Annotated in this window: 46 protein-coding genes and 1 pseudogene (1 of these 47 running past the window's edge); 20 read left to right on the forward strand and 27 right to left on the reverse strand. The window is 72.7% G+C overall.

Annotation, left to right across the window (positions count from 1 at the left end; translation table 11 throughout):
- Window positions 1–176: 176 nt before the first annotated feature.
- Window positions 177–1196, reverse strand: coding sequence for a trypsin-like serine peptidase (locus ACIRSU_RS31300; RefSeq protein ID WP_403799319.1), 1020 nt, complete (start codon window positions 1194–1196; stop codon window positions 177–179).
- A 202-nt stretch (window positions 1197–1398) separates the two neighbouring features.
- On the opposite strand from ACIRSU_RS31300, the gene ACIRSU_RS31305 reads away from it, so the two are divergent.
- The 4 genes from ACIRSU_RS31305 to ACIRSU_RS31320 are packed head-to-tail and all read left to right on the forward strand — an operon-like array spanning window position 1399 to window position 4920.
- On the forward strand, window positions 1399–1554 hold the full coding sequence (locus ACIRSU_RS31305) for a DUF397 domain-containing protein (protein ID WP_403799321.1): 156 nt from the start codon (window positions 1399–1401) through the stop codon (window positions 1552–1554).
- Between the two features lie 54 nt (window positions 1555–1608).
- Window positions 1609–2049: a hypothetical protein gene (locus ACIRSU_RS31310; protein ID WP_403799324.1), complete on the forward strand. Its 441-nt coding sequence runs from the start codon at window positions 1609–1611 to the stop codon at window positions 2047–2049.
- A gap of 16 nt (window positions 2050–2065) precedes the next feature.
- The gene (locus ACIRSU_RS31315) at window positions 2066–4348 is read left to right on the forward strand and encodes a hypothetical protein (protein WP_403799326.1); all 2283 of its coding nucleotides are present in this window, start codon (window positions 2066–2068) and stop codon (window positions 4346–4348) included.
- 2 nt (window positions 4349–4350) lie between these two features.
- Window positions 4351–4920: a hypothetical protein gene (locus tag ACIRSU_RS31320; RefSeq protein ID WP_403799329.1), complete on the forward strand. Its 570-nt coding sequence runs from the start codon at window positions 4351–4353 to the stop codon at window positions 4918–4920.
- A gap of 3 nt (window positions 4921–4923) precedes the next feature.
- On the opposite strand, the gene ACIRSU_RS31325 is transcribed toward ACIRSU_RS31320, so the two are convergent.
- The gene (locus tag ACIRSU_RS31325) at window positions 4924–5775 is read right to left on the reverse strand and encodes an alpha/beta fold hydrolase (protein WP_403799332.1); all 852 of its coding nucleotides are present in this window, start codon (window positions 5773–5775) and stop codon (window positions 4924–4926) included.
- Between the two features lie 413 nt (window positions 5776–6188).
- Window positions 6189–6881 carry a metal-dependent transcriptional regulator gene (locus ACIRSU_RS31330; RefSeq protein WP_403799335.1) on the reverse strand — a complete coding sequence of 231 codons (693 nt, stop codon included), beginning with the start codon at window positions 6879–6881 and terminating at the stop codon, window positions 6189–6191.
- Between the two features lie 150 nt (window positions 6882–7031).
- Between ACIRSU_RS31330 and ACIRSU_RS31335 the strand changes: the two genes are divergently transcribed.
- Window positions 7032–7787, forward strand: a complete 756-nt coding sequence (locus tag ACIRSU_RS31335; RefSeq protein WP_403799338.1) for an SIS domain-containing protein — start codon at window positions 7032–7034, stop codon at window positions 7785–7787.
- 101 nt (window positions 7788–7888) lie between these two features.
- Here the strand turns inward: ACIRSU_RS31335 and ACIRSU_RS31340 are convergent, their stop codons facing one another.
- Together ACIRSU_RS31340 and ACIRSU_RS31345 are read right to left on the reverse strand one after the other, a co-directional pair.
- A complete protein-coding gene (locus tag ACIRSU_RS31340; RefSeq protein ID WP_403799340.1) occupies window positions 7889–11017 on the reverse strand; it encodes a hypothetical protein in 3129 nt (1042 codons plus the stop codon).
- A 79-nt stretch (window positions 11018–11096) separates the two neighbouring features.
- Window positions 11097–12524 (reverse strand): PAS domain-containing protein, encoded by a 1428-nt coding sequence (locus ACIRSU_RS31345; protein ID WP_403799343.1) that lies wholly within the window; start codon window positions 12522–12524, stop codon window positions 11097–11099.
- A 385-nt stretch (window positions 12525–12909) separates the two neighbouring features.
- Here ACIRSU_RS31345 and ACIRSU_RS31350 point away from each other — a divergent pair, with 385 nt between their 5' ends.
- Window positions 12910–13620, forward strand: coding sequence for a thioredoxin domain-containing protein (locus ACIRSU_RS31350; protein ID WP_403799345.1), 711 nt, complete (start codon window positions 12910–12912; stop codon window positions 13618–13620).
- Between the two features lie 23 nt (window positions 13621–13643).
- Here the strand turns inward: ACIRSU_RS31350 and pdxH are convergent, their stop codons facing one another.
- Complete coding sequence (gene pdxH / locus ACIRSU_RS31355; protein WP_403800064.1) at window positions 13644–14282, reverse strand: pyridoxamine 5'-phosphate oxidase; 639 nt, start codon at window positions 14280–14282, stop codon at window positions 13644–13646.
- A gap of 368 nt (window positions 14283–14650) precedes the next feature.
- Here pdxH and ACIRSU_RS31360 point away from each other — a divergent pair, with 368 nt between their 5' ends.
- The gene (locus ACIRSU_RS31360; protein WP_403799347.1) at window positions 14651–15751 is read left to right on the forward strand and encodes a citrate synthase 2; all 1101 of its coding nucleotides are present in this window, start codon (window positions 14651–14653) and stop codon (window positions 15749–15751) included.
- Between the two features lie 173 nt (window positions 15752–15924).
- On the opposite strand, the gene ACIRSU_RS31365 is transcribed toward ACIRSU_RS31360, so the two are convergent.
- The 11 genes and pseudogenes from ACIRSU_RS31365 to ACIRSU_RS31415 form a co-directional block, all read right to left on the reverse strand.
- Complete coding sequence (locus ACIRSU_RS31365) at window positions 15925–17076, reverse strand: isopenicillin N synthase family dioxygenase (RefSeq protein WP_403799350.1); 1152 nt, start codon at window positions 17074–17076, stop codon at window positions 15925–15927.
- A 274-nt stretch (window positions 17077–17350) separates the two neighbouring features.
- Window positions 17351–17524, reverse strand: a pseudogene (locus ACIRSU_RS31370) (peptidoglycan-binding protein); the annotation flags it as partial.
- A gap of 28 nt (window positions 17525–17552) precedes the next feature.
- Complete coding sequence (locus ACIRSU_RS31375; protein ID WP_403799353.1) at window positions 17553–18287, reverse strand: TetR family transcriptional regulator; 735 nt, start codon at window positions 18285–18287, stop codon at window positions 17553–17555.
- Entirely contained in the window at window positions 18275–19093 is an 819-nt protein-coding gene (locus ACIRSU_RS31380) for an enoyl-CoA hydratase family protein (RefSeq protein ID WP_403799354.1), read from the reverse strand. The genes ACIRSU_RS31375 and ACIRSU_RS31380 overlap by 13 nt, the downstream gene beginning before the upstream one ends.
- Window positions 19090–20700, reverse strand: coding sequence for a 4-coumarate--CoA ligase family protein (locus ACIRSU_RS31385; RefSeq protein ID WP_403799355.1), 1611 nt, complete (start codon window positions 20698–20700; stop codon window positions 19090–19092). The genes ACIRSU_RS31380 and ACIRSU_RS31385 overlap by 4 nt, the downstream gene beginning before the upstream one ends.
- A 96-nt stretch (window positions 20701–20796) precedes the next feature.
- Window positions 20797–21153, reverse strand: a complete 357-nt coding sequence (locus ACIRSU_RS31390) for a hypothetical protein (RefSeq protein ID WP_403799357.1) — start codon at window positions 21151–21153, stop codon at window positions 20797–20799.
- Window positions 21154–21282: 129 nt separating this feature from the next.
- Window positions 21283–22416 (reverse strand): acyl-CoA dehydrogenase family protein, encoded by a 1134-nt coding sequence (locus ACIRSU_RS31395; RefSeq protein ID WP_403799360.1) that lies wholly within the window; start codon window positions 22414–22416, stop codon window positions 21283–21285.
- Window positions 22413–24326, reverse strand: a complete 1914-nt coding sequence (locus ACIRSU_RS31400) for a biotin carboxylase N-terminal domain-containing protein (protein ID WP_403799362.1) — start codon at window positions 24324–24326, stop codon at window positions 22413–22415. The genes ACIRSU_RS31395 and ACIRSU_RS31400 overlap by 4 nt, the downstream gene beginning before the upstream one ends.
- A 10-nt stretch (window positions 24327–24336) precedes the next feature.
- Entirely contained in the window at window positions 24337–25941 is a 1605-nt protein-coding gene (locus ACIRSU_RS31405; RefSeq protein ID WP_403799364.1) for an acyl-CoA carboxylase subunit beta, read from the reverse strand.
- Window positions 25938–27659, reverse strand: coding sequence for an acyclic terpene utilization AtuA family protein (locus ACIRSU_RS31410; RefSeq protein WP_403799367.1), 1722 nt, complete (start codon window positions 27657–27659; stop codon window positions 25938–25940). Before ACIRSU_RS31410 ends, ACIRSU_RS31405 begins: the two co-directional genes overlap by 4 nt.
- On the reverse strand, window positions 27656–28462 hold the full coding sequence (locus ACIRSU_RS31415; RefSeq protein ID WP_403799370.1) for a TIGR03084 family metal-binding protein: 807 nt from the start codon (window positions 28460–28462) through the stop codon (window positions 27656–27658). The genes ACIRSU_RS31410 and ACIRSU_RS31415 overlap by 4 nt, the downstream gene beginning before the upstream one ends.
- Window positions 28463–28713: 251 nt before the next feature.
- Here ACIRSU_RS31415 and ACIRSU_RS31420 point away from each other — a divergent pair, with 251 nt between their 5' ends.
- Together ACIRSU_RS31420 and ACIRSU_RS31425 are read left to right on the forward strand one after the other, a co-directional pair.
- Window positions 28714–31260, forward strand: a complete 2547-nt coding sequence (locus ACIRSU_RS31420; protein WP_403799373.1) for an FtsX-like permease family protein — start codon at window positions 28714–28716, stop codon at window positions 31258–31260.
- 118 nt (window positions 31261–31378) lie between these two features.
- Entirely contained in the window at window positions 31379–32518 is a 1140-nt protein-coding gene (locus ACIRSU_RS31425; RefSeq protein ID WP_403799376.1) for a hypothetical protein, read from the forward strand.
- A 1-nt stretch (window position 32519) separates the two neighbouring features.
- Here ACIRSU_RS31425 and ACIRSU_RS31430 read toward each other — a convergent pair whose 3' ends face one another.
- Complete coding sequence (locus tag ACIRSU_RS31430) at window positions 32520–33467, reverse strand: EamA family transporter (RefSeq protein ID WP_403800067.1); 948 nt, start codon at window positions 33465–33467, stop codon at window positions 32520–32522.
- Between the two features lie 142 nt (window positions 33468–33609).
- Here ACIRSU_RS31430 and ACIRSU_RS31435 point away from each other — a divergent pair, with 142 nt between their 5' ends.
- Entirely contained in the window at window positions 33610–34515 is a 906-nt protein-coding gene (locus ACIRSU_RS31435) for a LysR family transcriptional regulator (RefSeq protein WP_403800070.1), read from the forward strand.
- 270 nt (window positions 34516–34785) lie between these two features.
- On the forward strand, window positions 34786–35463 hold the full coding sequence (locus ACIRSU_RS31440) for a DUF4232 domain-containing protein (RefSeq protein ID WP_403799378.1): 678 nt from the start codon (window positions 34786–34788) through the stop codon (window positions 35461–35463).
- Between the two features lie 8 nt (window positions 35464–35471).
- Here the strand turns inward: ACIRSU_RS31440 and ACIRSU_RS31445 are convergent, their stop codons facing one another.
- Window positions 35472–38408, reverse strand: coding sequence for an FAD-binding and (Fe-S)-binding domain-containing protein (locus ACIRSU_RS31445; protein WP_403800073.1), 2937 nt, complete (start codon window positions 38406–38408; stop codon window positions 35472–35474).
- Window positions 38409–38533: 125 nt separating this feature from the next.
- On the opposite strand from ACIRSU_RS31445, the gene serC reads away from it, so the two are divergent.
- A complete protein-coding gene (serC, locus tag ACIRSU_RS31450; RefSeq protein ID WP_403799381.1) occupies window positions 38534–39652 on the forward strand; it encodes a phosphoserine transaminase in 1119 nt (372 codons plus the stop codon).
- Window positions 39653–39723: 71 nt separating this feature from the next.
- Here serC and ACIRSU_RS31455 read toward each other — a convergent pair whose 3' ends face one another.
- On the reverse strand, window positions 39724–40740 hold the full coding sequence (locus ACIRSU_RS31455) for a WD40 repeat domain-containing protein (RefSeq protein WP_403799384.1): 1017 nt from the start codon (window positions 40738–40740) through the stop codon (window positions 39724–39726).
- Window positions 40741–40840: 100 nt separating this feature from the next.
- Between ACIRSU_RS31455 and ACIRSU_RS31460 the strand changes: the two genes are divergently transcribed.
- Window positions 40841–41527 (forward strand): GDSL-type esterase/lipase family protein, encoded by a 687-nt coding sequence (locus ACIRSU_RS31460; RefSeq protein ID WP_403799385.1) that lies wholly within the window; start codon window positions 40841–40843, stop codon window positions 41525–41527.
- On the opposite strand, the gene ACIRSU_RS31465 is transcribed toward ACIRSU_RS31460, so the two are convergent.
- From ACIRSU_RS31465 to thpR, 3 genes are all read right to left on the reverse strand, one after another.
- Window positions 41521–41922, reverse strand: coding sequence for a RidA family protein (locus ACIRSU_RS31465; RefSeq protein ID WP_403799388.1), 402 nt, complete (start codon window positions 41920–41922; stop codon window positions 41521–41523). The genes ACIRSU_RS31460 and ACIRSU_RS31465 overlap by 7 nt on opposite strands.
- 105 nt (window positions 41923–42027) lie before the next feature.
- Window positions 42028–43017, reverse strand: coding sequence for an aldo/keto reductase (locus ACIRSU_RS31470; RefSeq protein WP_403799390.1), 990 nt, complete (start codon window positions 43015–43017; stop codon window positions 42028–42030).
- 168 nt (window positions 43018–43185) lie between these two features.
- Window positions 43186–43770 carry an RNA 2',3'-cyclic phosphodiesterase gene (thpR, locus tag ACIRSU_RS31475; RefSeq protein ID WP_403799391.1) on the reverse strand — a complete coding sequence of 195 codons (585 nt, stop codon included), beginning with the start codon at window positions 43768–43770 and terminating at the stop codon, window positions 43186–43188.
- 65 nt (window positions 43771–43835) lie between these two features.
- On the opposite strand from thpR, the gene ACIRSU_RS31480 reads away from it, so the two are divergent.
- Window positions 43836–44348, forward strand: coding sequence for a GNAT family N-acetyltransferase (locus ACIRSU_RS31480; RefSeq protein ID WP_403799393.1), 513 nt, complete (start codon window positions 43836–43838; stop codon window positions 44346–44348).
- 54 nt (window positions 44349–44402) lie between these two features.
- Here ACIRSU_RS31480 and ACIRSU_RS31485 read toward each other — a convergent pair whose 3' ends face one another.
- Together ACIRSU_RS31485 and ACIRSU_RS31490 are read right to left on the reverse strand one after the other, a co-directional pair.
- Window positions 44403–45761: an MFS transporter gene (locus ACIRSU_RS31485; protein ID WP_403799395.1), complete on the reverse strand. Its 1359-nt coding sequence runs from the start codon at window positions 45759–45761 to the stop codon at window positions 44403–44405.
- A 27-nt stretch (window positions 45762–45788) separates the two neighbouring features.
- Window positions 45789–46238 (reverse strand): MarR family winged helix-turn-helix transcriptional regulator, encoded by a 450-nt coding sequence (locus ACIRSU_RS31490; RefSeq protein WP_403799398.1) that lies wholly within the window; start codon window positions 46236–46238, stop codon window positions 45789–45791.
- Window positions 46239–46382: 144 nt separating this feature from the next.
- On the opposite strand from ACIRSU_RS31490, the gene ACIRSU_RS31495 reads away from it, so the two are divergent.
- A complete protein-coding gene (locus ACIRSU_RS31495) occupies window positions 46383–46628 on the forward strand; it encodes a hypothetical protein (RefSeq protein ID WP_403799401.1) in 246 nt (81 codons plus the stop codon).
- Here the strand turns inward: ACIRSU_RS31495 and ACIRSU_RS31500 are convergent.
- Entirely contained in the window at window positions 46598–48046 is a 1449-nt protein-coding gene (locus tag ACIRSU_RS31500) for an NCS2 family permease (protein ID WP_403799403.1), read from the reverse strand. The two genes, ACIRSU_RS31495 and ACIRSU_RS31500, sit on opposite strands and share 31 nt — an antisense overlap.
- A gap of 156 nt (window positions 48047–48202) precedes the next feature.
- On the opposite strand from ACIRSU_RS31500, the gene ACIRSU_RS31505 reads away from it, so the two are divergent.
- The 5 genes from ACIRSU_RS31505 (at window position 48203) to ACIRSU_RS31525 (ending at window position 56234) form a co-directional block, all read left to right on the forward strand.
- On the forward strand, window positions 48203–48475 hold the full coding sequence (locus ACIRSU_RS31505; RefSeq protein WP_403799406.1) for a DUF2530 domain-containing protein: 273 nt from the start codon (window positions 48203–48205) through the stop codon (window positions 48473–48475).
- Between the two features lie 167 nt (window positions 48476–48642).
- Window positions 48643–51033, forward strand: a complete 2391-nt coding sequence (locus ACIRSU_RS31510; RefSeq protein WP_403799409.1) for an HAD-IC family P-type ATPase — start codon at window positions 48643–48645, stop codon at window positions 51031–51033.
- Between the two features lie 121 nt (window positions 51034–51154).
- Window positions 51155–53632 carry a hypothetical protein gene (locus ACIRSU_RS31515; RefSeq protein ID WP_403799412.1) on the forward strand — a complete coding sequence of 826 codons (2478 nt, stop codon included), beginning with the start codon at window positions 51155–51157 and terminating at the stop codon, window positions 53630–53632.
- A 97-nt stretch (window positions 53633–53729) separates the two neighbouring features.
- On the forward strand, window positions 53730–54635 hold the full coding sequence (locus ACIRSU_RS31520; RefSeq protein ID WP_403799413.1) for a hypothetical protein: 906 nt from the start codon (window positions 53730–53732) through the stop codon (window positions 54633–54635).
- A gap of 72 nt (window positions 54636–54707) precedes the next feature.
- Window positions 54708–56234, forward strand: coding sequence for an alpha/beta hydrolase (locus tag ACIRSU_RS31525; RefSeq protein ID WP_403799416.1), 1527 nt, complete (start codon window positions 54708–54710; stop codon window positions 56232–56234).
- An 8-nt stretch (window positions 56235–56242) separates the two neighbouring features.
- Here the strand turns inward: ACIRSU_RS31525 and ACIRSU_RS31530 are convergent, their stop codons facing one another.
- On the reverse strand, window positions 56243–57671 hold the 3' portion of the coding sequence (locus ACIRSU_RS31530) for a sacsin N-terminal ATP-binding-like domain-containing protein (RefSeq protein ID WP_403799419.1). The gene runs 1760 nt beyond the window's last position; only the last 1429 of its 3189 coding nucleotides appear in the window; its start codon lies beyond the right edge, outside the window; the stop codon is at window positions 56243–56245.

The raw sequence follows: 57671 nt of genomic DNA on the forward strand, positions 1-57671 counted from the left end.
CCTGGTGGGGTGGTGTGTTGGCGCGGGGGCCCCCCCCCCCCCCCCCCCCCGCGGGGGGGGGGGGGCCCCGGGGCCCCCCCCCCCCCCCCCCCCCCCCCGGGGGGGGGGGGGGGGGCCCCCCCCCCCCCCCACGACCCCGGCCATGTGGACGCGACGGCCGGACATCCGCTCGACGTCTAGTAGGTGGAGTACGTGTTGTACGCGTCGCCGACCCACTGGGCGAAGTACGGCGAGCGCATCTCGGTCGGGCTGGTCCCGTTGTCGACGTTGCTGTTCACGCCGTTGACCCAGCCGCTGTAGTAGACGTTGTCGTCCTTGCCGTAGATCCAGGGACCGCCGCTCGATCCGCCGGTCATGTTGCACGGCATCTTGATCTGGTCGGTGATGAACAAGGAGCGCTGGGAGGTGGTGGCGGCGCAGTAGTACTGCCACTGCCCGTCGAACGGCGGGGCCTGCGGGTAGCCCATGGAGGTCATGTAGCGGTCCTTGGGCCAGTTCCACTGGACGCCGAGGCCGCCGACGTTGTTGACGAGCTGACCGTTGGCGTTCGGCCAGGTGATGACGATGCCGAGGTCGTAGCCGAAGTTCCCGCTCTGGGTCCAGCCGTTGAAGGCGACGAGCGTCTTGGCCGACCAGGTGCCGTAGGGCCGGTTGCCGTGGTCGTAGTACGGCACGAACTGCCAGTTGGTGTTCCAGGACTTGCCCGGGCCGCCGTGGACGCAGTGCCCGGCGGTGAACACCATGTTCTTGTTGGTGCTGTTGACGGCCGAGCCGGAGCACACGTAGTCGATGCCGTCCGAGCCGGTGAAGAAGACCTTGCCGACGACCTGGGTCGCGGTGACGCTGATCCTGATGCCGCCGGGCGCGGGCGCGTGACCCGCGACGGGGTTCGAGCCGGTGGTCGCGGGCCCGGTCGGCTTCTGCGGCGCCTGCGGGACGGCGGGGGCGCCCTTGGGCGCGCGGTAGGTCATGTCGAGCGGCTTGGCGTGGGCCATCCGCTCGGGCGTCCAGTACTCGGCGAGCCTCGCGCCCTCGGTCGCGGGTACGGCGTGCTCGACGGCCGCGGCGGGGCTGGCGTCCTTGCGGGGAGCCGCCGCCGCCTGGGCGGTGGCGGCGGTGGGAATCAGGAACAGAGCGACGGCGGCGGCGAGGCCGGCCGCGATGGAGTTTCTGCGTCTGTGGCGTATGCCCAACACGTGATACCTCGATCTCCGTTGCTGGCATGGACACGGCATGTCTAGGCGGCATGTGACCGACCGTCAACGGAGGGTGAGGGGAATGGCCGGTTCGCCGGTGCGCTTTTCGGCCGTACGCCCCTCTTGGCCTGGACCTTTACGCCGGAACGCACCCCTCAGCGCATCGCGCCGAGCACCCTCGCGTGCAGCAGCACCGGCACCTATGAGCATCGACCTCAACTGGTTCAAGAGCAGCTACAGCGACGACCAGGGCGGCGCCTGCGTCGAGGTCGCCCCCTGCCCCCACCCATGGTCACAAGTTGGCCGATTCGCGCGGCGTTTCCGCTGTGCACTTGCAATCCTCGGCCAACTAAAATGACCGGCCGGTCACGGGCTGCCGCACGGGGAGGCAGCTCCGATTGGGGGGTATGTGATGGCCTGGAACGAGTGGGAACAGATCAAGAGCGAAACCTCTCGGCGGCACTCGGTCGCCCCGACGCGGCTGGACCATGTCGCCGAGGGCCCGGGGCCGGGGGCCTCCGGTGGTGCCGCTGATCTGGTGGTGAACAGCGATGACCTCGGAGCCGTCGGGCACGAGGCGTACCTGCTGTACGGCCGGCTCTCGCGGGACGGTGACCATGCCCGCCCGTCCACGTTCAACGCGTCGCTCGCCCTGACGAACGGCAACTTCACCAGCGGTTCGGAACTCCTGAAGGTGCACGACCGCTGGAACAGCCAGTTACGCACGCTTCTGGACGCCTGCGCTCACATCTCCAACCACCTCGACTACAGCAAGTCCGCCCACGCCAAGGACGACGCGGACATCGTCGGCGACATGCTCTCCGTGTCCAAGATCAACGGCTACTTCGAGTGACGGGGAGGGGATCACCGTGCTCACGTTCGATGACGTCGTCAACGCGCCCGTCGGCAAGCTGAAGGAGGCTGCGGACGCCTGGTCGGACATGGCGACCAAGTTGGAGAAGCTCGCCGAAGACGCTCGCCAGGGCATGAAGGCCAAGTCGGACAAGGCCCGGTGGGAGGGCGCCAACTCGGACGTCACCAAGCCGTTCATCGCCAAGACGGCCAAGGAGTTCGAGGACGCCGAGGCCGAGGCGAAGGGCATCAAGCTGCTTCTGACGGACGCGTACACGTCGTTCAAGACCGCCAGGGACGCGCTCGTGAGGATCAGGGACGAGGAGGGCCCGGCCGCCGGCATCCACGTGGGCGCCGACGGCAAGGTCAGCCCTCGCCACGACCTGGAGAGCGACACGGCGGCGAGCTATGACCCGGATTACCCGGCGGCCCTGCGGAAACAGAAGGAGGCCGTGGCAGCCTGGCAGCAGAAGATCGACCGCTTCGTCGAGGACTGCGCCGACGCCGACGACTCGTTGAGGCGCGCCCTCGCGGCGAACGTGAAGGACGACCACGACTTCAGCGCCGCCACGTACAAGAGCCTGGACGCCGAACAGGTGGACCGGGCGGCGAAGCTGCTCAAGCAGGTCACCGGGGACGGCGGCACGGCCCGCAACGTGGCGGCGCTGCGGGAGCTCGAAGACCTCCTGGACGACAACCGCGCCGACCCCGAGTTCTCCTCGGCGTTCTACCGGAAACTGGGCGCCGAAGGCACCCTTGAGGCGTACACGAAGATGTCACTGGACGCGACGTCCCTCGGGCCCGCCGGCCAGGACCGGGCGAACATGGTCCGCAACATCCAGAGCGACATGGGCGCCATGCTGGGCCTCGCCACCCACAAGTCCACCCCGGACCACCTCGACGCCGCCTGGACGGCGCAGCTCCTGCACGCGGGCCGCAAGCAGATCGACGTACCGGGGGCGGGCTTCGCGAAGCTCTACGGCTACCAGGCCCTGGGGGCGCTCCTCAGGGACGGGAAGTACGACAAGGACTTCCTGGTGTCCGTCGGCCGGGACATGGTCGCCATGGACAAGAAGAACCCGAACATCTGGTCCGAGAACATGCCGACGGACCTGAACGCGCGCTTCAACCTTCAGGAGGAGGGCGGCAAGGGCTTCAACCCGCTGACCGGCCTCATGGAGGCGATGGCCCACAACCCCGACGCGTCCGCGGTCTTCTTCGACGAGCCGGTCCGGGAGGACACGAACAAGGACGGCATCGTGACGCTGGCGGACGGTGCGCTCAAGGGCAAGGACGCGCAGGACGTCGTGGACTACGCGCTCGGCAAGAAGCCGTCCGACGACTGGTACGACACGGACCGTCTCGGAGAGCGGAGCCCCGGCCAGACGGCCATGGGCAACGCCCTGGAGGCGGCGGTCACCGGACGGGTTCCGGGCGACGAGGACGCGGCCCCCGTATCGCACAGCAAGACCATGAGCAGCGTGATGGAGAAGGCCGTCGCGAAGATCGGCGAAGCGCCCGAACTCGTGGCGGCCAAGCCGGGCGACCCGCCGGGGCCGCTCAGCGGGCTCTCCAGGAACTTCGGCCACATGGCTGCCGAATACATGCCCGACCTCCAGGCCACCGCCGAGAACGCCGCCCATCAGATCAAGCCGTTCGGCGTCATGGCGAATTTCGACAAGGGCCAGATGGCTCAGTTCCTCGGCGCGGTCGGCCAGGACCCCGATGCCTACGGCGCGATCACCAACGCCCAGCAGGCGTACACCACGGCCTTGGTCTCGGATGTCTTCCAGCACCCCGAGAGGCACGGTGACATGGGCGAGGCCGTACGGAATGCCGTCCATCCGGGCGGTGAGATCGCCGGCATGATGAGCGAGGCGAGGGCTCAGGCCGTTGTCGACGCGAAGGCCCATGAGAACGAGGAATACGTCAAGGGCGTTGAGGAGAACACGAAGTGGACGAACCGCGTCATTGACGCCGTGGGCGGAAAATACATCGAGATGCTGCCCGTTGGCGGCGATGTAGTGGACTGGATCAAGGAGGACACCGCCGAATCGGCCGTGGAGAAGGCGAAGGACGACAGGTCGGACGGCGCTCGCCACGAAGCCGCGTCGGGCTACGCGAACGCCGAGGCGGCCGCCAAGAAGGCCGCCGCATCGGCGGTGGAGAGAGCTGCGCGAGGAACCGATCTCACGACGGCGCAGATTCTCAACTACCAAGGCTCCGCCTCGACTGAGACGGCGGCAGCGCACTCAGTGGGGCGTGTTTTCGCCGTCCCTCGAACCCCCAAGGAGAGTTGATCGTGCGCCGCTTCGCCCGTACCGTCGCGGGGGCGTCAACGGTCGTCATCCTGGCAGGTGTTCTGGCGAGTTGCTCAAACGGTGAAGAGAAGTCGGTCCCGAAGCTGCCCGCCCGCCTCTGCTGGGACGTGTTCGCCACTAGCGACATGTCTCCCGTCCTGCCGCCCGGCGACAGAGCAGAGCTTGACACCAACAGCTCCTCGTTCTGGCTCTCCAAGGATCACGACAACGCGTCCTGCATCCTCTATATCGATGGAAACCCGAAGTTTGAGGCAACCGCCTATCTCTGGGGATTCGAGGATTCCGTTGATTGGACATCATGGGACCCAGCAAAGCCCAAACCGCTTCATACGGGGGACAAGGGCATCATCTGGGCTACCGGCGCCGCGTCCTATTTCACCTGCGAACCCGCCAAGAACCCCAACTCGCCGGGCGAGTACATCGAGCTGCGCCTGTTCGCGGACGACGCCCCTGACAAGAGCAAGGTACAGACCGTCCTGCCCCCGCTGATGAAGCAGTTCGTCGCCTTCGCTCAGCGCGAGCTGAAATGCCCTGCACACGCCACGAGCTGATGGTCAGGACGTGAGAACCCCGTTCAGGAAGGGCTCCACCACCTCGCGCCAGGCGTCCGCGTGCTCGTAGTGGAGGAGGTGGCCCGCGTCCGGGATCTCCGCGTACGCCCCGCGGGGCAGGACGCGGACCATTTCCTGGGCCTCGGCGCGGCCGAGCTCGCCGTCGAGGCCGCGGACGACGAGGGTGGGGCAGCGGACCTGGGCGAGGGAGTCCCAGTGGGCGTCGTGGACCCAGGTCTCGCGCGAGATGAGCATCTGGGCGGGGTCGAAGACGGGGTGCCAGCCGTCGGGGCGCTCGGTCATCACCTCGGCGAAGAAGGCGCCGCGGGCCGGGTGCGGGCGCTCCACCCAGGGGTCGTCCTCGCCGAACCACTGGCGGACGGCGTCGAGCGAGGGGAAGGGCAGCGGCCAGCGGCGGAACCAGTCCTGCCACTCGCGCTGGGAGGCGGCGCCGAGGGCGGAGGCCCGCATGTCGCAGATGACGAGGGCGTGGACGAGGTCGGGACGCTCCGCGGCGAGCTGCCAGGCGGTGAGCGCGCCCATGGAGTGCCCGACGAGGGTGACCGGGCCGAGGCCGAGCCGCTCGACGGCGGCGATCGCGTCGGCCACGTACGCCTCACGCGTGAAGGGGCCGGCGGCGGGCTTCTCGCTGTGGCCGTGACCGCGCTGGTCGAGGGCGATCGTGCGGTGCCGGGAGGCGAGCCAGTGGGCGGCGGGGGCCCAGTGGGAGGCCCGGCCCATCAGTCCGTGGAGCAGTAAGACACCGGGGCCGCTCTGCGGGGCGGTCCGTTCCGTGAAGTCCCAGGCCGCCAGGCGTACGCCGTCGGCCCCCGTGACGTCGAGTCGTCGCACCATGCTGCTCGGCACCCCCTCTTTCCCGGTCCCTGTGGAACTGCGCCCTGTGGAACTGCGCCAGAGTATCGAACCCATATTCGAAAATGCGCTTCTGCCGCTCAACACCCCACGTTCGAGTGACAGCGCTCAAGGATTGACGGCTTCTGCCGAGGGGAGATCTTCAGCGGGAGGCGGACCGCTCGGGGAAAACGGTCCGACGGGACTGACCTTGAGAGCTCGGGGCTCCAGGTCAGATCAGGGGAGGACGAACCCCGGCGCCGCGAGGCGCCGGGGTTCAGTGTCGTCGGGAGGACTGCCCTCATCCCCCAAGCGTGGCACGGGAGGGGGCGCGTGCGTGGCGATTCCGCCGTAAAACGGGCCCCGGGGGGCGAGGACCCGGGCCCTGGGGGGCGAGGACCCGGGAAGAGTGGCTGCTACCGCTTGGCGACGAAGACGTGGGCGGCGACATCCGCGTCCAGCTCGGCCGCCTCGCCGCTGCTGCCCACCAGGACACCGCCGGGGGACTCCGTCACCGACACCACGGAGCCGGGCTGCACGCCCGCCCGCCGCAGCGTGTACATCAGCTGGGCGTCCGTCTGGATCGGCTCGCCGATGCGCCGGACGATCACCGTCTTGCCCTCGCCGCCGGCCTCCAGGTCCGCGAGCGACACCATCGAGTCGTCGAGGAAGGACTCCGGCTCGGCCTTCTCGCCGAGCTCGTCCAGGCCGGGGATCGGGTTGCCGTACGGCGACTCCGTCGGGTGACGCAGCAGCTCCAGGACGCGGCGCTCCACGGCCTCGCTCATCACGTGCTCCCAGCGGCAGGCCTCGGCGTGGACCTGCTCCCACTCCAGGCCGATCACGTCGACGAGCAGGCACTCGGCGAGCCGGTGCTTGCGCATCACGCGGGTGGCCAGGCGGCGGCCCTCCTCGGTCAGCTCCAGGTGGCGGTCGCTGGCGACGGCCACCAGACCGTCGCGCTCCATGCGGGCCACCGTCTGGCTGACGGTCGGACCGCTCTGGTCCAGCCGCTCGGCGATCCGGGCGCGCATCGGGACCACACCTTCCTCCTCCAGCTCCAGAATGGTGCGGAGGTACATCTCCGTGGTGTCGATCAGTCCGGACATACGTGCCCCTCGATGAGTCGTGCGCTGGCCCTGCACCAATTCTGACGCATCGCACCGACAACCGGGGCGCGCCGGAGCGGGGCGGTATTGACAGAGCAATGGTCCAGACCGCACCGTGATCCGCGACCACGACGAGAAGGAGTCGCCGCCATGGGCGAGAGCAAGCTGGCCGGACAGTTCTTCGACGCCGCGATCGCCCTGCTCCAGAAGGTGCGGGACGAGGACGCGGACGACATCGCGGCCGCCGGCGCCGCCATCGCCGCGGCGGTCGCGAACGGCAACCGGCTCTTCGCGTTCGGCGCCGGCCACTCGTCGCTCGCCGCGCAGGACGTCGTCTACCGCGCGGGCGGCCTCGCCCTGATGAACCTGCTCGCCGTCCCCGGCGTCGTCGGCGTCGACGTCATGCCCGCCACCCTCGGCTCCGCCCTCGAACGGGTCGACGGCCTGGCCGGCGCCGTCCTCGACTCCTCCCCCGCCCGGGCCGGCGACGTCCTGATCATCGTCTCCCTGTCCGGCCGCAACGCCCTCCCGGTCGAGATGGCCATGAACGCCCGCGCCCTCGGCCTCACCGTGATCGGCGTCACCTCGGTCGCGTACGCCACGGAGACGAAGTCCCGGCACGTCTCGGGGACGTACCTCAAGGACCACTGCGACATCGTCCTCGACTCCAAGATCGCCATCGGCGATGCCGAACTCACCCACGAGGCCATCGAGGCCCCCTTCGCCCCCGCCTCCACGGTCGTCACCAGCGCCCTCATGCAGGCCACGATGGCCGCGGCCGCCGAGGAACTCGTCCGCCTCGGCATCGAGCCGCCGCTGCTGCGCTCGGGAAACGTGGACGGCGGCCACGAGTGGAACGGCCGCGTGATGACGGAGTACGGCGACCGCATCTTCTTCCGCCACTGAGTTCGCCGCTGAATTCGCCACCGAATTCGCCACCGAGGCCGGAAAACGCCCCAGGGGCCGCGGCGAGAACTCGCCGCGGCCCCCGGGTTCTGTGTCAGGTCCTAGGACACGTAGTAACCGGCGACATCCGCCAGCAGCCGCGTGGCCCCCGAGTGGTTGTAGAAACTCACCTTTCCGTTCACGACCGGGACCACGACCAGGTTGGGGATGGTCGTCCCGGCGGTGAAGTTCAGGTTCGAGGTGCTGGGCCGCGCGGTCCCGTCCGGGAAGACGGACACGTAGCCGGTCGCGGTCGGCGCCACCGCCGTCACGTTCATGACCACGGCGGTGACCCCGGTCGCCGGGATACCGGACTTGCCGGCCACCTGAAGGGTCACCGTCCCGCCCGCACCGGCGGTGGCGTCCATGACCCGGGTCGGAGCGATCGGCTTGAAGGCCGACCCCAGCCCGTCGGTGGTGAAGTAACCGGCCACGTCGGCGAGCAGGTCCACCGAACCGGAGTGGTTGTAGAACGTCACCTTGCCGTCGGCCGACACAGGGACCACGACCAGGTTCGGGATCGTCTGCCCGGCGGTGAAGTTCAGGTTCGACGTCGCTGGACGCGCCGTACCGGCGGGGTAGACGGACACGTAACCGGCCGCCGTCGGCGCGACCGCCGTCACGTTCATGACCACGGCGGTGACCCCGCTCGCCGGGATCCCCGACGTGCCCGTCACCTGGAGGGTGACCGTCTTACCGCCCGCCACCTTGCCCTTGGCGACACCCTGGCCCGCGATGGTGTTCATCACCCGCACCGGCCCCAGGGGCTTGTACGTGGCTCCGGAGCCGTCGGTGACGTAGTAGCCGGACACGTCGGCGAGGAGGTCCACCGAACCGGAGTGGTTGTAGAAGCTGACCTTGCCGTCCGCCGAGACGGGCACCACGACCAGGTTCGGAATCGTCTTGCCCGCCGTGAAGTTCAGGTTCGACGTCGCCGGGCGCGCCGTACCCGCCGGGAACACCGACACGTAACCGGCGGCCGTCGGCGCCACCGCCGTCACGTTCATCACGACCGCCGCCACCCCGGACGCCGGGATCCCCGACTGGCCCGTCACCTGAAGGGTCACCGTCTTACCGGCGCCCACCTTGGCCTTGGGCACGCCCACACCCGCCATGGTGTTCATCACCCGGGTCGGCGTGAGCGGCTTGTAGCTGCCGAGAGCTGAGACCGATGGTGTCACGGTGATGTGGCCCACCAGGTACTCCCGGCCCCCTGGGCTGATGCCCCGTGAGTAGACCCGCACGGACCAGTCGCCCGAGGTGGCGGCGCTCAGGTCCACCGTCACCGTCAGGGATCGGCCGTCGGGTGAGACCGCGATCGGCGTGGCGGTCAGCCAGGTCGTGCCGTTGTACAGCTTCACCGTGTCCTTGGTGCTCAGCGAGGTGCCGTGGACGGTCAGCATCTCGAGCGAGCCGCGCGGGGCGGACGACGGGGAGACGGACGAGAAGGACACCGGATCCACGCCGCAGCGGCGCTTGATACTCCTGCTGCAGTCGACCTGGAGACGGTAGGAAGCCTGAGAGGCGTCATCAGGCAGTCCCACCACCAGGATGGTCGGGGCGGGCGCCGCCGGCGTGGTCCCGTCTCCGGGCTTGCAGCGGTAGCCGCCCACCTGGCGGGTGCAGGTGTTCCTCAAGCCCGCGTCCCACAGCGAGGCCTCGGCCCCGGGGTCCGTGACCCACAGCACGAGGTCGTCGTCGGACGCGGTGGCCAGCGCGACGCAGACGGCGGTGTGCTCTTCGTCCAAAGTCCCGTTGACCGGCCCGTAGCCGTCGCGGAGGTTCAGCGCCTTCGCGCACTCGGGAGCCGGGCCCGACGGCGTGGCGATGCGCAGCGCGTCGAGGCGGTACGAGCGTTCCACGCTGCGCGGGGCGGCGATGACGGCCTTGTACCGCGTCGCACCGGTGACGGTGCACCCTACGGAGGCGCAGGCGATCTTCCGGCCGGCCTCGTCGAACACGGCGAGGTCTCCGCCCCCGTCGAACCGGTAGTCGAAATACAGCACGTCCCCGGCGTTCTCGGTCGTCACCTGGTGGCAGGTCACCGTGCCATGGATGCCGAGGGTGCCGCCCGTCGAGGGACCACCGGCCGGTACCGCCGGCTGCTCCGTGCAGCCCGCGACCGTGCCGGTCAGGTCGCGGCGTACGACCGAGAACCCGTCCCACAGTTCGGTGCGGACGAGCACGGTGTAGGCCACGCCCGGTGCGAGCGCGCAGGAGGAGTCGCAGACCCGCATGCCCTTCGCGTCCAGGACCGAGTGCTCGGCCCAGGAGTACCTGCTGGGATAGCCCTGGTTCGGGCCCGACTCGGCCCATTCGCCGTCGAGGGCCTCGGTCCGGACGAACTCGGTCCTCGGCCGGTCGTCGGCCGGAATCGTGAAGCAGTAGGCGAAGACGTCTGCCGCGCCCCGGACCGAGGCCCTGGGGCTCGACGCCGTGAAGTCACCGGCCGGGACCACCGGGCAGTCGTTGGGCACGTCCGTGCGGTAGAGCGCCAGCCTGTACTCGCCGATCGGCGCGTAGCCGGAGCCGGTGGAGACCAGCGCCCGATGCGGGGCGGGACCGGTCAGCTCGCATGTGCGGGCGGCCAGACCGCCCGCCGTGCAGATCTTCGTGCCGGTCCCGTCCACGATCTCCACCGTGGTCTCGGACCCGCGCGGCGTGAGGCCCTCCACGTGCGCTCTCTCGGGCAGCGACAGGGTCAGGCAGTCGATGGTGCCGGCCGCCTCGATCGCGCCTTTGAGGGCACCGGGTGCCGCCGGGACACAGCCCTGCTGCGAGGATCGGTCGAGGACCAGTGTCGGGTCGACGGTGGCCACCCGGTAGGTGTGGCCGGCCGTCAGCAGGCACACCTCCTCGGCGGCACACGCGGTCGCGCCCGTCGCGTCGTACACCGCGAGGCGGGTGCGCGAGCTCAGCGTCTGCTCGACGCCGAACACGTCGTACGGGCCTGTGGTGGGCGCGGTGAACACCTTGCAGTCCGCGGCCGATGAGGGGGCCGTCGGTGCGGAGCCGTAGTCGTTCACGGGCACAGTCACACAGTCCGTGAGCACCGGAGCGTCCGCCGCCCGCGCCACTCCCGCCGTCCCCATCGGCAGGACCGGGAGCAGCAGGGACAGCAACAGCGTGAGTGTGGCGATCAGGGCGGTGTACGGCGCGGATCTCGGCGCCGTACCCGAAAGTTGGGACATTCCCGTTCCCCCCAGGAGCGGTGACATCGTCGATCGCCGCGATGATCGCACAGCAGACCGACAGCTCCACCCCGATTTCCTACCGGACTCCCTGATTCCAGGTCTCGCCCAGCACCGCCGCCACCTGCCCCGCCACCGTCTCCCCGTACGCCGTGTCGTCGCGGCCGAACGGCGGGCGGGACGGGGAGCGGAGGAAGGTGACGACGCCGAGGGTGCGGGCGCGGGTACGGAGGGGGAGGGTCAGGGCGTGGGCGGTGTCCGGGGGCCAGCGGCGGTCGGTGGCCCAGCGGGGGATGCCGGGGGTGGCGTCGGTGCGCACGGGGGCCGGGTGGGCGAGGGCCTGGAGGGCCGGGTGGTACGAGGGGTAGCGCAGCGGGATGCCGCCCGAGGCGACCGGGGTGACCGGGCCCGGGGTGCCGAGCGGGGTCGCGAGGGCCCGGACCAGGCGCCCGTCGGGCGTGGCGCGGTCGAGCAGCACGTGGTCGGCGAAGCCCGCGAGGGCGAAGTCCAGGAGGACGGCGGCGGCCCGCACCGGGTCCTCGCACTCGGCGGCGGCCGCGCCCGCCCGGTGCAGCTGGCTCCAGCGGAAGCGCAGCCGGTCGGCGTCCTGTTCGGCTCGGCGGGCCTCGGTGACGTCCTGGAAGAGCCAGCCGGCACCGAGCGGTACGGGCTCCGCCTCCTCGGCGAACGGCGAGGCGAGCCGTACGAAACCGCACCGCCAGCAGCGCCGCCGTTCGCCGTTCGCGCCGCTGGAGGGGCCACTGTCCGGGCCGCTGTCCTGGCCCCGCAGCGTCACCCACACATCGGCCGGTTCGGGCGGCGCGCCCGTCGCCAGGACGTGTTGGAGGGCGCCCTCCAGCTCCTCCAGGCCGTCCGTGACAAGTTCGCCGAGCGGCCGGCCGAGCAGCGAGCCGCGGCCGGCGCCGAGGGCACGGACCGCGTACGCGTTGAGGACGGCCAGGCGCAGGTCCACGTCGACCAGGACGACGCCCCAGGCCGCGTCCGCGAACAGCGCCTCGCTCAGTGCGAGCGACCGCTCCAGGTCGAGCTGGACGTGCACCTCCGTGAACGCGCAGTACACCCCGGCCGGCCGGCCGTCGGCGCCGCGCACACCCGTGGTCTGGACGCGGACCAGGACCCGGCCGCCGTCCTTCCGTAACAGCGGGAACTCGTGCACCTGGCGGCCCGGCGCCGTCATCGCGCGCAGCAGCCGCCCCAGGGTCTCCTCGGCGTCGGCGCCGCGGGCCGCCCAGCCGGCGAAGCCGCGCCGCCCGACGGCCTCGCGGGCGCTCCAGCCGAGGATGCGCTCCGCCTCGCGGTTCCAGTGGGTGACGGTGCCGGTCGCGTCGAGCGCGCAGAGCGCCGCGTCCATGCCGTCGAGCAGGGCGGTCAGCAGTTCGCCGCCGGCCAGCCCCTGAACCCCCGCCGCCGTCCCCGCCGTCCCCGCCGTTCCGGCCGCTCCGGCCGCTCCGGCCGTTCCCGCTGTGTCACGCGCAGAGCCACTCATCCGGCACCCCCGGCCACATTCAACTCGACTGTGACCCAAGACACATCCCGTTTCCCGTAAAAACGCAGCGATAAATCGCTTGAGGCGGCGGCCCGGGGGTTCTTAAGGTGTGGGTACACGCGAAAGGAGGTGATCCGAAAAAATGGTTTCTTTTCGGACTCGTGAGGTGACTGCGGGCTAACGCCTGCCGTCGCACTCTTGTGCACCTCGGCAGGCACTCTGCCGACACCACCGCAGTCACCCGACCCGTGGGCCGCCGGTCAGTCCGGCCGGCTCCCGTCCGAACCTAGGCGGACGGGACCAAGGCCCACGGGTCGTCTGCGTTTTCAGGCCACAGGGGAGAGTGAGCTGTGTGGTCTCGTCTCCCCGGTCCAGGGGAGGGAATATGCGAGAGGCACGTGCGAGAAGAAGGCTGACGGTCTTCGTCGCGGTGTTGGCGGCCGGACTTCTGCTGAGCGGATGCGGGCAGCGTACGGGCTACGCGGAGCAGGCCGCCGTGCCCGAGAGGCTGGAGCGCGACGGGACCACGATCACCGTCGGCAACCCGGACGCGGAAGTGACCGTGCACCTCTACGAGGACCTGCGCTGTCCGGTCTGCGAGGAGTTCGAGGAGCGCGGTGCGGGCCCGGCCCTCGACGAAATGGTCCTAGGGGGCGACGTACGGGTTCAGTACACGCTCGCGTCCTTCCTGGACGACAGGCTCGGCGGGGCCGGCTCGGAGAAGGCGGCGAACGCACTGCGGGCGGCACTCGAGGCACAGCGGTTCACCGAGTACCACGAGGTGCTGTACGCGAACCAGCCCGAGGAGGCCGTCGACGGCTACACCGACGCGTACCTCCTGGAGCTGGCCTCGAAGGTCCCCGGGCTGCGGAGCCCGACTTTCGACTCCGCCGTGAAGAACATGAAGTACCGCGCGTTCGTCACGGCCTCGCAGACCTCCTTCGACTCGGCCGCGGAGAGCACGCCCACGGCCTACATCAACGACCGGCAGATCCCCGAGACACGCAGCGGCCTGCTCTACGACGACAGCATCTTCGTGGAGCTCGTCAGGGAGATCCAGCGGGACCCCGTGTGGTGGAGGTCCGTCAAGCTCTGACGGGAACGGCCACCGGTCCCCGGTCAGGGAGACAGGCGCTCCACCCGCCAGGACTCGCCCTCGGCGCCGCCCTCCCGCACGTACCGCAGCCGGTCGTGCAGCCTGTTCTCGTGCCCCTGCCAGAACTCCACCGTCTCCGGCACCACCCGGAACCCGCCCCACTCCGGCGGCACCGGCACCTGCTCGCCCTCCGGGTAGCGCGCGTGCAGCTCCTCGTACCGGGCGAGCAGCTCGGCCCGCGACTCGATCACCGAGGACTGGCGGCTCGCCCAGGCGCCCAGCTGGGAGCCGTGCGGGCGGGTGCGGAAGTACGCCACGGTCTCGTCGCGGCCGGTGCGCTCGGCGCGGCCGGTGACGATCACCTGGCGGGCCAGCGGGTGCCAGGGAAAGAGCAGCGAGACGTACGGGTTGGCCGCCAGCTCCCGGCCCTTGCGCGAGCCGTAGTTGGAGAAGAAGACGAAGCCGGCCTGGTCGTAGTGCTTGAGCAGCACCGTACGGGAGGACGGGCGGCCGTCCGTGTCGGCGGTGGAGACGACCATGGCATTCGGTTCGTGGATCGCCGGGTTGCTGGCGGTCTCCTTGAACCAGTGCGCGAACTGCTCGATCGGGTCCGGGGCGAGATCGGCCACGGTCAGCTCCAAGGTCCGGTACACCTCGCGCATGTCGGCGGGATCGAGGGCGTCGAAAGGATCCAGGGCGTCGGTCACGGGCCCCATCCTGCCGTAGCACCCCGCGCGGCACCCCAGTCTGCCCGGCACTCCGTGCCGCTAATCCTCCGTCGCCGGATCGGCGCAGTGTGCCGGATGTCACGCTTCCCCGCATCATCAGAACCGTACAGACTCATCCGCTGGATCACTGTTGCTCTCCACCAAGCCCCGGGCCGAATGATTGATCATCGATCAGATGCGGTCACCGACGCCCCGGAGCGCCCCTCGCCCGTCGCCCCTGGCCCGTCAACCCCTCGCCCGTCGAAACACCGAACACCGAACATCGACCACCCAACATTGACCATCGATTGAGGAGCCGCCTCATGTCCGACTTCGTACCCGGCCTCGAAGGGATCGTCGCGTTCGAGACGGAGATCGCCGAACCCGACAAGGAGGGCGGCGCCCTCCGCTACCGCGGGGTCGACATCGAGGACCTGGTCGGTCACGTCTCCTTCGGCAACGTCTGGGGCCTGCTCGTCGACGGGGCCTTCAACCCGGGCCTGCCGGCCGCCGAGCCCTTCCCGATCCCGGTGCACTCCGGCGACATCCGCGTCGACGTGCAGTCCGCGCTCGCCATGCTCGCGCCGGTCTGGGGCCTGAAACCGCTCCTGGACATCTCCGCCGAGCAGGCCCGCGACGACCTCGCCCGCGCCGCCGTCATGGCCCTGTCGTACGTCGCCCAGTCGGCGCGCGGCCAGGGCCTGCCGATGGTGCCGCAGAGCGAGATCGACAAGGCGCAGTCCATCGTCGAGCGGTTCATGATCCGCTGGCGCGGCGAGCCGGACCCGAAGCACGTCAAGGCCGTCGACGCCTACTGGACCTCGGCCGCCGAGCACGGCATGAACGCCTCCACGTTCACCGCCCGCGTCATCGCCTCCACCGGCGCCGACGTGGCCGCCGCGCTCTCCGGCGCGGTCGGCGCGATGTCCGGCCCGCTGCACGGCGGCGCCCCGTCCCGCGTCCTCGGCATGATCGAGGAGATCGAGCGCACCGGCGACGCGGTCGGCTACGTGAAGAAGGCCCTGGACCAGGGCGAGCGCCTGATGGGCTTCGGCCACCGCGTCTACCGCGCCGAGGACCCGCGCGCCCGCGTCCTGCGCCGTACGGCGAAGGAGCTCGACGCCCCGCGCTTCGAGGTCGCCGAGGCGCTGGAGAAGGCGGCCCTGGAGGAGCTGCACAACCGCCGCCCGGACCGGGTCCTGGCGACGAACGTGGAGTTCTGGGCCGCGATCGTGCTCGACTTCGCCGAGGTCCCGGCGCACATGTTCACGTCGATGTTCACCTGCGCCCGTACGGCCGGCTGGTCGGCGCACATCCTGGAGCAGAAGCGCACCGGCCGCCTGGTCCGCCCGTCCGCGCGGTACGTGGGCCCGGGCCAGCGGAACCCGCGCGAGATCGTCGGCTACTCCGACATCGCGGGCTGAGGCGGAGCCGCGCAGGCGACGAGAACCACGAGTCGAGGACGACGCGGACGGCACGGACGACACGGACGACGCGGATTGCGCGGACGACGCGGATTGCGCGGACGACGCGGATTGCGCGGACGACGCGGATTGCGCGGACGACGCGGATTGCGCGGCGACCGGACAGCCGGCGGCTACGCAGACATCGCCGGCTGTCCGGTCGCCGTCAGCAGGTCCGCGTGGTGCCGGGCCGCCGCCAGCGGGTGCGCCCGGAGCTTGCCCTTCAGCTCATTGCGGCCGTACTCGGCGAACAACGGGTTCGCCGGGTCGGCCGTGATGCCGGGCGCGGCCGCCGCGTACGGGAACTCCAGCGGGCGGACCCGGGCGTCGAGCCGCGGGTTGTAGAAGAACGGGACGGAGTACCGCTCCGTCGCCCCGGGCGGTGAGACGACCCGGTGGTTAGTCGCAACGAGATAGCCGTTCGTCGCCACTTCGAGCAGCTCGCCCAGGTTCACGACGAACGCGCCCGGCAGCGGCGGCACGTCGTGGAACCGCCCGTCCTCCCGCTCCACCTGCAGCCCGCCCACCTGGTCCTGGAGCAGCAGGGTCAGGAACCCGTAGTCCTTGTGCGCGCCCACGCCCTGGTCGTCGCCCGCGTCGCCGCTGCTGCCCGGGTAGCGGACCAGCTTCAGGTGCGGGTGGGCGGCCCGGCCGAAGACGTCGTCGTAGAAGTCCGGCCGCGCGCCGATCGACGTCAGCAGCTCGTGCAGCAGCCGCTCGGCGACCCCGCTGAGCCGCTCGATCCAGTTCAGCGCCGCGAGCCGCAGCTCCGGCAGCGCCTCGGGCCACTGGTTGGGCCCCTGCAGCCACCAGTACGGCGGCTCCCCCGGCCCCGGTACGTGCGCCGGGCGCTCGGCCCCGATGTCCAGCTGGTCCCGCCAGTCCCGGGCGCCGGCCGTCCGCTCGTCGCCGACCCGGGTGTAACCGCGGAAGTGCGGCGAGTTCGTGGTGTCCAGGGCCAGCCGGTCCGCCTCCGGCAGCGCGAAGAAGGCCCGCATGGCGGAGGTCAGCGCCCGCGTCTCGACCTCGCTCACGCCGTGCCCGACGAGCTGGAAGAAGCCGACGTCGTGCGCGGCGGAGTGGAGCTGCGCGTGCAGCAGCCGACGCGCCTGGGGGCCGCGGTCGGCGGCGGCGAGGTCGACGATGGGGAGCTGGGAGGGGTACGAGAGGGACGAGGAGGAGCCCTGCGAAGGGGCCCGGGTGGGGTCCTGGGAGGGCGCCTGCGAAGGGGCCTGGGAAGGGTCCTGCGAGGGGGCCTGGGGGTGCGCCTGCGAGAGGTGGCTCATGGTGTGCGTCCGCGGTGGGTGTACGGCGCCCGGTACCGGGCCGGGGGTGGTGGCCGTGCCGGGCGGAGGGGTGGGGCGAGGGTCGGGGGTCAGGGACGACCGGGACAGCCCATGCTCGCGACGCGGAGGAGATCCACGTGGCGGCGACGTACGAGCGAAAGCATGCGACAAGCGTACTGCGGGCGGGTGACGCGTGATGTGGCCTGCGCCACGGCGCGCGGAGGCGGGTCCAGGTGGCCGGGCCGGCCACGCCGTCGGCGCCGAGGCCCCGGGCGCGCTGGAAGTCCCGTACCGCCCGGGCCGTCCCGGCCCCGAAGCGCCCGTCCGTCGCGCGCGAGTGCAGGCAGGTCAGCGGCCGGGACGCGCACACCACGATGCTGCCGGTCAGCCGACCGGAGGACGCGACGGCCTGTGCGGTCATGGCGGCCCGTACGGTCTGCGCGACCATCCCTTCCGGGAAGTAGGCGTCAGAGGCGTCAGCCCAGGGCCTCGTCGAGGAGCCGGGCCCACTGGGCGACGACCCGTTCGCGCCGGGCCCGGTCGTCCGTGAGGAGGGTCGCGAGGCCCAGGCCGCGGGCCATGTCGAGGAGGCCCTGGACGGATTCGCGGACGCCGGGGCGGGACTCGTCGGCGCCGAGGAGTTCGACGGCGATGCGGTGGGACTCGCGGCCGACGCGGGCCTCCAGCTCGGTGACGCGGGGGCGCAGCTGCTCCTCGTCGGAGGCGGCGACCCAGAGGTGGAGGGCGGCGCGGAAGAGAGGACCGGTGTAGAGGTCGACGAGGGCGGCGACGACCGTGCGGCGGTCCTTGGTGGGGAGGGTGCGCAGGGCCTGGGAGCGTTCCTCGGCGACGTACTCGACGGCGGCGGTGAACAGGTCCTCGCGGGTCGGGAAGTGGTGCTGTGCGGCGCCGCGCGACACGCCCGCGCGCTCGGCGACGACCGCGACGGTGGAGCCCGCCCAGCCGTGCTCGGCCAGACAGGCCACCGCAGCCTCCAGGAGCCGCTGCCGGGTGGCGCGGCTCCTGTCCTGCTTGGGGCCGGACTTGGACTCGGCGCCGGCGCCGGACCTGGGGCCGGACTTCGGGCCGGACTTGGGGTCGGACTTGGGGTCGGGCTTCGGGCCGGACATGGGCTCGGTCCCGGGGCCGGACTTCGGGCCGGACTTGGGCTCGGTCCCGGGGCCGGGCTTCGGGCCGGTCACAGTCTCCACGTAGGGTCCCGTCGTTCGAGGAAGGCCGTCATTCCTTCTCTCGCCTCGGCGGAGGCGAAGAGCGTGGCGGACAACTGGACCAGTTCCTCCGCGTCGCGCTCGAAGGTCTCCAGGACTCTAGCCGTGACCAGCCGCTTCGCCGCGCGCAGCCCCTGCGGGGAGGCCGCTCGCAGCCCGTCGAGGATCGGCGCCAGATCGGCGAGCGGCGCGGTGACCAGGCCCATCGCCCGCGCCTCGGCCACGCCGAAGCGCTCGCCGGTGAGGTAGTAGCGGGCAGCCGCGCGCTGGTCCAGCTTGGGCAGCAGGGTCAGCGAGATGACGGCGGGCGCGACCCCGATCCGTACCTCCGTCAGCGCGAAGTCCGCGTCCTCCGCGGCCACGACCACGTCGCAGGCCCCGAGCAGGCCGAGGCCGCCGGCCCGGGCGTGGCCGGTGACGAGGCCGACGACCGGCTTCGGCAGCGCGACGATCTGCCGGAGCAGGTCGACGAAGGCGTACGGCCCGGGCGGCGCCTTCAGGTCGGCGCCCGCGCTGAAGGTGCCGCCGGCGTGCGTGAGGACGACCGCGCGGACGGCCGGGTCCTTGGCGCAGGCGGCGAGGGCGTCGGCGAGTTCGGTGACGAGGGCGGCGGAGAGGGCGTTGCGGTTGGCCGGGGAGTCCAGGGTCAGGGTGGTGATCCCACGGTCGGCCGCGATGCGGACGAGGCTCTTCTCCCTCCCCTTCTCCGTGGTCTGCTCCCTACCCTTCTCCGTGATCTTCCCCGTGCTCTGCTCCGTGCTCTGCTCCGTGCTCTTGTCCGTACTCATGTGCGGTCCCTCAGCTCCCGGCGCAGGATCTTGCCCGACGCCGCTCGGGGCACGGTGTCGATGAACTCCACCTGCCGGATCTTCTTGTACGGGGCGACGCGCCCGGCCACGTACGCGAGCACGTCCTCGGCGCCGAGCCCGACGGCGTGCGGCTGCCGTACGACGAACGCCTTCGGGATCTCGGTGCCGTCCGCGTCCCGGACGCCGATGACGGCGGCGTCGGCGATGCCGTCGTGGGTGAGCAGCAGGGCCTCCAGTTCGGCGGGCGGGACCTGGAAACCCTTGTACTTGATGAGTTCCTTCACGCGGTCGACGACGTACAGCCAGCCGTCGTCGTCGACCCGCCCGATGTCACCGGTGTGCAGCCAGCCGTCGGCGTCGACCATCGCGGCGGTGGCCTCCGGCCGGCCCAGATAGCCCTTCATGACCTGCGGCCCGCGGATCACGATCTCGCCCTCCTCGCCGGGCGGCACGTCCTTTCCGTCCTCTTCGAGGGAGACCAGTCGCATCTCGGTCGACGGCAGCAGCTTGCCGACCGTCCCCGGCGGAGGGTTCCCGGCGGCGAGCGGGACCAGGTGGGTGGCCGGGGACAGCTCCGTCATCCCGTACGCCTGCAGGATCGGCGGCAGCCCGAGCCGCGCCGAACACGCCTCGGCGAGCGCCGCGTCGAGCGGGGCCGCCGAGCAGACGATGTACTTCAGCGACGACAGGTCGTACTCCGCCACCGCCGGGTGCTTCGCCAGGGCGAGGACGATCGGCGGCGCCACGTACAACGCGTTGATCCGGTGCTTCTCGATCGCCGCGAGAAACCCGTCGAGCTCGAACCGCGGCAGCACGACGACGGTGGCGCCGTGCCGCAGCGGGGCGTTCATCAGGGCGGTCAAGCCGTATACGTGAAAGAAGGGCAGCACTGCCAGGATCCGGTCGCCCACCCCCATCGGCATGAGCGGTTCGAGCTGCGCGAGGTTCGTGGCGACGGAGGCGTGCGTGAGCATCACGCCCTTGGGTGTGCCGGTGGTCCCGGAGGAGTACGGCAGGGCGGCGACGTCCTCCGCCGGGTCGACCTCGACCACCGGCTCGGGCGCGGCGGAGGCGAGGAAGTCCTGAAGCGACCGGACCCCGTCCCCGTCCTCCTCCCCCTTCCCGTCCCCCTCCGGCACCCGGTCGCACACGAATATCTCCACCACCCCACCCGCGAGCTCCGCCGCCGCGCGCGCCGTCGCGAGCAGCGGCGACACGGTGACGATCCAGCGCGCCGACGAGTCGCGCAGCTGCTTCGCGAACTCCTCGGGCGTGGCCAGCGGATGCACGGTGGTCACCGCCGCCCCGGCGCGCGTGGCCGCATAGAACGCCACGGGAAACAGCACGGTGTTGGGACTGTGCAGCGCGAGCACGTCCCCCTTCCGCACCCCGGCCCCCGCGAGCCCGGCCGCCACCCTCCGGTGAAACGCGTCCACTTGCCCGTACGTGAGCGTCAACGCCCCGTCCCCGCCGACGCCGTCGACCAGGGCCGGCGTGTCCCCGAACGCGGCGGCGCGCCCGAGGACCGCGTCGTGGATGGGAAGGGAGACGACCGGGACGTCGGCGTACTCGCTGTGAAACACCATGCGTGGCCCTTCGAGGTCGGACGGTGACGACGGTGGCGACAGGATGGCTTGCCGGACTGCGACTTGGGGAGACCCTGGCAGTCACGGAAGAAACAATCAAGCGTGCATGCATGATTCTTCGCACACCGTGCGGGACAGCCGCCGGTCCAGGGCCCGCTGGCCCTTGGCCAGCCAATGCACCGGCCAGTGGAGCAGGACGGCCAGGATCCGGGCGGCGGTCTGGGTGCCGGTCTCGGTGCCGGTCCGGGTGGCGGTCTCGCCGCCGGTCCAGCCGCCGCTCCCGGCGGTCTCGCCGCCGGTGAGCCGGGTGTGGAACCGGGCGCGGAGGCGCGCCGCGCGGCGCGGCTGTCCGGCGAGGGTGAGGGCGGTCGCCGCCAGGCCGGTCGGGAGGCCGAGGAAGGCGTGGGCCGCGGTGCGCAGGTCCGTGCGGGCGGTGTGGTGGATCGGGTACATGGCGGGCTCCTCACCCTCGCCGGGCTGATGCCCGTACCCTCCCGCCCGCACGGTGCCGTCGTCTTCGGACCCCGGTGCCGGATCCGGGGTCATACCCCCGTACGACCCCCGCTCCCATGATCAGGTTGGTCAGTACGACTTCGGCAGGCCCAGCGTCTGGTGCGACACGAAGTTCAGGATCATCTCTCGGCTCACCGGGGCGATCCGGGCCACGCGCGCCGCCGTGATCAGGCGGGCCAGGCCGAACTCCTTGGTCAGGCCGTTGCCGCCGAGCGTGTGGACGGCCTGGTCGACGGCCTTGACGCAGGCTTCGGCGGCGGCGTACTTGGCCATGTTGGCGGCCTCGCCGGCGGCCAGGTCGTCGCCCGCGTCGTAGAGGGCGGCGGCCTTCTGCATCATCAGGCGGGCGAGTTCGAGTTCGATGTGGGCCTGGGCGAGGGGGTGGGCGATGGCCTGGTGGGCGCCGATGGGGGTCTTCCAGACCTGGCGTTCCTTGGCGTACGTGACGGCCTGCGCGAGCGCGTAGCGGCCCATGCCGATCGCGAAGGCGGCGGTCATGATGCGCTCGGGGTTGAGACCCGCGAAGAGCTGGAGGAGGCCCGCGTCCTCGTCGCCGACGAGGGCGTCGGCCGGGAGGTGGACGTCGTCGAGGGTGAGCTCGAACTGCTTCTCGTTCGCGTCGAGTTCCATCTCGATGGCGCGGCGGCCGAAGCCGGGCGTGTCGCGCGGGACGATGAAGAGACACGCCTTGAGGTTGCCGGTGCGCGCGTCCGAGGTGCGGCCGACGACGAGCGTGGCGTCGGCGATGTCGACGCCGGAGACGAAGACCTTGCGGCCGTTGAGGACCCAGCCGTCCTCGGTGCGGGTGGCGGTGGTGGTGATGCGGTGGGAGTTGGAGCCGGCGTCGGGCTCGGTGATGCCGAAGGCCATGGTGCGGCTGCCGTCCGCGAGGCCGGGCAGCCAGGCGGCCTTCTGCTCCGCCGTGCCGAAGCGGGATATCACCGTGCCGCAGATCGCCGGCGACACGACCATCATGAGCAGCGGCGCGCCGGCCGCGCCCGCCTCCTCCAGGACGATGGAGAGCTCGGCCATGCCGCCGCCCCCGCCGCCGTACTCCTCGGGCAGGTTCACGCCCAGGTAGCCGAGCTTGCCGGCCTCGGCCCAGAGCGTGGCGCGGTCGAAGCCGGGTCCGTGGCGCCGGCCGAGGGCGGAGACGGCGGCGCGGAGGGCGGTGTGTTCCGGTGACTCGATCAGGCTGCTCATAGGGAGTCTTCCTCCTGTGCTTCGGTCGGTACGTCTGCGGGCTGTACGACGGCGAGCAGGGCGCCTACCTCGACCTGGCGGCCGGGGACGGCGTGGAGCGCGGTGAGCGTGCCGGAGGCGGGTGCGACGACCCGGTGTTCCATCTTCATGGCCTCCAGCCAGAGCAGGGGCTGTCCGGCCTCGACGCGGTCGCCGGCGGCCAGGCCCTCGGCGACGCGGACGACGGTGCCGGGCATGGGGGCGAGCAGGGAGCCGGGTTCCCGCTCGTCGGTGGGGTCGGGGAAGCGGGGGGCGGGGGTGAGGCGGTGCGGGCCGACGTACACCGTGTCGCCGTGCCGGGCCACCTCGAAGTGCCGTACGACTCCTGCGATGTCGAGGCTGACTCGGTCGGGCGCCACCGCGACCGCGCGGATGCCCTCGGGCGCCGTCACCTCGTAGCCGCCCGCGCGCGTGGGGCGGTAGCGGACCTCGTGGTCGCCGAACGCCTTCACCTCGTCCTGCGAGCGGACGTTGCGCCAACCGCCTCCGAAGCGGTTGCCGTTGGAAGCCGCCTCCGCGAGCGCCGCCGCCACCGCCGCGTACCCGGCCTCGGTCTCGGCCCCGGCGGGCGGTTCGGTCAGGGCGGGCAGGTGCTCGGCGTAGAAGCCGGTCGTGAGGCGCGCCGGGTCGGTGAAGTCCGGGTGGCGCAGGGAGGCCACGAGCAGGTCGCGGTTGGTGACGGGGCCGTGCAGGCGGGCGCGTTCGAGGGCGCGGGCGAGCTTGCGGGCGGCCTCGGCTCGGGTCGGGGCGTGGGCGACGACCTTGGCGAGCATGGCGTCGTAGTGCACGCCGACCGTGTCGCCGGACGCGTAGCCGGTGTCGACGCGCAGGCCGGGCCCGGTCGGCACGTCGAAGGTGTGCAGCCGGCCCGTCTGCGGGGTCCAGCCGGCGGCCGGGTCCTCCGCGTAGAGCCGGGCCTCGATCGCGTGGCCGCGCGGGGCGGGCGGCTCGGGCGGGAGCGGGGCGCCCTCGGCGACGGCGATCTGGAGGGCGACGAGGTCGACGCCGTACACCGCCTCGGTGACCGGGTGCTCGACCTGGAGGCGGGTGTTCATCTCCAGGAAGTGGGCGCGGCCATACGCGACCAGGAACTCGACGGTGCCCGCCCCGACGTACCCGACGGCCTTCGCGGCGGCCGCCGACCGCTCGTACAGCTCGTCGACGAGCGACGCGGCGAGGCCGGGCGCCGGGGCCTCCTCGACGACCTTCTGGTGGCGGCGCTGGAGGGAGCAGTCGCGGGTGCCGAGCGTCCAGACGGTGCCGTGCGCGTCGGCGAGGATCTGCACCTCGACGTGCCGGCCGTTCTCCACGTACGGCTCGACGAACACCTCGCCGTCACCGAACGCGCTCAGCGCCTCGGCGGAGGCAGCCGACAACTCCTGTTCCAAAGAGGCGAGTTCGCGTACGACGCGCATGCCGCGGCCGCCGCCGCCCGCCGCAGCCTTCACCAGGACCGGCAGATCGGCCCCGGTGAGCGAGGAGAGGTCGAGCGGCGCCACGCCGAGGAGTTCCTTGGCGCGGGTCTTCGACGCCATGGCCTCGATCGCGGCCGGCGGCGGCCCGATCCAGACCAGGCCGGCGGCCGTCACCGCCTCCGCGAACTCCTTGTTCTCGGAGAGGAAGCCGTAGCCGGGGTGCACGGCGTCCGCGCCCGCCGCGAGCGCGGCCGCCACCACCAGGTCGCCGCGCAGATACGTCTCCGCGGGCGTGGCCCCCGGCAGCCGTACGGCCGCGTCCGCCTCCCGTACGTGCAGGGCGTCGGCGTCCGCGTCGGAGTACACGGCGACGGTGGAGATGCCCAGGTCACGGCAGGTACGGAAGATCCGGCAGGCGATCTCGCCGCGGTTCGCCACGAGGACTGAGGAAATCATGCGGTGGGCCTCACATTCGGAAGACGCCGAAGCCGCCGCGCGCGCCCTCGACCGGTGCCGTGTGGATCGCGGACAGGCAGAGCCCGAGGACCGTGCGCGTGTCGCGCGGGTCGATGACCCCGTCGTCGTACAGCCGCCCGGAGAGGAACATGGGCAGCGACTCCGACTCGATCTGCGCCTCGACCAGCGCGCGCAGCCCCGCGTCCGCCTCCTCGTCGTACGGCTGTCCCTTCGCGGCGGCCGAGGCGCGCGCCACGATCGACAGCACGCCCGCGAGCTGCTGCGGGCCCATGACGGCGGACTTGGCGCTCGGCCAGGCGAAGAGGAAGCGCGGGTCGTAGGCCCGGCCGCACATGCCGTAGTGCCCGGCGCCGTACGAGGCGCCGATGAGGACGCTCAGGTGAGGCACGCGGGAGTTCGACACCGCGTTGATCATCATGGCGCCGTGCTTGATGATGCCGCCCTGCTCGTACTCCTTGCCGACCATGTAGCCGGTGGTGTTGTGCAGGAAGAGCAGCGGGATGTCGCGCTGGTTCGCCAACTGGATGAACTGCGCCGCCTTCTGGGACTCGGCGCTGAACAGCACGCCCTGCGCGTTGGCGAGGATGCCGACCGGGTAGCCGTGCAGCCGCGCCCAGCCGGTCACCAGGCTCGGCCCGTACAGCGGCTTGAACTCGTCGAAGTCCGAGCCGTCCACGATCCGCGCGATCACCTCGCGCGGGTCGAACGGCGTCTTGAGGTCGCCCGGCACGATCCCGAGCAGCTCCTCCTCGGCGTACTTCGGCGGTTCGACCGTCGCCGGGTCCGGGTCGGCGTGCGCCTTGCGGTGGTTGAGGCGGGCGACGATCCGGCGGGCCTGGCGCAGCGCGTCGTGCTCGTCGACGGCGTAGTGGTCGGCGAGCCCACTGGTCCTGGCGTGCATCTCGGCGCCGCCGAGCGACTCGTCGTCGCTCTCCTCCCCCGTCGCCATCTTCACGAGCGGCGGGCCGCCGAGGAAGACCTTCGACCGCTCCTTGATCATCACGGTGTGGTCGGACATGCCGGGTACGTACGCGCCGCCCGCCGTCGAGTTGCCGAAGACGACCGCGATCGTCGGGATGCCGGCGGCGGAGAGCCGGGTGAGATCGCGGAAGAGCGCCCCGCCGGGGATGAAGATCTCCTTCTGGGAGGGGAGGTCGGCGCCGCCGGACTCGACGAGCGAGACGACGGGGAGGCGGTTGGCGTACGCGATCTCGTTGGCGCGCAGGGCCTTCTTCAGCGTCCACGGGTTGGAGGCGCCGCCGCGCACGGTGGGGTCGTTGGCGGTGATCAGGCACTCGACGCCCTCGATCACCCCGATGCCGGTCACCAGGGACGCCCCTACGGGATAGTCGCTGCCCCAGGCGGCGAGCGGCGACAGCTCCAGGAAGGGGGTGTCGGGGTCGACGAGGAGTTCGATGCGCTCGCGGGCGAGCAGCTTGCCACGCCGCCGGTGCCGTTCGGTGTACTTCTCGCCGCCGCCCGCGAGCGCCTTGGCGTGCTCGGCGTCGAGGGCGGTGAGCTTGTCGAGCATGGCGGCGCGGTGGGCCGCGTGGTCCGGTCCGCCGGTGTCGAGGGCGGAGGCGAGGACGGTCACAGCAGTTCCTCCGGGATGTCGAGGTGGCGGGAGCGCAGCCATTCGCCGAGGGCCTTGGCCTGCGGGTCGAAACGGGCCTGGGAGGCGACGCCCTCGCCGAGGATCCCGGTGACCGTGAAGTTGAGCGCGCGCAGGTCGGGCAGCACGTGCCGCTCGACCGGCAGGTCCGCCGTCTCCGGCAGCAGGGCGCGGAAGCGCTCGGCGGTGAGGGCGTGCGCGAGCCAGCACCACTCCTCGTCCGTGCGGACCCAGACGCCGACGTTGGCGTCGCCGCCCTTGTCGCCGCTGCGGGCGCCGGCGACGAGGCCGAGCGGGGCGCGCCGGGTCGGCCCCGGCGGCAGCGGCGGCGGGAGCTCGGGGGCCGGTACGGCTTCGAGGGGCCGGGTTCGCGGCGGTACGGGGACGGGGGCGCGGGTCCCGTCGGGCAGCACGGCCGTGTGCGGGACCTCCCCCACGGGCACGGAGGCGGACGCGAAGACCCCGTAGGGGGCACCCTTGCCGGGCGGGGCGGTGACGTGGAAGCCGGGGTAGCTCGCGAGGGCCAGCTCGATCGCGGCCCCTGTCAGGGTGCGGCCGACCTTCTCGGGGTCGGGGTCGCGGACCACGAGCCGGAGCAGGGCGCTGGCGGTCTCCTCCGTGTCGGCGTCCGCGCGGTCGGTGCGGGCGAGCTCCCAGCGGACCTCGGCGGGCGGGTTCTTCGCCAGGGCGTCGCGGAGCTGTTCCCGCACGAGCTCCGCCTTCGTCTCGATGTCGAGCCCGGTGAGCACGAACACGACCTCGTTGCGGAAGCCGCCGAGCCGGCACAGGCCGGCCTTGAGCGTCGGGGGCGGGGCCTCTCCCCGCACCCCGTCGATCCGCACCCGGTCCGGGCCCTCCTGGGTGAGCCGGACCGTGTCGAGGCGGGCGGTCACGTCGGGGCCGGGGTAGCGGGCGCCGGCCGTCTCGTAGAGGAGCTGGGCGGTGACCGTACCGACGTCGACGAGGCCGCCGGTGCCGGGGTGCTTGGTGATGACGGCGCTGCCGTCCGCGTGGAGTTCCGCGACGGGAAAGCCGGGGCGGCGCACGTCCTGCCCCTGGAAGAAGGCGTAGTTGCCGCCGGTCGCCTGGGTGCCGCACTCCAGGACGTGCCCGGCGACGACCGCGCCCGCCAGCTCGTCGTACGCCTCCGGGCCCCAGCCGAAGAACCACTGCGCGGGCCCGGTGACGAGGGCCGCGTCGGTGACCCGGCCGGTGACGACGACGTCCACGCCGGCGGCGAGACAGGCGGCGATCCCGCCGCCGCCCAGATAGGCGTTGGCCGCCAGCACCCCCGGCCGCGGCGGCAGTCGGTCGCCCTCCACGTGGGCGACGCGGGCGGGTATGCCGAGCCGCTCGGCGAGGGCCCGCAGGGCGTCGGCGAGCCCGGCCGGGTTGAGGCCGCCGGCGTTGGTGACGATCCGGGTGCCGCGCTCGTGGGCGAGCCCGAGGCCCTCCTCCATCTGGCGCAGGAAGGTTTTGGCGTAACCGGCCGAGGGGTCCTTGAGCAGGTCGCGGCCGAGGATGAGCATGGTCAGCTCGGCGAGGTAGTCCCCGGTGAGGACGTCGAGCCGGCCGTCGGGCCCGCCCCCGGTCAGCATCTCCTTCACGGCGTCGAAACGGTCACCGTAGAAGCCGGACGCGTTGCCGATCCGCAGGACCCCCGCCGCACCCCTCGCCGCACCCCTCGCCGCGCCCGTCACCGCGTCCCCTTGGGGGCACGGCCCTGACCGGCCGGGCCCGCGAACGCCTGGGCGATCCCGAGCCACTCCTCCGCGTCGGCGCCGTGCGCGACGAGCGAGGTGTCGGCGCGGTGGACGCGCTGGGTCACCAGGAGGCAGAAGTCGAGGGCGGGGCCGGTGACGAGCTGGGGCGCGTCCTCGGGACCGTACGACCACACCTCGCCTGCGTCGGACACGCCCTCGGGCGCGGTGAGTTCGAGGTGGAAGGGCTCGGCGGGCGGGGTGAGGCCGCGCACGAGGTACGCGTAGTCGCGTGCCCGCAGCCCGATCCACGCGATGTGCCGGAGCCGGGCGGTCGGCCGGCGTACGACCCCGAGGGCGTCGGCCACGTCCTGGCCGTGCGCCCAGGTCTCCATGAGGCGGGCGGTCGCGAGCGAGACGGCGCTCATGGCGGGCCCGTACCAGGGGAAGCGGGTGCCGGGCGGGGCCTCGCGCAGCACCCGGTGGAGCTCCTCGCGGCCCTCGCGCCAGCGGGCGAGCAGCTCGGCGGGCGGCAGCGCGGCGCCCTCCTCCGCACCGTCGTCGACGAAGCGGTCGGGCGCGTCGAGCGCCTTCCGTGCCTCGGCGGCGAACGCCTCGGGGTCGGTCGCGGCGAGCAGCGCGGCCGCGTCGGTCCAGGCGAGGTGGGCGATCTGATGGGCGACGGTCCAGCGCGGCGCCGGGGTGGGGGCGGCCCACTGTTCGGCGGTCAAGTCGCTGACCAGGGCGTCGACTTCCTCGCTCTCGACACGCAGGTCGTCGAGCACCGCAGCGGGGTCGGACACGGAGCGCTCCCCTCGGGGACGGGCGGGTCACGGACGTGCGTGAGGAGCATGGCAGCCGGGACAGAAACAATCAAGCGTGCTTGCTTTTTGAATTCGGCGCGGCCGCCGGGGTCATCCCGCACCGGGGCTCATCCCGCACCGGGGTCATCCCGCAGAGGTACGCCCACCCCTGCCGCGACGACTCCGGGATGACCCCGAATCGTGCTTCATGGCGCCGCGTCAGGCCGTCGCCCGCTCCTAGCGTGGAGGCCATGCCGTCCTCCCCCTCCCTGCTGTCCTTCACGCTCAAGGACTTCCGCGCCCAGCTGCGCCAACTCGTCCTCACCGGCGCCGCCGTCGCCGTCGGCGTGGCCTTCCTCGTGCTGTCCGTCGGCGGCGCGGGCGCGCTCGTGCAGTCGTACGAGCAGTCTGCGGCGGCCGACGTCGGCGAGGCGGCCGTCCAGGTCACCCCGCGCGACGGCCTCCCGGGCGGCACACTGCCGAAGGACGCGGCGGCCAGGGCCGCGCGGGTGCCCCAAGTGGCGGCCGTCGCCGAGCGGTTGACCGGCCACGCCAACGTCGTCACGCCCTCCGGCCGCCCGCTCGACGACCGGGCGCTCGTCACCTCCGTCGCCGCCGACCCGGCCCTGCGCTGGCAGCGGCTCGCCGACGGCGCCTGGCCCGAGCGCGCGGGCGAGATCGCCCTCGACCAGGACAGCGCGGCCCGCGCCGGCGCCCGGGTCGGCGACACCGTACGGCTCACCAGAGCGGCCGGCGGTACCGCCGACGTGCGCCTCACCGGCCTGCTCGACACCTCCGCCTCGCAGGCGCTCGGCTCCCGGCCCGCCATCGGCGTCCCGTACGCCGACACCGCCACCTACGCCACCGGCCTGCGCGCCACCCACCTCGACCTGGCCCTGCGCCCGGGCGCCGACGCGCTCGCCGTCGCCAAGGCCGTCAAGGCGGAACTGGGCGCCGGGGTCGCGGCCCGGACGCACGCCGGGGCGGTCGAGGAGGCGCGGCAGAGCGGCAGGACGATGTACGCGGTCGTGCTCACCGCCGCCCTCTCCTTCGTCCTCATCGCGATGGCCGTCGCCCGCATGGTCGTCACCAACACCTTCTCCGTCGTCCTCGCCCAACGCGCCCGGCAGCTCGCCCTGTTGCGCTGCGTCGGCACCGACCGCGACCAGGTCCGCCGGCTCATCCGCCGCCAGGGTCTGCTGCTCGGCCTGCTCGCCTCCGCGGCCGGTCTCGCGGCGGGCGCCGGCGCCTGCGCACTCGGCACCGCGCTCCTGAACGGCCTCGCCGACCTCGGGCCCGCCGAGATCTCCCTGATGCCGGGCCGCTGGACCTTCGTGCTCGGCGGGATCTTCGGCGTGCTGCTCACCCTCTGGGCGGTGCGCCGCCCCGCCCGGGCCGCCTCCGCCGTCCCGCCGGTCGCCGCGCTCGCGGCGAGCGGCACCGCGACGCTCCCGGAGCCCGGGAGCCGGGCCGTCCGCGAGGTCGCCTCCGTCCTGATGCTGGTGGCCGGCGCCGGACTCCTCGTCCTCGGCGCGTTCGGCGGCTCCGCGCTCTCGCTCCTCGCCGTCACGGGAGGCGCGATCCTCACCTTCTTCGCCGTCCTGCGCTACGGGAAGTACGTGCTGCCGCCGCTCGTCGCCCTGATCGGCCTCGCCCTGCGCCGCCCCTTCGGCACCGTCGGGCGCCTCTCCGTCCAGCAGCTGCGCGCCAATGCCGCCCGCACCAGCGCCGCCGCCTCCGCGATGCTCGTGGGCGTCACGGTCGCCGTGTCGGCGGTGACCGCGATCGACATCACCAAGGGCGGCCTGGAGGAGATGCTGGCCGACCGCATGCCCGCCGTCTTCGCCCTGGACGCCGACGGCGCGCCCGTACCCGCCGACGCCCTCACCGCCCTGCGCGCCGAGCACGCGCTGACGACGACGCCGGTCCGCACGGCGACGCTCCGCACGCCGACCGGCGATACGGCACCGGGCCGCACGGCGACGGGCCCGGCGGGCGGCCGTGGCACCACGGTCGTCGCCACCGCCGACCCGGCCGGCCTCAACCCGGACGCGGAGGGCATGGCGGCGGCGCGTTCTCTCAGGGCCGGGGAGGCGCTCGGCTACGGAACCGTCCCCGGGCTGCGGACCGTCCGGGGCTCCGGCGGGGAGACGCTGCCCACGGCGCTGTTCCCGGACGCGACGCTGTACGTGACGGGCGCGACCTTCGACCGGCTGGCGGCGCCGGGCGGCGCACGCCTGTCGACCGTGCTGGTCAACCCGGCGGACGGCGTCTCCCACGCCGACGCCCGCACCGCGCTCGACCGCGCCCTCACCCCGTACCCGGGCATCCGCATCGCCGACACCGGCTCCGACGCGACCATCGTCCGCTCGATGCTGGACCGGCTGATGCTCGTGGTCACCGTGCTGCTCGGCTTCTCGATGACCATCGCGGCGCTGGGCGTGGCGGCGACCCTGATGCTGACGGTGGAGGAGCGGACCCGCGAGTTCGGCATGCTGCGGGCCATCGGGCTCGCGGGCGAGCAGCTGCGCCGCATGCTCACCCTGGAATCCGTCCTCCTGGCCCTCACGGGCGCCCTCGCCGGCACCCTCCTCGGCCTGGTCTACGGCACACTGGCCGCCCGCTCCGTCATGGCCGGCCGCATCTCCCCGCTCGCGGTCCTCGTCTCCTCGGGCGGCACGGCCCTGACGGTCCTGGCCCTCCTCGCCGCCACGGTCGCGACGGGCGTCGCGGCCTCGGTGCTGCCGGCGCGTCGGGTGCGGCGGATGGTGGTGGTGGACGCCCTGCAGGCGCCGTAGGGCCGGAGGGCCGAAGGGCCCGCGAGCCGGCTTCCTGACGCCGCCGTACAACCCTCGGCCATGACCGGTTGTCCAACCCTCCGTCCCAGCAGCTTCGACGCACGGGCAAGGACAGGTCATGCGCTTCAGAACGGCAGCGGTCGGAGCAACGGCCGCTCTCCTCCTGGCTGTTCCGGTCACGGCGGCCCAGGCGGACCCGACGGCTCCCGCGGCCACTGCCACGGACACGGCCTCGCCCCCGGCGGCCGCCCCGGCCGCCCCGGTCGCGGATCCGGTCGACGTGGCGGCCTCGCTCAAGACGAGCCTGGCCTCGGTCGTACCGGGCGGCTCCTTCGACCTCCGGGTCGGCGGCAGGGTCGTGTCGGGGGCGGTGGAGAAGGTGGACGTGACGGTCCGGCTGCCCGCCGGCATCACGTACGCGGCGACCGGCAGCGGGTTCGGCTGCAGGCCGAGCGCCGACGGCCGGTCGTTCACCTGCCCGGGCCGGAAGCCGCTGTCCCCCGGCGAGGAAGGCCTGCCCGTCGCGCTCCGGGTCGACGAGGACGTGCCCGTCGGCCGCGAACTCACCCTCACCGGCACGGTCACCCCCGTCGGCGCGACCGACACCGAGCCGGGGAACGACACCGCGACCGCCACGGTCACGGCCGCCGAGGGCGCCGACCTCGCCGTCACCTGGAAGCCGGGCTCGGCGTCCGTGCGCCCCGGGAAGGACTTCACGGCCGAGCTCGTCGTCACCAACAACGGCCCGGGCACGGCCGCCGAGGTCGTGGTGGCGGTCTACAACGGCTACGGCAACGCGCCGAAGAGCAACGACAAGCGCTGCTGGTGGGACCCGGGCACGGCGATCTGCGAGGAGTACGCGGACCTCGCGCCCGGGAAGAGCGTGTCCTTCCCCTTCACCTGGAACTTCGCCGAGGGCTCGGCGGGGAAGACACACAAGGTGCCGGCGCGGCTGTACATGCCCCCGGCAGGCGACAAGGTGAAGGAGAACGACCAGGACGAGCTCGTGGTCAAGGTCCTGAAGCCGGCGAAGCCGACGCCGACCCCGACACCGGCGCCGACCGCCAAGCCGACCAGGCCCACCCCGACGCCGACCCCCACACCGACGGCCTCACCCTCGTCCTCCTCGCCCGGCGGCAGCCTGGCGGACACCGGCAGCGGCTCCGCCGGGGCCGCGGCGGGAGCGGTGGTCCTCCTGACGACGGGCGTCCTGCTGTCCCGTAACCGCAGGCGAGTCCGCAGCCGCAGCCGGCACTGAGTCAGTCGGAACGGCGGGCCGGGCGGGACACCTGGGTGCGCACCGCGCCCATGCTCGCCGCGATCACGAGCGCGATCGCGAGCGCGTCCGTCAGGCCAAGCGCCTGGTGGAGGACGAGGAAGCCGGCGGTGGCGGCGATGGCCGGTTCCAGGCTCATGAGGATGGCGAAGGTGGGGGCGGGCAGGCGGCGCAGGGCGAGCAGTTCGAGGGTGTACGGCAGGACCGAGGACATCAGCGCGACGGCGAGGCCCAGGCCGATCGTCGACGGGACGAGGAGCCGGTCGCCCGCCTCCGTGATGCCGAACGGCAGGCTGATCACCGCGCCGACGGCCATCGCGAGGGCGAGGCCGTCCGCCTGCGGGAAGCGGCGGCCGGTCCGGGCGCTGAAGACGATGTACGTGGCCCACATGGCGCCCGCGGCGAGCGCGAAGCAGGCGCCGGCCGGGTTCAGCCGGTCGAGGCCGCCGCTGGTGACGCCGCTGAGGAGGGCGACGCCGACGAGGGCGAGGCCGGCCCAGAGGAGGTTGACCAGACGGCGGGAGGCGACGACGGAGAGCGCGAGCGGGCCGAGCACCTCCAGGGTGACGGCGGCGCCGAGCGGGATCCGGTCGACGGAGAGGTAGAAGAGGATGTTCATGCCGGACATGGCGGCGCCGAAGGCGAGCACGGTGCCCCAGTCGGCGCGGCTGTAGCCGCGGACCTTGGGCCGGCAGGCGATCAGGAGCACGGCGGCGGCGAGGACGAGCCGCAGGGTGACGACGCCGAGGGCGCCGGCGCGGGGCATGAGCAGGACGGCGACGGCGGAGCCGAACTGCACGGAGAGACCGCCGGCGACGACGAGCGCGACGGGCCCGAGACGGCCGGCGGCGCCGGCACGGGCGGTGCGCGCTGCCGCGTGTGCGGTGGAGGCGGTGGGCGCGACGGGGGCGGTGACTGAGGCCGCGGGTATGTCCTTGACCGGGCTGTCCACCGGCGTGCTCCTTGCCTTGATCATGATCCAGTCCACTGGAGTGGACTATGAAGTCCAGAGTAATGCACTGCTGGTTCAAGACTCCACCCTTCACGCTAAGAGCCCCCGCGCGGCATGTGAAATGCCGGTTGCGCTGCGCTTATGCTCCGCACGCATGAGCCGTACGAGCATCGAGCTCCGCCACCTCCGCTGCTTTCTGGCCATCGCCGAGGAGGGCAACCTGACCCGGGCCGCCGCCCGGCTGCACCTCACCCAGCCCGCCGTGTCCCGCACCCTCGCGGCGTTCGAGAAGCACATGGGGGCGCGGCTCGTCGACCGCTCCACCCACCACGTGTCGCTCACACCCGAGGGACGCGACGTCCGTGACCGGGCCGCGGCGGCCGTCGCCGCGTTCGACGCGGCCGTCGACCCCGCACGGCTCCGCCACCGCCCGCTCCGCCTCGGCCACGCCTGGTCGGCCTTCGGCCCGTACACCACTCCGCTGCTGCGCCGCTGGCAGCGCGAACACCCCGAGACCCCGCTCGAACTCCTCCGCATCGACGACCGCACGGCCGGCCTGCTCCGCGGCGAGGTCGACGCGGCGCTGCTCCGCGGCCCCGTGGAGATCCCCGGCCTGGCCGCCGAGGAACTCCTCACCGAGCGGCGGGTGGCGGCGGTGCCCGCGGACAGCCCGCTCGCCACCCGCGACACCCTGACCCTGGCGGACCTGGCGGGGCAGACCGCGATCCTCAACCCGGTCTCCGGCACCACCACCCTCGACCTCTGGCCCCCGACCACCCGCCCCCGCTCCACCCTCACCGTCGCCAACACCGACGACTGGCTCACCGCGATCGCCGCGGGCCGTGGCATCGGCGTCTCCGCCGCCTCCACCGCCGCCCTCCACCCCCACCCGGGCGTCACCTACCGCCCCCTGCCCGACGCACCACCCCTCCCGGTCCTGCTCGCCTGGCGGGACGGCGACCGGCACCCGGCGACGGGGGCACTGGTGGAGCTGGCGCGGCAGATCGTGCGGGAGGGCGACCGGTAGGTGCGCGGGACCGGGGTAGGTGCGGGGCCGGGGTGCGGGACCGGGGTAGGTGCGGGGCCGGGGTGCGGGACCGGGGTAGGTGCGGGGCCGAGGGGGGCGGGGCGCCATCGACCTGACGGGCCGACACCCCGGCGGCTGGCGAACCGGCGTGGGCCGAACCGTGGTGAATTCGGAAAGGCGTCGTCACCAAGTTGTGAAACTGCCACGGGATCCTGTTCTCACCACAGCGCGAGCACGCCGCACGCGCCTCGTCATCGGGGGAGAACCGCCATGAGCACCGTCCGCAGAGCCGCCGTCGTCCTCGTCGCCGTGTCCGCGCTCGGCCTGACCGCCTGCGGGCCGTCCGAGGACGGCGCGGCCGGCGCGCCGACCACCCCCGCCGCGCCGTCCGCCACGTCCTCCGCGACGACGGGCGCGCCGACGACGGACGCGCCGACGACGGCCCCGTCGAAGCCGGCCGCGCCCAAGCCCAAGGCGCCGAAGCCGACCAGCGCGCCCACCAAGACCGCGAAGCCGTCGACCGACCCCGACTACGACGTCTTCCCGTGCAGCACCTTCGACGTGACGTTCAAGGCGGAGCTCGCCGAGCCCACCACCAGCAGCTACCTGCTGAAGATCACCAACAAGTCCGCCAAGACCTGCACGGCGATCGGGCACCCGATCGTCACCTTCGGCGACCTCGACGGGGCGGCGCACCAGGTGGGCACCGCGCCCGGCATCGGGAACGAGCTGCACCTGAAGCCGGGGCAGACGGCGTACGCGGGCCTGATGGGCGGCGCGGCCGGGGCGGGCAGCAAGACCGTGTCGTACATCAAGCTGACCATGGACACCGAGTCCGACCTGACGCAGACGCCGCTCAAGGCCTCCACCCCCGGCTTCAACGTCTCGGACAAGTCCTCCGTCACCCCGTGGGTGGACAACGCCGAGGACGCGCTGAGCATCGGCTAGTCACCCGGTCACTCCTCGTCGAGCGCCTCCGCCAGGACCTCCGCCAAGTGGTGCGGGTGGCGGTCCCGGGTCGCGTGCGTGATCTGCGTACGGCAGGAGAAGCCGTCCGCCAGGACCACCGCGTCCGCCGGCGCGGCCCGCAGCGCAGGCAGCAGCTGGTCCTCCGCGCAGGCCATCGACACCTCGTAGTGCCCCGGCTCGAAGCCGAAGTTGCCCGCCAGACCGCAGCAGCCGCCCGTCAACTCCCCTTCCAGACCCGCCTTTCGGCGGAGGCGGCGCTCCGCCGCGTCACCGAGGACCGCGTGCTGGTGGCAGTGCGTCTGGCCGGCGACCGGGCGGTCGAGGCGGGGCGGGGTCCAGTCGGGGGCGAGCTCCTCCAGGGCCTCGGCGAAGGTGCGGACGGAGGCGGCGAGCCGGGCCGCGCGCGGGTCGTCGGGCAGCAGCTCGGGGAGGTCGGTGCGCAGGGCCGCCGCGCAGGACGGTTCCAGGACCACCACCGGCAGGTCCAGGTGCGAGGCGGCCCCGGGCTCGGCACCGGCCCCGGCCACGGCCCCGGGCTCGGCCCCAAGCTCGCCGCTGCCATCCGCACCCGCGCCCGCACCCGCCATGACGTCCAGCGTCCGCCGCATGACCCGGCGCGCCGCGTCGAGCCGGCCCGTCGACACATACGTGAGTCCGCAGCAGACCCGGCCCGGCGGCAGCGCCACCCCGAGGCCCGCCGCCTCCATGACCCGCACCGCCGCGGCGCCGACGTGCGGGGCGAGGTGGTCGGTGAAGGTGTCCGGCCAGAGCGTGAGCGCGGGCGGACGGTCGGAGGCGCGTTCGCCGAACCAGGACACGAAGGACTGCGCGGCCACCCTCGGCATGGCCCGTTCCGGCGTGACACCCGCGATCCTCGCGGCGAACGGCAGCCTCAAGGCCACGTTCAGCCGCGGCCCGAACAGGTCGAGCAAGTGCGGCAGTCCGCCCATCGTCCAGTGCGAGCGCGGCCGCTTCAGGGCGCGCCGCCCGGCATAGTGGCCGTGCAGGAATTCCGCCTTGTACGCCGCCATGTCGACGCCCACGGGGCAGTCGCTGCGGCAGCCCTTGCAGGACAGACACAGGTCGAGGGCGTCCCGGACCTCCTCCGAGCGCAGCCCGTCGGTGATCGTCTCGCCGAGCGCCATCTCGTGGAGCAGACGGGCCCGGCCACGCGTGGAGTGCTTCTCCTCGCCGGTGGCCCGGTACGAGGGACACATCACGCCCGTCCCCGAACCCGGGCCGTCCGCCCGGCACTTGGCCACGCCCACACACCGGGCCGCCTCCCGCCCGAGGTGCGCCACCGCCTCCGCGCCCCGCCCCGCACCGTGCTCCGCGCCCCGCCCCACGACCGCCGGACCCGCGCCCCGCCCCACGACCGCCGGACCCGCGCCCCGGCTCACGACCGGCAGCCCGGTGAACCGCAGCCCCGAGTCCAGCGGTTCCGGCCGCACCAGCATCCCCGGGTTCAGCCCGCCGTCCGGGTCCCACAGGTCCTTGACCGCGCCGAACAGGGCGACGAGCTCGTCCCCGTACATCTTCGGCAGCAGCTCCGCCCGCGCCTTCCCGTCCCCGTGCTCGCCGGACAGCGAACCGCCGTGCGCCACCACCAGGTCGGCGACCTCCGCCGAGAACTCCCGGAAGCGCGCCACGCCCTCCCGCGTCCACAGGTCGAAGTCGATGCGGACGTGGACGCAGCCGTCGCCGAAGTGCCCGTACGGCACACCTCGTAGCCCGAACCTCCGCAGCAGCGAACGGAATTCGCGGAGGTACGAGCCGAGGCGGGCCGGCGGCACCGCGCAGTCCTCCCAGCCCGGCCACGCCTCTCCCCCTTCCGGTGTCCGTGTCGCCGTACCCGCCGCGTCCTCGCGGATCCGCCACAACGCCCGCTGCCCTGCCGGGTCCCGCACCACCAGGGCGTCCAGGGCGTCCGCCGCACGCACCAGCTCGGCGGCCGGTCCCGCGCCGTCCCTCTCGACGAACAGCCAGGCCCCGCCGCGCGGCAGCCCGGCCGCCGCCCCGTCCCGTACGAGGTCGGTGGCCATCCCCTCGACGGTCAGCGGCCCGAACGCCAGCAGCCCGGCCGCCGCGTCCGCGGCCGCGCTCTCGTCCACGTACCCGAGAACCACCAGGACGGGCTCCGCCGGCAGGGGCACAAGCCGCACCGTCGCCTCCGTCACCACCCCGAGCGTGCCCTCGCTCCCGCAGAAGAAGCGGGCCACGTCCGCGCCGCGCTCCGGCAGCAGCGCGTCGAGCGCGTAGCCGGAGATGCGGCGCGGCAGGCCCTCCGGGTAGCCGGTGCGCAGCAGCGCGAGCCGGCTCTCCACCAGCTCCCGCAGCCCGGCCGGTGCGCCCTGCCACTTCTTCCCGAGGGAGAGCCGCCGGCCGTCGTACGTCACGACGTCAAGGGCCCGTACGTTGTCGGCGGTGGTCCCCCACGCCACCGAGTGCGCGCCGCACGCGTTGTTGCCGATCATGCCGCCGAGGGTGCAGCGGCTGTGCGTGGACGGGTCGGGGCCGAAGGTCAGGCCGTACGGGCGGGCCGCGTCCCGCAGCCGGTCGAGGACGAGTCCGGGCCGGACGACGGCGGTGCGCGCCTCGGGGTCGAGGGACACGACGTCCCGCATGTGGCGGGTGAGATCGAGCACGACGCCCGTGCCGGTGGCCTGCCCGGCGATGGAGGTGCCGCCGCCGCGGGCGACGACCGGCACCCCGTACGTACGGCACACGGCGAGGGCGGCGGCGACGTCGTCGGCGTCGCGCGGGGCGACGACGCCGAGCGGGACGCGCCGGTAGTTGGAGGCGTCCATCGAGGTCAGGGCGCGGGCGGTGGTGGAGAAGTCGACGTCGCCGGAGACGGCGGCGCGCAGCGCGTGCGCCAGCTCACCGCCCGGCTCCGCCGCCCGCTCCGGCGCCCGCCCGGCCACCGGCTCGGGTGCCCTCTCCCCCGCCGAATTCTTGTGTGATCCCACCACTACAGAATGTCTCAGTCGTCGTCCCAACGGGCGGACATCCCGCGATCCCGCTCTCCCGACCCGATACGCTCCGCCTCGTGGCCGATATCCAGATTCCCGCTGACATGAAGCCCGCCGATGGCCGTTTCGGCGCGGGCCCCTCCAAGGTGCGTACGGAGGCGCTGGACGCCCTGGCCGCCACCGGCACCTCCTACCTCGGTACCTCCCACCGCCAGGCCCGGGTCAAGAACCTGGTCGGCGAGGTGCGTGCCGGCATCAGTGACCTGTTCTCGCTGCCCGAGGGCTACGAGGTGATCCTGGGCAACGGCGGCTCGACCGCCTTCTGGGACATCGCGACGCACGGTCTCATCGAGAACAAGTCGCAGCACCTCACCTTCGGCGAGTTCTCGTCGAAGTTCGCGAAGGCCGCGAAGCTGGCCCCGTGGCTGGCCGAGCCGACCGTCGTCTCCTCCGACCCGGGCACCCACCCGGAGCCGGTCGCCGAGGCGGGCGTCGACGTCTACGCCTTCACCCACAACGAGACCTCCACCGGTGTCGCCGCCCCGCTGAAGCGGGTCGCGGGCGCCGACGAGGGCGCGCTCGTCCTTGTCGACGCGACCTCGGGCGCCGGCGGTCTGCCGGTCGACATCACCGAGACGGACGTCTACTACTTCGCGCCGCAGAAGTCCTTCGCCGCCGACGGCGGTCTGTGGCTGGCCGCGTTCTCGCCGGCCGCGCTCGAGCGCGCGAAGAAGATCCACGAGTCGGGCCGGCACATCCCGGAGTTCTTCAGCCTGCCGACCGCGATCGACAACTCGCTGAAGAACCAGACGTACAACACCCCGGCGCTCGCGACCCTCTTCCTGCTCGACGAGCAGCTGAAGTGGATCAACGGCCAGGGCGGTCTGGACTGGGCCGTGGCCCGTACGAAGGAGTCCTCGGACGCGCTGTACGGCTGGGCCGAGGAGTCCAAGTACGCGACGCCGTTCGTCACCGACCCCGCGAAGCGCTCGCAGGTCATCGGCACGATCGACTTCTCCGACGACATCGACGCGGCCGCCGTCGCCAAGGCGCTGCGCGCCAACGGCATCGTGGACACCGAGCCGTACCGCAAGCTGGGCCGCAACCAGCTGCGCATCGCGATGTTCCCGGCGATCGACCCGGCGGACGTGCGGGCGCTCACGGCCTGCATCGACTACGTCATCGGTCAGCTCTGACATCTGGTCGCCGAGGGGCCCGGCCGCGGACGTCACGTCCGCGGCCGGGCCCTCGTCGTGCCCGCCGCGCCTCAGCCCCGGCGGAACATCCGCCTGAGACCGACGACCGCGACGGCCGCCAGGCCCAGGACGACGAAGCCCAGCGTGGCGTTGCCCTGGCCCTGGCCGCCGCCGGTGGCGGCCGAACCGGTGCCGGGGGTCTTCGGGTTCCCCGGGCTTCCCGGGCCGGTGCCCGTGGCGCCGGGCGACGGGGTCACGCCCGCCCGGTCGACGCGGATCACCCTGCTGTTCTTCCCCTCGGAGCCGAACATGAAGGCCGAGCCGTCCGGCGTGTACGTCACGGACTCGGCCTGGCCCTGGAAGGGCGCGGCGACGGCGGTGCCGTCGTCGGCGAGGCGGCCGTTCCTCCAGGCGTACTCCTCGGCCGCGAAGTAGCCGCGCAGGACGAGCCGGTCGCCGTCCGGGGAGAAGGCGCCGTCGGTCACCCAGGGGACCTCGCCGACGCGGCGGAAGACGTTCGTCCGGGAGGCGGAGAGCCGCTCCGGGCCCTCGTAGAGGCCGCCGCCCTTCTGGTTCTTGCTGGCGATGTAGACCCGGCCGGTCTTCGGATGGACCATCAGGGCCTCGGCGTTGCGGGCGCCGTCGGCGTACTTCACGTCGTACTGGGTGGCCCGGACGGTCTGGTCGCGGAGCTCCTTCGGCTCGGGGAAGCGGTAGATCCAGACGTGGTCCCAGGAGCCGTCGAGGTTGTCGCCGATGTCGCCGACGTAGATGTCGCCGTCCGGGCCGACGGAGATGCCCTCCATGTCGCGCGGGGTGCCGACGCCCGACATGGTGAGGGTCGCGACGGTCCGTCCCGTACGGGAGTCGACGCCGTAGATCAGGGGCGCGTCCTGGTCGTTGTGCGTCCAGTAGACGCCGGGGTGCGCGTGGCTGGCGGCGAGGCCGCTGGACTCGGTGATCCGCGGGTCCTCGATGGTGAAGTCCCGGTCGGGGCCGTCTCCGTCGGCCGCCGCGGCCACCGGCGCGGCCATGGCGAGGACGAGGGCGGCGGTGGCACCGAGGACGCGCGGCACGGCAGATCGCATGGCAGCAAGCCTGCCACGCGCGGGGCGGCCGGCCCCTGGTGTCCGGGATCACGTCGCCGCCGCGCTCCGGCGCCGATGATCGTCGGTGATGATGTCGACCATGCGTTTTCTGTTCGTCGGCGACAGCATGACCGTCGGACGCGCCGGCGACTTCACCTGGCGCTACCGGATGTGGCGGCACCTGGAGGCCGTGCTGCCCGGCCCCGGCGGGTACGCGATCGTGGGGCCGCGCACCACGCTGTACGAGCCGGCCGACGACGCCGCGACCTCCGACGCGTACGCCGATCCCGGCTTCCCGGCGGCCGCCCGCCGCCATCTGGCCGGCTGGGGCGAGGGCTGGCTGCACATGGCGCCGCTCGTCGGGGACGCGGTGACGGCGGCCGGCGCGGACGTGCTGCTGATCTCGCTGGGCCTGATCGACCTCGGCTTCTACACCAACAGCGACCAGACCGCCGAGAACGTCCGCGCCTTCCTCGCGGCCGCGCGCGCCGCGAACCCGCGGGTGCGGGCGGTGCTGCTGCCCGTCATCCCGAACGTGCGCGCCGAGTACGACGCCCCCTTCGCCGCCGAGTGCGCCCGCTTCAACGAGCTGCTCGCGAAGACGGTCGCCGACCTGGACACGGCGGCCTCGCCGCTGCTGCTCGCGTCGGTCCCGGAGTCGTACGACATCCACGCCGACACGTACGACGGCACGCACCCGGGTCCGACCGGCGAGCACAAGCTGGCGGCGGCCTTCGCGGACGCCATGCACCAGGCGTGGGGGCTCGGCGGCCTGTACCGCTACTGACCGTCGTCCGTCACCGCGTCGACCTCGATCTCCACCAGCCAGTCGGGGTCGATGAACCGGGACACCTCGACGAAGGTGGTCACCGGGCGGATGCCGGCGAACCGCTCGCCGTGGGCCTTGGCCGCCTCCTTCCAGGTGGTGATGTCGGTGAGCATGATCCGGGTGCGTACGACGTCGTCGAGCGAGGCACCGGCGGCCTTCAGCGCGGTCTCGGCGATGTCGATGCAGCGGACGGTCTGGGCGTGGACGTCACCGACGCCGGCGGTGGTCCCGTCGTCCGCGATGGGCGCGGTGCCGGCCACGGCGACGTGGGAGCCCTTGCGGACGGCGCGGGAGAAACCGATCTCCGGCTCCAGCGGCGATCCCGAACCGATGTTCTTCCTGGTGCTGTTCATGCGCCCATGATCGCCCGCCGGGCGCACCCGGGCGGCGCGGGTCACGCCGCCCGGGTGCGCCCGGACCCTGCGGTCAGGCCACCGCCGTCACCGTCACCGTCACCGTCACCAGGCGAACGCCTCCGGGGACGGGCCCGGGCCCGGGAAGATCTCGTCGAGGGAGGCGAGGAGCTCCTCGCCCAGCTCGACGTCGAGCGCGCGCAGGGCGCCCTGGAGCTGCTCCGGGGTGCGCGGGCCGACGATCGGTCCCGTGACGCCCGGGCGGGTGAGCAGCCAGGCGAGGGCCGTCTCGGCCGGGTCCAGGCCGTGCTTGTCGAGCAGGTCCTCGTACGCCTGGATACGGGCGCGCTGCGCCGGGTCGGCGAGCAGGTCCGCGGCCCGGCCGGAGGCGCGGCGGCCGCCCTGGACCTCCTTGCGGATGACGCCGCCGAGGACGCCGCCGTGCAGCGGGGACCAGGGGATGACGCCGAGGCCGTACTCCTGGGCGGCCGGGATCACCTCCATCTCGGCGCGCCGCTCGTAGAGGTTGTAGAGGCACTGCTCGCTGACCAGGCCGACCGTCCCGCGGCGGGCGGCGGCCTCGTTGGCCTGGGCGATCTTGTAGCCGGGGAAGTTGGACGAGCCGGCGTAGAGGATCTTGCCCTGCTGGATCAGTACGTCGATCGCCTGCCAGATCTCCTCGAAGGGCGTCAGGCGGTCGACGTGGTGGAACTGGTAGATGTCGATGTAGTCCGTGCCGAGCCGCTTGAGGCTGGCCTCGACGGCCCGGCGGATGTTCACCGCGGAGAGCTTGTCGTGGTTGGGCCAGGCAGGCCCGTCCGGCCCCATGTTCCCGTACACCTTGGTGGCCAGGACCACCTTGTCGCGGTGGGCCGGGTCCTTGGCGAACCACGAGCCGATGATCTCCTCGGTGCGGCCCTTCTCCTCGCCCCAGCCGTAGACGTTGGCCGTGTCGAAGTAGTTGAGGCCCGCGTCGAGGGCGGCGTCCATGATGGCGTGACTGGTCGATTCGTCCGTCTGCGGGCCGAAGTTCATCGTCCCGAGGACGAGTCGGCTGACCTTGAGTCCCGTGCGTCCGAGCTGCGTGTACTCCATGCGCACCAAGCCAACGCCTTCGAGTGAACTCGAAGCAAGCGTCGGTTTCGGGCCCCCGGGGTCATCGCCCTATTGGCCGACCACCGACGCCACCGCGACGATCGCGAACATCAGCACGAGCACACCGGCCATGATCCGGTTACGGGTTTTCGGGTCCACGCATCGAGGTTAACCTGGCGCGCCCAGCGGCCACGAAGCGACCGTCTCGTAGCGGGGCTGGGCGCCCGGGGTGCCGCCGCCCGGGAGGTTGCTGCGGATCAGGGCCAGCTCCTCGACCTGCCAGCGGGCGCCCTCGAAGTCGGCCATGGCGGCGACGAACGGGCGCAGGTCGACCTCGTCGGCGCGGGTGCGGCCGCGGGCGCGGGCGACGGTGAGGTGGGCCTGGTAGCGGCGGTGCTCGTCCATCGGGACGCCGGCGCGGCGGGCGGCGGCGTCGGCGCGCTCGGCGAGGAGCCGCATCTCGTCCAGGTCGCCCGCCGCGCCCGTCCACAGCACCGCCCGCCCGAAGTGCCCTCCGCCGTGCAGCCGCAGCGGGAACGGCGCCGTGCGGTGCGCCGCCCGGCCGAGCCGGGCGCCCAGGTCCGGCAGCAGCTCCTCGTCGACCTCGCCCATGAACGCGAGCGTGAAGTGCCAGCCCGGGCGCGAGGTCCAGCGCAGGCGGTCGGCGTCGGGCAGGTGGGCGAGGCGGTCGACCTCGCGAGCGAGCTCGGCGAGCTGCGCGGGCGGCGGGACGACGGCGGCGAAAAGCCTCATGAGGCGAGTGTGGCAGGCGCCGGGGCGGAGCGGGCGCCGCCCGCGCCCGGGCTAGCCTCTGCCGGATGGACAACGGGATCAGGATCAGGCAGGGCGGCACGGCGGACGTCCCCGCGATGCTCGCGATATTCGACAGCGCGGTGGTCTGGCTGAACGAGCGGGGCATCACCGCGCAGTGGGGCACCGAGCCGTTCAGCTCGCGGCCGAAGACGGTCGAGACGATCGAGCAGCTGGCGGCGGAGGGCGACCCGTGGATCGCCGAGCTCGACGGCGTCCCGGTCGGCACGCTCACCCTCACGCCGCACCCGGGCGGGTACGTGGCCGCGGCGGACGAGCCGGAGCGCTACGTGCGCTTCCTCGCCACGGACGGGCGCTTCCACGGGCACGGCGTGGGCGCGGCGCTGCTCGCGCACGCGGCGGAGGTGACGCGGCAGGCGGGCGTGTCGCTGCTGCGGGTGGACTGCTTCGCGGGGAGCGAGGGGCGGCTCGTGGAGTACTACGAGCGGCAGGGGTTCACCCGGACGGAGGCGTTCGCGGTGGGCGAGTGGCCGGGGCAGGTGCTGGAGCGGCGGGTCTGAGGCCGGGCGGGAGTACGGGGCGTGGGCCCGAAAGGGGGCCCCGCCCCGTACGTCCTACGCCGCCGGCGCCAGTGCCGGCTCGCGCTCCTGCGGGACGAAGCGGACCGTCGGGTGGCCGTGGTGCCAGCCCATCGCCACCTTCAGGCCGCCCACCCGGGCCAGGACCAGGCCGATGGCGGCCGCCGCGAGCAGGGAGACCAGACCGCCCGTCGCGAAGCCGACGCGCGCGCCGTAGGTGTCGGTGACCCAGCCGAGGAGCGGCGCGCCGATCGGGGTGCCGCCGGCGAAGACCATCATGTAGAGGCTCATCACGCGGCCGCGCATGACCGGGTCCGTCGCCATCTGGACGGCGGAGTTGGCGCTGATGTTGACCGTGAGGCCGATCATGCCGATCGGCACGAGCAGCAGCGCGAACAGCCAGAACGCGGGCGACAGGGCCGCCGCGATCTCCAGGACGCCGAAGACGCCCGCCGCGACCACCAGCATGCGCAGCCGGGTCGAGCCGCGGCGCGCCGCGAGGAGGGCGCCGACGAGGGAGCCGGCGGCCATGAGCGTGTTGAGGAAGCCGTACGTACCGGCGCCGACGTGGAAGACCTCGCCGGAGAAGGCGGTCAGCCAGATCGGGAAGTTGAACCCGAAGGTGCCGACGAAGCCGACGAGGACGATCGGCCAGATCAGGTCCGGGCGCCCGGCCACGTACTTCAGTCCCTCCCGCAGCTGGCCCTTGCCGCGCGGGGCGCGCTCCACCTTGTGGAGTTCGCTCGTCCGCATCAGCAGCAGGCCGGCGATCGGCGCGAGGAAGGACAGCGCGTTGATGAGGAACGCCCAGCCGCTGCCCACCGTGGAGATCAGCACACCGGCGACGGCGGGGCCGACGAGGCGGGCGGACTGGAAGTTCGCCGAGTTCAGCGAGACCGCGTTGCGCAGCTGCGCCGGGCCGACCATCTCGGAGACGAAGGACTGCCGGGCCGGGTTGTCGACCACGGTGACCATGCCGAGCAGGAAGGCGATCAGGTACACGTGCCAGACCTGGACCTGGCCGGTCAGGGTCAGCAGGGCCAGGGTCAGGCCGCACAGTCCGAGCGCGGTCTGGCTGGCGAGGAGGATGCGGCGCTTCGGGTAGCGGTCGGCGATGACACCGCCGTACAGGCCGAACAGCAGCATCGGCAGGAACTGGAGCGCCGTCGTGATGCCGACGGCGGCGGCGGAGCCGGTGAGGCTCAGGACCAGCCAGTCCTGGGTGATCCGGGCCATCCACGTACCGGTGTTGGAGACGATCGCTCCACTGAAGAACAGCCGGTAGTTCCGGATCCCGAGCGAGGAGAAGGTTCCCTTGCGGGCCCCTCCGCTCGCACGCGAATAGTGTGCGGGTTTATGGACGGGTGCGGAGTCTGCTCCGGGTCCCGTACTCAAAGTGCGTCGCCTCCTCGGCCATCGGTGCTAGAGGTGTGCGAGCTTCTCCAGGACCGGGGCGGCCGCGCGAAGCTTGGCCCACTCGTCCTCGTCCAGACCTTCGGCGAGGGTGGCGAGCCAGGCGTTCCGTTTGCGGCGGGACTCTTCCAGCATGGACTCCGCCTGCTCGGTCTGCCTGACCACCTTCTGCCGCCGGTCGTCGGGATGCGGCTCGAGCCTGACCAGACCCTTGGCTTCGAGCAGCGCGACGATGCGGGTCATCGACGGCGGCTGGACGTGCTCCTTGCGGGCCAGCTCACCGGGGGTGGCCGAGCCGCAGAGCGACAGGGTGCCGAGCACCGACATCTCGGTCGGGCTCAGCGACTCGTCGACGCGCTGGTGCTTCAGGCGCCGGCTCAGCCGCATCACGGCGCTGCGGATCGCGTTCACGGCCGCGGCGTCGTCGGCGGTGACGTCGCCATGGGACAGGTCAGGCATGTCCTTAGCGTAACTCATTACTCTTTCTAAAGACCAATCGGGGGCCCGGGCTGAAAACACCGTGGCGCAATCTGTCACCCAAATGAGTGAGAGCGATCCGGAAAGTGACGCACGCGGCCCTTCCCCGGCGCGAACCTGACGGGCATGGATTCGACCGTGCTCAGCCTGCGCATCGACGGAGAGCTGCTCGAACGGCTCCGCGGACACGCCGCCAGACGCGGAATGAGCGTCCAGGACTATGTCGCCCGGACGCTCATTCGCGAGGATTTCGACGAGCGGTTCAAGACCGCGGTCGAGGAGACGGAGAAGTTCTACGGGGCCTCCGACGCGCCCCGGGACCGCACGGACCCGGACCTGGCTCAGGTCAGGCCGAGCGCCGGCATCGCGTAGTAGAAGACGAAGACCGCCGACACGACGTACATCGCCACCGGGACCTCGCGGCCCCGTCCGGCCGCGAGCCGCAGCAGGGTGAAGGCGATGAAGCCGATGCCGATGCCGTTGGTGATCGAGTACGTGAACGGCATCATCACCATGGCCAGGAAGGCCGGCATGGCGATGGTGTAGTCGCTCCAGTCGATCTCCTTGACCGACCCGGCCAGGATCAGGAAGCCCACCGCGAGCAGCGCGGGCGTGGCCGCCTGCGACGGCACCATCGTGGCGAGCGGCGTGAGGAACAGCGCGACCGAGAACAGCGCGCCGGTCACCACCGAGGCGAGGCCCGTCCGGGCCCCCTCGCCGACACCGGCCGTGGACTCCACGAAGCAGGTGGTGGCGGAGGAGGAGGTGGCGCCGCCGGTGGCGACGGCGAAGCCGTCGACGAGCAGGACCTTGTTGATGCCCGGGAAGTTGCCGTCCTTGTCCATCAGCTTGGCCTCGTCGCCGACGCCGAGGATCGTGCCCATGGCGTCGAAGAAGCAGGACAGCAGGACGGTGAAGACGAAGAGGACGCCCGTCAGCACGCCGACCTTGTGGAAACCGCCGAACAGGCTGAACGAGCCGAACAGGCCGAAGTCGGGGCTGGCGACCGGGTTGCCGGGCCACTCCGGGGTGGTGAGGCCCCAGGACGGGACGTCGACGACGGCGTTGACCACCATGGCCACGATCGTCATCACGACGATGGAGATCAGGATCGCGCCCGGCACCTTGCGGACGATCAGCGCGAGCGTGAGCAGCGTGCCCAGGATGAAGATCATCACGGGCCAGCCGGTGAGGTGGCCGGTGCCGCCGAGCTGGAGCGGGACCGTGGTGTGCGCGGCGTCGGGGATGCGGGAGACGAAGCCCGAGTCGACGAGGCCGATCAGCATGATGAACAGGCCGATGCCGATCGCGATGCCCTTGCGCAGGCCGGCCGGGACCGCGTTCATGACGCGCTCGCGCAGGCCGGTCGCGACGAGGAGCATCACGACGAGGCCGGCGAGGACGACCATGCCCATGGCGTCCGGCCAGGACATCTTCGGCGCGAGCTGCAGCGCGACGACCGTGTTGACCCCGAGGCCGGCGGCCAGCGCGATCGGCACGTTGCCGATGACGCCCATGAGGAGCGTGGTGAGGGCCGCGCTCAGGACGGTCGCGGTGACGAGCTGGCCACCGTCGAGCTGGTGCCCGTACATGTCCTTGGCGCTGCCGAGGATGATCGGGTTCAGCACGATGATGTAGGCCATCGCGAAGAAGGTGGCGAAGCCGCCCCGGATCTCACGGGCTACAGTGGAGCCGCGCTCCGTGATCTTGAAGAAACGGTCGAGACCGGAGACGGGACCCTGGGGGCTCTGCGCTTCCGGAGTGGCCTTGGCGGGGGCCGTCGTACTCATGGGGGTGGGTTCCTCTTCGAGAGAAAAATGCGTCCCTTTTGGCGGTTCATACGAAGGGAACCTGCCGGAGGCAAACCGTTTCAGTATGAACAGATAAACGAACGCCAGTCCATCTCCGCGCGTAGACAACCAAACCGGCGGCCTAGACTGAGCCGCATGGCGAAGTGGACACCGAAGCACGAGGCACCCGAGCCCCTTGAGGGGCCCGTCGTCGCCACCATCACCGGCGGCACGATCCTCTGGTTCGTCCTGTTCCTCGTCCAGGTGCCCTTCTACGGCTGGTTCGCCGACCACAACGCGACCTCGTGGGTGTGGACCTGCCTGGCCGGCGCGGGCCTCGGGCTCATCGGCATCTGGTACGTGCGGAAGCGCGACGCGGCGATCAAGCGCCACCGGGCGGCGCAGGGCACACAGGCCGCGCAGGAGTAGCTACCGGAGCGGCTTCCGGGTGCTTCAGGTGCGGCTTCCGAGTGCTCCTGGAGTGCTTCCGGAGTGCTTCAGGGTGCTTCAGGTGCGGCTTCCGGAGCTGCTTCCGAGTGCTTCCGGAGTGGCTTCTCGGCAGGTGACCGGACGCATCCGGTCGTACCGTCGAGAACATGACTGAGCGGACGCAGACCGACGCGCGCGACACGCCCCCCGTCGTGCACCGCCCCGCCGGCCTCACCTCCGCCGAGGTCGCCGAGCGCGTCGCGCGCGGCGAGGTCAACGACGTACCCGTCCGCAGCTCCCGCTCCACCGCCGACATCGTCCGCGCCAACGTCTTCACCCGCTTCAACGCGATCATCGGCGTGCTGTGGCTGGTCATGCTGTTCGTCGCGCCGATCCAGGACAGCCTCTTCGGCTTCGTGATCATCGCCAACACCGGCATCGGCATCGTCCAGGAGCTCCGCGCCAAGAAGACCCTCGACGGGCTCGCCGTCATCGGCGAGGCCAGGCCCACCGTCCGTCGCGACGGCGTCGCCGCCGCGATCTCCACCTCGGAGATCGTCCTCGGGGACCTGATCGAGCTCGGGCCGGGCGACAAGGTCGTCGTCGACGGCGTGGTCGCCGAGGCCGACAGCATGGAGATCGACGAGTCGCTGCTGACCGGCGAGGCCGATCCCGTCCTGAAGCGGCCCGGCGACCCGGTGATGTCCGGCTCGTTCGTCGTCGCGGGCGGTGGCGGCTTCACCGCCACCAAGGTCGGGCGGGAGGCGTACGCGGCGCAGCTCGCCGAGGAGGCGTCCCGCTTCACGCTCGTCCACTCCGAGCTGCGCACCGGCATCTCCACGATCCTCAAGTACGTGACGTGGATGATGGTCCCGACCGCGCTCGGGCTCGTCATCAGCCAGCTCGTCGTCAAGAACCACGACTTCAAGGAGGCCGTGGCCAGGACGGTCGGCGGCATCGTCCCGATGATCCCCGAAGGGCTCGTCCTCCTCACCTCCGTCGCCTTCGCGATCGGCGTGATCCGGCTCGGCCGCAGGCAGTGCCTGGTGCAGGAGCTGCCCGCGATCGAGGGCCTCGCCCGCGTCGACGTCGTCTGCCTCGACAAGACGGGCACGCTGACCGAGGGCGGCATGGACGTCACCGAGCTGCGCATGCTGAACGGCGCCGACGAGTCGTACGTACGGAAGGTGCTCGGCGCCCTCGGCGAGTCCGACCCGCGGCCGAACGCCTCGCTCCAGGCCGTCATCGACGCGTACCCGGACGCGGTGGACTGGCGGTGCACCGAGTCGCTGCCGTTCTCGTCGGCGCGCAAGTACAGCGGCGCCGCGTTCAGTGAGGGCGACGGCGAGGACTCCACCTGGCTGCTCGGCGCGCCCGACGTGCTGCTGCCGGACGGCGACCCGGCGCTCGGCGAGGTCGACCGGCTCAACGAGCAGGGCCTGCGGGTGCTGCTGCTCGCCCGGGCCGCGACCGACCTCGACTCCCCCGACGTGGCCGCCGGCGCCCGGGCCACCGCGCTCGTCGTCCTGGAGCAGCGGCTGCGGCCCGACGCCGCCGACACCCTCGCGTACTTCGCCGACCAGAACGTCACCGCCAAGGTCATCTCCGGCGACAACGCGGTCTCCGTCGGCGCCGTCGCCGGCAAGCTCGGCCTGCCCGGCGCCGCCGACACCGTCGACGCCCGCGCCCTGCCCACCGAGCGCGACGCGATGGCACAGGCCCTCGACGCGAACGCGGTCTTCGGCCGGGTCACCCCGCAGCAGAAGCGCGACATGGTCGCCGCGCTCCAGTCCCGCGGCCACACCGTCGCCATGACGGGCGACGGCGTCAACGACGTGCTGGCCCTGAAGGACGCCGACATCGGCGTCTCCATGGGCTCCGGCTCCGAGGCCACCCGGGCCGTCGCCCAGATCGTCCTCCTCAACAACTCCTTCGCGACCCTCCCGTCGGTCGTCGCCGAGGGCCGCCGGGTCATCGGCAACATCACACGCGTCGCGACCCTCTTCCTGACGAAGACGGTCTACTCGGTGCTGCTCGCGATCCTGGTCGTGATCAGCCAGGTCGAGTACCCGTTCCTGCCCCGCCACCTCACCCTGCTGTCCACGCTCACCATCGGCGTCCCCGCCTTCTTCCTGGCCCTCGCCCCCAACAAGGAGCGCGCCAGGCCCCACTTCGTACGGCGGGTGATGCGGTACGCGATCCCCGCCGGCGTCATCGCGGGCGCGGCCACCTTCGCCACGTACCTCCTGGCCCGCCACTACTACACCGGCCCGCACGCCCTCGACGCCGAGACCAGCGCCGCCACCCTCACCCTCTTCCTCGTCTCCATGTGGGTCCTCGCGATCATCGCCCGCCCCTACACCTGGTGGCGCATCGCCCTGGTCGCGGCCATGGGCGCGGCCTTCCTCCTCGTCCTCGTCGTGCCGTCGCTCCAGCACTTCTTCGCGCTGAAGCTGGTGGGCGTGACGATGCCGTGGACGGCGGTGGCGATCGCGGTGGTGGCGTCGGCGGTCCTGGAGGTCGCCTGGCGATGGGTGGGACGGCGGTTCCCGGCGTAAGCGACGCGTCAGGAATTCGACGATCCCCGTACAACCCTGTGATCTCTGGTGAGTCTTGTGGGTGAGGCACCAGAGACGAGGGGTGGGGACGCGCATGCGTCAGGGAAGACGATGGGCCCGGGTGACCGGGGTGGTGTGCGGGGCGGCCATGGCGGCCGCGACGCTCACGACGCAGGCGGAGGCGGAGGAGAACCCGCCCGCGGAGAAGGTGGCCCCCGCGGTCACGAGCCCGGCCGCCGGCCGGACCGCCGCCCGGCTGAGCAGCGGCGAGACGGCCGCGCTCGGCCGCGGCGGGCTGAGCGTGACGGGACCCGGCGGCGCGCCCTCCGGACCGTACGCATTCGCCAGGGCCGGCGGCCGCACCGAGGTCACGCCGACGGCCCGGCGCACCCCGCAGAAGACCACGCTTCTCGGCGCCACGGCCGGCGCACCGGCGCCGCTCGCGGCCGCCGCCACCCAGCGGGTGAAGATCGACCTGATCAACACGTCCCACTGGGGCGGCCTCATCCACGTCTGGAACCGCAGCACCTGGCAGTACTACGACGTGCGCGAGGAGCAGTGGGACGACTTCGGCACGGTCGACCTGCCGCCCGGCGACTACCTGGTCATCGGCCTGTGGAGCAACTGGCAGCAGCCGACCCACCTGCTGTCGAAGACCTTCACGGTCGGTACGGCGCCGCTCACCGTGACGCTCGACGCGAGGACGTCAAAGCAGACGCGGCTCACCGTCGACGACCCGAGCGCGGGCCGCGCCGACTCGTCGATCTGGATGTCGCTGCCCAACGGAGACCTCGCGGGCTTCGCCGGCGGTGGCACCACCGAGGTCTACGTGAACCCGATCTCGCTGCCCGGCGTCAGCCTCAGGCTGCACGAGGTGATCGCACGCAAGGGCACCACGCCCAACCGGCCCAGCCCCTACCGCTACGACCTGATCCACACCTTCGCCAACGGCGTCCCCACCACGCCCGTCGCCGCGGTGCGCACCGCCGACCTGGTGAAGACGCGGACGACGGTCCGGTCCTCGGGCGCCGGGATCAGCGCAACGTACGGTGTCGCCTGCCTGTGCGGCGAGCAGTCGGCGGCGTACAACGTGAGCGCCGTCCCGGCACCGGGCACCTTCACCCACTACCTGACCCCCGGGAAGACGTTCAGCCGCGACCTGCGGCAGGGCGAGCTCGATTCCCAGCTGCCGGATCTGGGCCTGTCCCAGGGCGAGGCGCCCGCGGAGACCTTCGGGCAGGCACCCGTCACCATCGGCGGCAACAACTCGTCCTGGAGCCGCGGCACCTTCTACCTGGACGAGACCCGCTTCGCCGACTCCCTCGGCAACCGGGACACCGACTTCAACACCACGCACACCTACCGCGTCACCGCCGAAGGGCAGGAGCTGGGCCGGTCGGGTCCGCTGAGCTTCAGTGACCGGTACAAGCTGCCGGTGGCCCAGTACGCCACGTACGGCATCCACCACACCGTCGCCCGCGCGTCGCTCTCGACGCGGCTGTCCCCGCGCGTCCAGACCGACTGGCTCGTGCCCAGCAGCTCGCTCGGCCCGGACAGCACCACCGCGCTGCCGGTGCTCGACGCCCGCGTCGACGTCCCCGGGCTCGACCTGCGCAACCGCGCCGCGGCCGGGCCCGCCACCGTCCGCGTCTCGCTGGCGAACCGGGTCTCCTCCTACGCCGCCACGCTGACCTCCGTCGAGTACTCCTTCGACGACGGCGCGACCTGGCAGCCCGCCCCGCTCACCGCCGGGGCGACGGCGGCATCCGGCACGGTCACGATCGACGTGCCGGCCACGGCCGGCTTCGTCTCGCTCCGGATCGGCGGCAAGGACACCTCCGGCGGCACCGTCACCCAGACGATCACCCGCGCCTTCGGGGGCCCCGGCACCCAGACCGCCCTCAAGGCCGGCTCGATCACGGTGGGCGACGTCCTCGTGAACTACGGCCAGGCGCTCGTTCCCGGCCTGACCGGCGAGGAGACGTACAACGCGCGCTTCACCGTCAACGCACCCGGCGGCGTCGGCTCGGCGGGGCTGTACCTCTACCACGGCGCCTACACGGCCCCCGACGGTCTGCTGTACGTCTTCCCGGGCCAGTGCACCAAGCGGGCGACGGGCACCGTCTACGACTGCACGACCGAGTTCCACATGAACGCCGCCACGTACATCGGTCTCAACAAGCTGGCGGGCGCCTGGTCGGTCGCCGCCTGGGCGCACTCCGCCGACGGCGCGAGCATCTACCAGGGCCAGGTCCCCGGACAGGTGATCTTCCGGAGGTCCGCCAAGCTCACCCTGACCTCCCTCACTCCGCAGCCGGTCACCCGCGGCGGCACGCTCACGGCCAAGGGCCGGCTGACCGGCGCCGCCTGGGAGTACGGCGCGCAGACCGGCCTCGCCGGGCAGAAGGTGGAGCTGCAGTTCAAGAAGGCCGGCACCGGCACCGCCTGGTCGATCGTGGCGACCGGAACGACCGACTCCAGCGGGTACGTGACCATCAAGCGCACCGCCTGGAACGACGGCACCTGGCGCCTGGTCCACGGCGGCAGCGCCACCAACACCTGGGCCCCTTCAGGGACCGACTACGTCGACGTGCGCTGATCCACGCACCGCACCGAAGCACCGACGGAGGCCCGGCCACATCAAGTGGCCGGGTCTCTTCGGCCTTTGACTCTCGCCCTTTGGCACGATGACGGGCGTGGACAAGGCATACGAGGCAGACAACGCACCCGACGCCGGATTCGCCCGTACATTCGCCCGTACGGTCTGGCAGGTCATGGAACCCGTGCACGCCGTCACCTACTTCGCGCCCGAGAGCCGCGAGGCCAACCGCGAAGTCGGGCTGCGCGGCTTCTGGATGGGGTACTTCGCGGCGCGGGCCGCGCCGCTGGGGGCGGTGGCGGCCGGGGTGGTGGAGGCCGCGTTCTACAACTTCCATCCGGCGATGGTGCGGCGGGCGATCCCCGACGCGTGGGGCTTCGCGGCGCCCGAGGCGGTGCTGAAGGCGCGTACGGAGGCGGCGACGGCGGCGCTGCGGCGGGTCGCGCCGTCGGCGGCGGAGGCGGCCGCGGAGCTGCTGCCGCTGCTCGGGCGGGTGGTCGGTGCGGCGGACGGTGCCGGGCGGCCGCTGTTCGCGGCGAACCGGGGCGTGGCCGCGCCCGAGGACCCGGTGGGCGCGCTCTGGCAGGCCACGACGGCCCTGCGCGAGCACCGCGGCGACGGCCACGTCGCCCTCCTCGCCGCCGAGGGCCTGGACGGCTGCGAGGTCCACGTCCTCTTCGCCGCGTCGGAGGGCGGCGCGCCGACGGCGACGCTCCGTGAGAACCGCGGCTGGACGGAGGACGACTGGCGGGCGGCCGCGGACCGGCTCGCCGGGCGCGGGCTGCTCGGCGCCGACGGGGCCCTCACGGCGGAGGGCCGCGCCCTTCGCGCCCACATCGAGGGCCGGACGGACGCCCTGGCCGTACGGCCGTACCGCGACGCCCTCTCGGCGGCGGAGGCGGACCGGGTGGTGGCCGTCCTCGGGCCGCTGGCGGGCGAGGTCCTGGCCTCGGGGACGATCCCGTTCCCGAACCCGATGGGGCTGCCGGCGCGCCGGCCCTGAAGGTAACCCCACCCCCGCCTCGGGGGCCGGCACCCGTGTGCCGGCCCCTCGCGCGCGCCTAGCGTCGACGGCATGACACGACCTCATATCACCCTGCTCGGCGCCGGGTTGGCCCTGGGCTTCGCGATGACGGGAATCACGGGAGTCACGGGTGCCGGCGCCGCCGCGGCCGCGACACCGCAACTCCGCTGGGGCAGCTGCGTCCTCGGTCCCGACGACCGGGAAGGACAGGAACTCGCGGCCGCGGGAGCCGAGTGCGCCGGGGTCAGGGTGCCGCTCGACTACCGGCGGCCGCAGGGGCGGAGCCTCACCGTCGCGATCTCGCGGATCAGGGCCACCGACCGCGCGCACCGGATCGGGGCGCTGCTGCTCGACGACGGAGGGCCCGGCGGGGCGACCATCGGGGCGCCGCCGCGGGTGGCGGCGGCGCTGAAGGACGTCGCGAAGCGGTACGACATCATCGGCATGGACCCGCGGTTCGTGGGGCGGAGCAATCCGCTGGACTGCGGGTGGCCGGTGGGCAGCGGGATCACGTCGGCGGGGAACAGCCGGGCGAGCTTCGAGCGGCAGGTGGCCTTCCACAAGGACCTCGCCGCCAAGTGCCGGGCGAACGCGGGCGACCTGCTGCCGCACGCGAGCACCCGCAACACCGCGCGGGACATGGACGTGATCCGGGCCGCGCTCGGCGAGCGGAAGCTCAACTACCTCGGCGTGTCCTACGGCACGTACCTCGGCACGGTCTACGGCCAGATGTTCCCGGGCCGCGCCGGACGCATGGTGCTCGACGGGGCGCTCGATCCGCGGGTGTACGGGCCGGCGATGCTGCCGACGATGATCGGGCCGAACGAGCACGCGCTGGCCGACTGGGCGGAGTGGGCGGCGGCCCGGAACGGCACGTACGGGCTCGGCCGGACCGGACCGGAGGTGCTGGCCGCCGTCCGGGGCGTCGTGGCGGCGGCCGGACGGGCGCCGCTGGTGCTCGGCGCGGGCGCGGACACCTTCCGGCTCGACGACACGCAGGTGCCGTTCCTGCTGTTCGGACCGCTCATGGACGACGGGGACGGGAACCGCGCCTTCCTCGCCGACGTGGTGAAGGTCCTCGGGACGGCGGCCGAAGGGCGGCCGACCGGACCGCTGTCGGCGGACCTCGCCGACCTCCTGCGGCACTCCTTCACCGGCATGGACTCGGCGCCCGCGAGCGCCCAGATGGCGATCATCTGCGCGGACGCGGCCGCGCCCCGCGACCCCGAGGTGTACTGGCGGGCCGTCGAGGCGAGCCGCGCCGAGCACCCGGTCTTCGGGCCCGCCCTGAACAACCTCACCCCGTGCGCGTTCTGGGAGCGCCCGCGCGAGCGGCGCACCGAGGTGCGCCACGACCTGCCGGCCCTGATCGTGTCGGCGACGGGCGACCCGCGCACGCCGTACCCGGGCGCCGTCGCGCTGCACGGACTGCTGCCCAGCTCGCGCCTGGTGACCCTGCAGGGCGTCAACAGCCACGGCCTGTACGGGTTCTACGGCAACGCCTGCGTGGACGCGGCCGTCAACGCGTACCTGGGCACCGGCCGCCTGCCGCAGGCGGACCTCACCTGCGGCAGGTAGCCACGGGCTCAGTCGAACCAGCGGTCCCGGGCCAGCTCCGCCGTCCGCGACGGGTCCTCCAGGAGCGCCGCCACCTCGAAGCGGCGCGGCCACTGGCCGGCCGCCCACGCCAGGCCCGCCGCCACGCCCTCCAGGGTGGCCGCGTGGATGACGCCGTCCGGGGTGCGGCGCCAGTCCAGCTCGACGCCGGCCGCGCGCAGCTCGTCGTGCTCGATGTACGTGGCCGGGGTGGCCGGGCCGAGCAGGGCGTGGACCGACAGCGGGACCTCGTGCTCCTCGCCGACCGTCGTCACCTCCGCCTCGACCGCCTCGCTCAGCCGCCGCACCTGGAACAGCTCCGCCAGGTCGGCGGCGCGGGCCGGGGCGACCGGGAGGAGCGGCAGGCCGCCGGCGAGCGGGAGCAGGTCCGGCGCGTCGGCGACGAGGGCGTCGGCGGCGTCGACGACGACCAGGGCGCCGTCCACGACGGCGCGCAGCTCGTCGGGGAGGGTGACCTGCTCGGGGTCGAGGTCGGCCAGGGCGGTGTAGAGGGCGTGGAGCTGGGCGCCGGACACCTCGCGGGCCGGGTCGGCGAGCCGGGCCAGGAGTTCGGCGGCGCCGCCCGGCTCGTCGAGCAGGGTCCGCACCGAGGTGCGGACGCCGAGCGCCCGCAGCACCTGCTCGTCCTCGAAGCCGGTCGCGTCGGCGGAGTCGTACAGGCCGATGAGCAGCGGGTCCGTGCCGGCCGCGCGCAGTCCGGCGGGGCGCCGGCCGTCGAGGACGGGGTGGTCGCGCAGCCACCAGGCGGTGTACGACCGCACGGTCTCGGTCGTGCCGTCGGGCAGCAGTACCCGCACCGGCTGGGTCAGCGCGTCCCGCAGCGGCGGCTGCGCGAGCAGGGCCAGCGCCTGCGGCCAGGCGTCGTCGTCGACCAGATCCAGGTCCCGTACGGCGACGATCTCGGTCGCCACCGGCGGCACCGGAGTCTCGGGCAGCCGGTCCAGGACGTCCTCGCACCACACGTCGACGGCGTCGAGCAGCCCGGCGTCGTCCGGCTCGGCGAAGTCGCCCTCGCGCGGCTCCAGTTCGTCGGGGTCGAGGACCAGGTCGGCGGCACGGACCAGCTGGAAGCCGGCGAGCACGCCGACGGCGGCGAGCGGCTGCTCGCCCCACCGCTCGGCCAGGTCGGCGTCGACGAGCGCCAGTTCGCCCTCGCGCATCACGGCGGCGAACGGCGATCCGGGCAGCACGAGTTCGCCCGCCGGGGCCAGTTCGCCGTCCTCGTCGGGCAGCGCGAGCGCGCCGAGCCACGGCTCGTCGCCGGGCGCCAGGTCCGCGTCCCGCACGAGCGCGAGGACGGTCTCGGCGAGCTCCTCGGCGTCCAGGGCGTCGCCGTCCTCGTCCCAGATCTCCCCCGCGTCGAGGGAGCCGGCCACCGCAGCCCGCACCTGGGGCGTG

This window comes from Streptomyces sp. NPDC101160, from assembly GCF_044768205.1.
GTDB lineage: Bacteria > Actinomycetota > Actinomycetes > Streptomycetales > Streptomycetaceae > Streptomyces.

Excerpts from the sequence above, each read along its gene's own strand:
- ACIRSU_RS31480 (WP_403799393.1), top strand. The coding sequence starts at position 43,836 with ATGGACAACGGGATCAGGATCAGGCAGGGCGGCACGGCGGACGTCCCC.
- ACIRSU_RS31400 (WP_403799362.1), bottom strand. The coding sequence starts at position 24,326 with ATGATTTCCTCAGTCCTCGTGGCGAACCGCGGCGAGATCGCCTGCCGG.
- ACIRSU_RS31435 (WP_403800070.1), top strand. The coding sequence starts at position 33,610 with ATGCCGGTTGCGCTGCGCTTATGCTCCGCACGCATGAGCCGTACGAGC.
- ACIRSU_RS31325 (WP_403799332.1), bottom strand. The coding sequence starts at position 5,775 with ATGGTGCGACGACTCGACGTCACGGGGGCCGACGGCGTACGCCTGGCG.
- ACIRSU_RS31390 (WP_403799357.1), bottom strand. The coding sequence starts at position 21,153 with ATGTACCCGATCCACCACACCGCCCGCACGGACCTGCGCACCGCGGCC.
- ACIRSU_RS31360 (WP_403799347.1), top strand. The coding sequence starts at position 14,651 with ATGTCCGACTTCGTACCCGGCCTCGAAGGGATCGTCGCGTTCGAGACG.
- ACIRSU_RS31495 (WP_403799401.1), top strand. The coding sequence starts at position 46,383 with ATGGATTCGACCGTGCTCAGCCTGCGCATCGACGGAGAGCTGCTCGAA.
- ACIRSU_RS31345 (WP_403799343.1), bottom strand. The coding sequence starts at position 12,524 with ATGAGTGGCTCTGCGCGTGACACAGCGGGAACGGCCGGAGCGGCCGGA.
- ACIRSU_RS31460 (WP_403799385.1), top strand. The coding sequence starts at position 40,841 with ATGCGTTTTCTGTTCGTCGGCGACAGCATGACCGTCGGACGCGCCGGC.
- ACIRSU_RS31380 (WP_403799354.1), bottom strand. The coding sequence starts at position 19,093 with ATGAGTACGGACAAGAGCACGGAGCAGAGCACGGAGCAGAGCACGGGG.
- ACIRSU_RS31340 (WP_403799340.1), bottom strand. The coding sequence starts at position 11,017 with ATGTCCCAACTTTCGGGTACGGCGCCGAGATCCGCGCCGTACACCGCC.
- ACIRSU_RS31425 (WP_403799376.1), top strand. The coding sequence starts at position 31,379 with ATGCGCTTCAGAACGGCAGCGGTCGGAGCAACGGCCGCTCTCCTCCTG.
- ACIRSU_RS31500 (WP_403799403.1), bottom strand. The coding sequence starts at position 48,046 with ATGAGTACGACGGCCCCCGCCAAGGCCACTCCGGAAGCGCAGAGCCCC.
- ACIRSU_RS31365 (WP_403799350.1), bottom strand. The coding sequence starts at position 17,076 with ATGAGCCACCTCTCGCAGGCGCACCCCCAGGCCCCCTCGCAGGACCCT.
- pdxH (WP_403800064.1), bottom strand. The coding sequence starts at position 14,282 with ATGCGCGAGGTGTACCGGACCTTGGAGCTGACCGTGGCCGATCTCGCC.
- ACIRSU_RS31350 (WP_403799345.1), top strand. The coding sequence starts at position 12,910 with ATGCGAGAGGCACGTGCGAGAAGAAGGCTGACGGTCTTCGTCGCGGTG.
- ACIRSU_RS31505 (WP_403799406.1), top strand. The coding sequence starts at position 48,203 with ATGGCGAAGTGGACACCGAAGCACGAGGCACCCGAGCCCCTTGAGGGG.
- ACIRSU_RS31440 (WP_403799378.1), top strand. The coding sequence starts at position 34,786 with ATGAGCACCGTCCGCAGAGCCGCCGTCGTCCTCGTCGCCGTGTCCGCG.
- ACIRSU_RS31510 (WP_403799409.1), top strand. The coding sequence starts at position 48,643 with ATGACTGAGCGGACGCAGACCGACGCGCGCGACACGCCCCCCGTCGTG.
- ACIRSU_RS31305 (WP_403799321.1), top strand. The coding sequence starts at position 1,399 with ATGAGCATCGACCTCAACTGGTTCAAGAGCAGCTACAGCGACGACCAG.
- ACIRSU_RS31420 (WP_403799373.1), top strand. The coding sequence starts at position 28,714 with ATGCCGTCCTCCCCCTCCCTGCTGTCCTTCACGCTCAAGGACTTCCGC.
- ACIRSU_RS31395 (WP_403799360.1), bottom strand. The coding sequence starts at position 22,416 with ATGAGCAGCCTGATCGAGTCACCGGAACACACCGCCCTCCGCGCCGCC.
- ACIRSU_RS31465 (WP_403799388.1), bottom strand. The coding sequence starts at position 41,922 with ATGAACAGCACCAGGAAGAACATCGGTTCGGGATCGCCGCTGGAGCCG.
- ACIRSU_RS31385 (WP_403799355.1), bottom strand. The coding sequence starts at position 20,700 with ATGGTGTTTCACAGCGAGTACGCCGACGTCCCGGTCGTCTCCCTTCCC.
- thpR (WP_403799391.1), bottom strand. The coding sequence starts at position 43,770 with ATGAGGCTTTTCGCCGCCGTCGTCCCGCCGCCCGCGCAGCTCGCCGAG.
- ACIRSU_RS31490 (WP_403799398.1), bottom strand. The coding sequence starts at position 46,238 with ATGCCTGACCTGTCCCATGGCGACGTCACCGCCGACGACGCCGCGGCC.
- ACIRSU_RS31335 (WP_403799338.1), top strand. The coding sequence starts at position 7,032 with ATGGGCGAGAGCAAGCTGGCCGGACAGTTCTTCGACGCCGCGATCGCC.
- ACIRSU_RS31470 (WP_403799390.1), bottom strand. The coding sequence starts at position 43,017 with ATGGAGTACACGCAGCTCGGACGCACGGGACTCAAGGTCAGCCGACTC.
- ACIRSU_RS31330 (WP_403799335.1), bottom strand. The coding sequence starts at position 6,881 with ATGTCCGGACTGATCGACACCACGGAGATGTACCTCCGCACCATTCTG.
- ACIRSU_RS31455 (WP_403799384.1), bottom strand. The coding sequence starts at position 40,740 with ATGCGATCTGCCGTGCCGCGCGTCCTCGGTGCCACCGCCGCCCTCGTC.
- ACIRSU_RS31310 (WP_403799324.1), top strand. The coding sequence starts at position 1,609 with ATGGCCTGGAACGAGTGGGAACAGATCAAGAGCGAAACCTCTCGGCGG.
- ACIRSU_RS31525 (WP_403799416.1), top strand. The coding sequence starts at position 54,708 with ATGACACGACCTCATATCACCCTGCTCGGCGCCGGGTTGGCCCTGGGC.